53 protein-coding genes and 1 other RNA gene (1 of these 54 running past the window's edge) are annotated in these 55,558 nt (G+C 75.4%); 29 read left to right on the forward strand and 25 right to left on the reverse strand.

Translation table 11 applies throughout. From position 1 onward, the window contains the following. Window positions 1-300: 300 nt before the first annotated feature. Window positions 301-609, forward strand: a complete 309-nt coding sequence (locus tag ACZ58X_RS20340) for a hypothetical protein (protein ID WP_470335012.1) — start codon at window positions 301-303, stop codon at window positions 607-609. A gap of 41 nt (window positions 610-650) precedes the next feature. Beyond that, the gene (locus tag ACZ58X_RS20345) at window positions 651-860 is read left to right on the forward strand and encodes a hypothetical protein (RefSeq protein WP_470335013.1); all 210 of its coding nucleotides are present in this window, start codon (window positions 651-653) and stop codon (window positions 858-860) included. A 54-nt stretch (window positions 861-914) separates the two neighbouring features. On the opposite strand, the gene ACZ58X_RS20350 is transcribed toward ACZ58X_RS20345, so the two are convergent. Beyond that, entirely contained in the window at window positions 915-1,586 is a 672-nt protein-coding gene (locus tag ACZ58X_RS20350) for a PadR family transcriptional regulator (RefSeq protein ID WP_470335014.1), read from the reverse strand. Between the two features lie 169 nt (window positions 1,587-1,755). Here ACZ58X_RS20350 and ACZ58X_RS20355 point away from each other — a divergent pair, with 169 nt between their 5' ends. Both ACZ58X_RS20355 and ACZ58X_RS20360 read left to right on the forward strand, forming a co-directional pair. Beyond that, on the forward strand, window positions 1,756-2,154 hold the full coding sequence (locus ACZ58X_RS20355) for an ACT domain-containing protein (RefSeq protein WP_375887996.1): 399 nt from the start codon (window positions 1,756-1,758) through the stop codon (window positions 2,152-2,154). A 120-nt stretch (window positions 2,155-2,274) separates the two neighbouring features. Beyond that, a complete protein-coding gene (locus ACZ58X_RS20360; protein WP_470335015.1) occupies window positions 2,275-2,532 on the forward strand; it encodes a Prokaryotic metallothionein in 258 nt (85 codons plus the stop codon). Between the two features lie 248 nt (window positions 2,533-2,780). On the opposite strand, the gene ACZ58X_RS20365 is transcribed toward ACZ58X_RS20360, so the two are convergent. From ACZ58X_RS20365 to ACZ58X_RS20385, 5 genes are all read right to left on the reverse strand, one after another. Beyond that, window positions 2,781-3,626, reverse strand: coding sequence for a GNAT family N-acetyltransferase (locus tag ACZ58X_RS20365; protein ID WP_470335016.1), 846 nt, complete (start codon window positions 3,624-3,626; stop codon window positions 2,781-2,783). Between the two features lie 96 nt (window positions 3,627-3,722). Further along, window positions 3,723-3,920, reverse strand: a complete 198-nt coding sequence (locus tag ACZ58X_RS20370) for a hypothetical protein (protein ID WP_470335017.1) — start codon at window positions 3,918-3,920, stop codon at window positions 3,723-3,725. A 1-nt stretch (window position 3,921) separates the two neighbouring features. Further along, window positions 3,922-5,040, reverse strand: a complete 1,119-nt coding sequence (locus ACZ58X_RS20375) for a radical SAM protein (protein WP_470335018.1) — start codon at window positions 5,038-5,040, stop codon at window positions 3,922-3,924. After that, window positions 5,028-5,492 carry an ATP-binding protein gene (locus ACZ58X_RS20380; RefSeq protein WP_470335141.1) on the reverse strand — a complete coding sequence of 155 codons (465 nt, stop codon included), beginning with the start codon at window positions 5,490-5,492 and terminating at the stop codon, window positions 5,028-5,030. The genes ACZ58X_RS20375 and ACZ58X_RS20380 overlap by 13 nt, the downstream gene beginning before the upstream one ends. Before the next feature lie 23 nt (window positions 5,493-5,515). Beyond that, window positions 5,516-5,689, reverse strand: coding sequence for a hypothetical protein (locus tag ACZ58X_RS20385; RefSeq protein ID WP_396248047.1), 174 nt, complete (start codon window positions 5,687-5,689; stop codon window positions 5,516-5,518). A gap of 214 nt (window positions 5,690-5,903) precedes the next feature. Between ACZ58X_RS20385 and ACZ58X_RS20390 the strand changes: the two genes are divergently transcribed. Beyond that, complete coding sequence (locus ACZ58X_RS20390; RefSeq protein ID WP_470335019.1) at window positions 5,904-7,166, forward strand: transcriptional regulator; 1,263 nt, start codon at window positions 5,904-5,906, stop codon at window positions 7,164-7,166. Between the two features lie 193 nt (window positions 7,167-7,359). Here ACZ58X_RS20390 and rnpB read toward each other — a convergent pair. From rnpB to ACZ58X_RS20415, 5 genes are all read right to left on the reverse strand, one after another. After that, window positions 7,360-7,757, reverse strand: an RNA gene (gene rnpB, locus ACZ58X_RS20395) — RNase P RNA component class A. Between the two features lie 13 nt (window positions 7,758-7,770). Further along, window positions 7,771-9,213: an MFS transporter gene (locus ACZ58X_RS20400; protein ID WP_470335142.1), complete on the reverse strand. Its 1,443-nt coding sequence runs from the start codon at window positions 9,211-9,213 to the stop codon at window positions 7,771-7,773. Window positions 9,214-9,336: 123 nt separating this feature from the next. Further along, a complete protein-coding gene (locus ACZ58X_RS20405) occupies window positions 9,337-10,803 on the reverse strand; it encodes an RNB domain-containing ribonuclease (RefSeq protein WP_470335020.1) in 1,467 nt (488 codons plus the stop codon). A 112-nt stretch (window positions 10,804-10,915) separates the two neighbouring features. After that, complete coding sequence (locus ACZ58X_RS20410) at window positions 10,916-11,290, reverse strand: type II toxin-antitoxin system death-on-curing family toxin (protein WP_375887989.1); 375 nt, start codon at window positions 11,288-11,290, stop codon at window positions 10,916-10,918. Continuing rightward, the gene (locus ACZ58X_RS20415) at window positions 11,287-11,640 is read right to left on the reverse strand and encodes a hypothetical protein (protein ID WP_470335021.1); all 354 of its coding nucleotides are present in this window, start codon (window positions 11,638-11,640) and stop codon (window positions 11,287-11,289) included. Before ACZ58X_RS20415 ends, ACZ58X_RS20410 begins: the two co-directional genes overlap by 4 nt. Before the next feature lie 146 nt (window positions 11,641-11,786). On the opposite strand from ACZ58X_RS20415, the gene ACZ58X_RS20420 reads away from it, so the two are divergent. Then, window positions 11,787-12,236, forward strand: coding sequence for a DUF3995 domain-containing protein (locus ACZ58X_RS20420; RefSeq protein WP_470335022.1), 450 nt, complete (start codon window positions 11,787-11,789; stop codon window positions 12,234-12,236). Window positions 12,237-12,246: 10 nt separating this feature from the next. Next, window positions 12,247-13,032, forward strand: coding sequence for a peroxide stress protein YaaA (gene yaaA, locus ACZ58X_RS20425; protein ID WP_470335023.1), 786 nt, complete (start codon window positions 12,247-12,249; stop codon window positions 13,030-13,032). Between the two features lie 62 nt (window positions 13,033-13,094). Here the strand turns inward: yaaA and ACZ58X_RS20430 are convergent, their stop codons facing one another. From ACZ58X_RS20430 to ACZ58X_RS20440, 3 genes are read right to left on the reverse strand one after another with little or no spacing between them, the layout of a single operon-like run. Then, window positions 13,095-14,249 (reverse strand): bifunctional RNase H/acid phosphatase, encoded by a 1,155-nt coding sequence (locus ACZ58X_RS20430; protein WP_470335024.1) that lies wholly within the window; start codon window positions 14,247-14,249, stop codon window positions 13,095-13,097. Window positions 14,250-14,253: 4 nt separating this feature from the next. Further along, complete coding sequence (locus ACZ58X_RS20435; protein ID WP_470335025.1) at window positions 14,254-14,997, reverse strand: zinc ribbon domain-containing protein; 744 nt, start codon at window positions 14,995-14,997, stop codon at window positions 14,254-14,256. A gap of 23 nt (window positions 14,998-15,020) precedes the next feature. Next, window positions 15,021-15,857, reverse strand: a complete 837-nt coding sequence (locus ACZ58X_RS20440) for a Nif3-like dinuclear metal center hexameric protein (RefSeq protein WP_470335026.1) — start codon at window positions 15,855-15,857, stop codon at window positions 15,021-15,023. 543 nt (window positions 15,858-16,400) lie between these two features. On the opposite strand from ACZ58X_RS20440, the gene lanL reads away from it, so the two are divergent. The 6 genes from lanL to ACZ58X_RS20470 all read left to right on the forward strand — a co-directional run bounded on the left by lanL (window position 16,401) and on the right by ACZ58X_RS20470 (window position 25,985). Then, entirely contained in the window at window positions 16,401-19,508 is a 3,108-nt protein-coding gene (lanL, locus tag ACZ58X_RS20445; protein ID WP_470335027.1) for a class IV lanthionine synthetase LanL, read from the forward strand. Then, on the forward strand, window positions 19,505-21,496 hold the full coding sequence (locus tag ACZ58X_RS20450; protein WP_470335028.1) for an alpha/beta hydrolase family protein: 1,992 nt from the start codon (window positions 19,505-19,507) through the stop codon (window positions 21,494-21,496). The genes lanL and ACZ58X_RS20450 overlap by 4 nt, the downstream gene beginning before the upstream one ends. A gap of 146 nt (window positions 21,497-21,642) precedes the next feature. Beyond that, window positions 21,643-21,786, forward strand: coding sequence for a VenA family class IV lanthipeptide (locus ACZ58X_RS20455; protein ID WP_157882160.1), 144 nt, complete (start codon window positions 21,643-21,645; stop codon window positions 21,784-21,786). A 99-nt stretch (window positions 21,787-21,885) separates the two neighbouring features. Continuing rightward, window positions 21,886-23,538, forward strand: coding sequence for an ATP-binding cassette domain-containing protein (locus ACZ58X_RS20460; protein ID WP_470335029.1), 1,653 nt, complete (start codon window positions 21,886-21,888; stop codon window positions 23,536-23,538). A 453-nt stretch (window positions 23,539-23,991) separates the two neighbouring features. Next, window positions 23,992-25,677, forward strand: coding sequence for an ATP-binding cassette domain-containing protein (locus ACZ58X_RS20465; RefSeq protein ID WP_470335030.1), 1,686 nt, complete (start codon window positions 23,992-23,994; stop codon window positions 25,675-25,677). Window positions 25,678-25,841: 164 nt separating this feature from the next. Then, window positions 25,842-25,985: a hypothetical protein gene (locus ACZ58X_RS20470; protein ID WP_470335031.1), complete on the forward strand. Its 144-nt coding sequence runs from the start codon at window positions 25,842-25,844 to the stop codon at window positions 25,983-25,985. 94 nt (window positions 25,986-26,079) lie between these two features. Here ACZ58X_RS20470 and ACZ58X_RS20475 read toward each other — a convergent pair whose 3' ends face one another. Next, window positions 26,080-27,165, reverse strand: coding sequence for a Zn-dependent alcohol dehydrogenase (locus ACZ58X_RS20475; protein WP_470335032.1), 1,086 nt, complete (start codon window positions 27,163-27,165; stop codon window positions 26,080-26,082). Between the two features lie 375 nt (window positions 27,166-27,540). Between ACZ58X_RS20475 and ACZ58X_RS20480 the strand changes: the two genes are divergently transcribed. From ACZ58X_RS20480 to ACZ58X_RS20495, 4 genes are all read left to right on the forward strand, one after another. Beyond that, the gene (locus ACZ58X_RS20480) at window positions 27,541-28,194 is read left to right on the forward strand and encodes a class I SAM-dependent methyltransferase (RefSeq protein ID WP_470335033.1); all 654 of its coding nucleotides are present in this window, start codon (window positions 27,541-27,543) and stop codon (window positions 28,192-28,194) included. Window positions 28,195-28,415: 221 nt separating this feature from the next. Then, the gene (locus ACZ58X_RS20485; protein ID WP_470335034.1) at window positions 28,416-29,714 is read left to right on the forward strand and encodes a hypothetical protein; all 1,299 of its coding nucleotides are present in this window, start codon (window positions 28,416-28,418) and stop codon (window positions 29,712-29,714) included. A 7-nt stretch (window positions 29,715-29,721) separates the two neighbouring features. Beyond that, window positions 29,722-30,765, forward strand: a complete 1,044-nt coding sequence (locus tag ACZ58X_RS20490) for an N-acetylmuramoyl-L-alanine amidase (RefSeq protein ID WP_470335035.1) — start codon at window positions 29,722-29,724, stop codon at window positions 30,763-30,765. Between the two features lie 209 nt (window positions 30,766-30,974). Further along, window positions 30,975-31,898 carry a hypothetical protein gene (locus tag ACZ58X_RS20495; RefSeq protein WP_470335036.1) on the forward strand — a complete coding sequence of 308 codons (924 nt, stop codon included), beginning with the start codon at window positions 30,975-30,977 and terminating at the stop codon, window positions 31,896-31,898. An 82-nt stretch (window positions 31,899-31,980) separates the two neighbouring features. On the opposite strand, the gene ACZ58X_RS20500 is transcribed toward ACZ58X_RS20495, so the two are convergent. The 3 genes from ACZ58X_RS20500 to ACZ58X_RS20510 all read right to left on the reverse strand — a co-directional run bounded on the left by ACZ58X_RS20500 (window position 31,981) and on the right by ACZ58X_RS20510 (window position 35,200). Continuing rightward, a complete protein-coding gene (locus tag ACZ58X_RS20500; RefSeq protein ID WP_470335037.1) occupies window positions 31,981-33,042 on the reverse strand; it encodes a prenyltransferase in 1,062 nt (353 codons plus the stop codon). After that, window positions 33,039-33,791 carry a class I SAM-dependent methyltransferase gene (locus ACZ58X_RS20505; protein WP_470335038.1) on the reverse strand — a complete coding sequence of 251 codons (753 nt, stop codon included), beginning with the start codon at window positions 33,789-33,791 and terminating at the stop codon, window positions 33,039-33,041. Before ACZ58X_RS20505 ends, ACZ58X_RS20500 begins: the two co-directional genes overlap by 4 nt. A gap of 98 nt (window positions 33,792-33,889) precedes the next feature. Beyond that, on the reverse strand, window positions 33,890-35,200 hold the full coding sequence (locus tag ACZ58X_RS20510) for a glycosyltransferase family 4 protein (protein ID WP_470335039.1): 1,311 nt from the start codon (window positions 35,198-35,200) through the stop codon (window positions 33,890-33,892). 263 nt (window positions 35,201-35,463) lie between these two features. Between ACZ58X_RS20510 and ACZ58X_RS20515 the strand changes: the two genes are divergently transcribed. From ACZ58X_RS20515 to ACZ58X_RS20545, 7 genes are all read left to right on the forward strand, one after another. Further along, window positions 35,464-36,084, forward strand: a complete 621-nt coding sequence (locus ACZ58X_RS20515) for a TetR family transcriptional regulator (RefSeq protein WP_470335040.1) — start codon at window positions 35,464-35,466, stop codon at window positions 36,082-36,084. Window positions 36,085-36,418: 334 nt separating this feature from the next. After that, window positions 36,419-37,675 carry an LPXTG cell wall anchor domain-containing protein gene (locus ACZ58X_RS20520; RefSeq protein ID WP_470335041.1) on the forward strand — a complete coding sequence of 419 codons (1,257 nt, stop codon included), beginning with the start codon at window positions 36,419-36,421 and terminating at the stop codon, window positions 37,673-37,675. Beyond that, on the forward strand, window positions 37,675-38,367 hold the full coding sequence (locus ACZ58X_RS20525; RefSeq protein ID WP_470335042.1) for an SCO2322 family protein: 693 nt from the start codon (window positions 37,675-37,677) through the stop codon (window positions 38,365-38,367). Before ACZ58X_RS20520 ends, ACZ58X_RS20525 begins: the two co-directional genes overlap by 1 nt. A gap of 43 nt (window positions 38,368-38,410) precedes the next feature. Beyond that, entirely contained in the window at window positions 38,411-39,517 is a 1,107-nt protein-coding gene (locus ACZ58X_RS20530) for an energy-coupling factor transporter transmembrane component T family protein (RefSeq protein WP_470335043.1), read from the forward strand. Next, on the forward strand, window positions 39,514-41,115 hold the full coding sequence (locus tag ACZ58X_RS20535; protein WP_470335044.1) for an ABC transporter ATP-binding protein: 1,602 nt from the start codon (window positions 39,514-39,516) through the stop codon (window positions 41,113-41,115). The genes ACZ58X_RS20530 and ACZ58X_RS20535 overlap by 4 nt, the downstream gene beginning before the upstream one ends. Beyond that, window positions 41,112-41,948, forward strand: a complete 837-nt coding sequence (locus ACZ58X_RS20540) for an ECF transporter S component (protein ID WP_470335045.1) — start codon at window positions 41,112-41,114, stop codon at window positions 41,946-41,948. The genes ACZ58X_RS20535 and ACZ58X_RS20540 overlap by 4 nt, the downstream gene beginning before the upstream one ends. A gap of 35 nt (window positions 41,949-41,983) precedes the next feature. After that, the gene (locus tag ACZ58X_RS20545) at window positions 41,984-42,721 is read left to right on the forward strand and encodes a hypothetical protein (RefSeq protein ID WP_470335046.1); all 738 of its coding nucleotides are present in this window, start codon (window positions 41,984-41,986) and stop codon (window positions 42,719-42,721) included. A gap of 137 nt (window positions 42,722-42,858) precedes the next feature. Here the strand turns inward: ACZ58X_RS20545 and ACZ58X_RS20550 are convergent, their stop codons facing one another. Both ACZ58X_RS20550 and ACZ58X_RS20555 read right to left on the reverse strand, forming a co-directional pair. Then, window positions 42,859-43,164: a putative quinol monooxygenase gene (locus tag ACZ58X_RS20550; protein ID WP_360228284.1), complete on the reverse strand. Its 306-nt coding sequence runs from the start codon at window positions 43,162-43,164 to the stop codon at window positions 42,859-42,861. 101 nt (window positions 43,165-43,265) lie between these two features. Beyond that, on the reverse strand, window positions 43,266-43,721 hold the full coding sequence (locus ACZ58X_RS20555; RefSeq protein ID WP_470335047.1) for a hypothetical protein: 456 nt from the start codon (window positions 43,719-43,721) through the stop codon (window positions 43,266-43,268). Window positions 43,722-43,908: 187 nt separating this feature from the next. Between ACZ58X_RS20555 and ACZ58X_RS20560 the strand changes: the two genes are divergently transcribed. From ACZ58X_RS20560 to ACZ58X_RS20570, 3 genes are all read left to right on the forward strand, one after another. Further along, entirely contained in the window at window positions 43,909-45,093 is a 1,185-nt protein-coding gene (locus ACZ58X_RS20560; RefSeq protein ID WP_470335048.1) for a tetratricopeptide repeat protein, read from the forward strand. Between the two features lie 251 nt (window positions 45,094-45,344). Beyond that, window positions 45,345-48,191, forward strand: a complete 2,847-nt coding sequence (locus ACZ58X_RS20565) for a glycoside hydrolase family 3 C-terminal domain-containing protein (protein ID WP_470335049.1) — start codon at window positions 45,345-45,347, stop codon at window positions 48,189-48,191. A gap of 279 nt (window positions 48,192-48,470) precedes the next feature. Further along, on the forward strand, window positions 48,471-49,349 hold the full coding sequence (locus ACZ58X_RS20570; RefSeq protein WP_470335050.1) for a LysR family transcriptional regulator: 879 nt from the start codon (window positions 48,471-48,473) through the stop codon (window positions 49,347-49,349). Between the two features lie 127 nt (window positions 49,350-49,476). Here ACZ58X_RS20570 and ACZ58X_RS20575 read toward each other — a convergent pair whose 3' ends face one another. Both ACZ58X_RS20575 and ACZ58X_RS20580 read right to left on the reverse strand, forming a co-directional pair. Continuing rightward, window positions 49,477-49,803, reverse strand: a complete 327-nt coding sequence (locus ACZ58X_RS20575; RefSeq protein ID WP_188303748.1) for an antibiotic biosynthesis monooxygenase family protein — start codon at window positions 49,801-49,803, stop codon at window positions 49,477-49,479. A 130-nt stretch (window positions 49,804-49,933) separates the two neighbouring features. Beyond that, a complete protein-coding gene (locus ACZ58X_RS20580) occupies window positions 49,934-50,344 on the reverse strand; it encodes a cupin domain-containing protein (RefSeq protein WP_470335051.1) in 411 nt (136 codons plus the stop codon). Window positions 50,345-50,391: 47 nt separating this feature from the next. On the opposite strand from ACZ58X_RS20580, the gene ACZ58X_RS20585 reads away from it, so the two are divergent. After that, window positions 50,392-50,883 carry a MarR family winged helix-turn-helix transcriptional regulator gene (locus ACZ58X_RS20585; RefSeq protein ID WP_470335052.1) on the forward strand — a complete coding sequence of 164 codons (492 nt, stop codon included), beginning with the start codon at window positions 50,392-50,394 and terminating at the stop codon, window positions 50,881-50,883. 27 nt (window positions 50,884-50,910) lie between these two features. Here ACZ58X_RS20585 and ACZ58X_RS20590 read toward each other — a convergent pair whose 3' ends face one another. Beyond that, entirely contained in the window at window positions 50,911-52,986 is a 2,076-nt protein-coding gene (locus ACZ58X_RS20590; RefSeq protein WP_470335053.1) for an MDR family MFS transporter, read from the reverse strand. A 299-nt stretch (window positions 52,987-53,285) separates the two neighbouring features. Here ACZ58X_RS20590 and ACZ58X_RS20595 point away from each other — a divergent pair, with 299 nt between their 5' ends. Beyond that, on the forward strand, window positions 53,286-54,437 hold the full coding sequence (locus ACZ58X_RS20595; protein ID WP_470335054.1) for a peptidoglycan-binding protein: 1,152 nt from the start codon (window positions 53,286-53,288) through the stop codon (window positions 54,435-54,437). Window positions 54,438-54,443: 6 nt separating this feature from the next. Here the strand turns inward: ACZ58X_RS20595 and ACZ58X_RS20600 are convergent, their stop codons facing one another. Continuing rightward, entirely contained in the window at window positions 54,444-55,028 is a 585-nt protein-coding gene (locus tag ACZ58X_RS20600; protein WP_470335055.1) for a TMEM165/GDT1 family protein, read from the reverse strand. A gap of 204 nt (window positions 55,029-55,232) precedes the next feature. After that, window positions 55,233-55,558 carry the 3' portion of an ABC transporter permease gene (locus ACZ58X_RS20605; protein ID WP_470335143.1) on the reverse strand. It continues 487 nt past the right edge of the window, so only the last 326 of its 813 coding nucleotides appear in the window; the start codon falls outside the window, past its right edge; the stop codon is at window positions 55,233-55,235.

Genomic DNA, 55,558 nt, shown 5'->3' on the forward strand with positions numbered 1-55,558 from the left:
CGGCCGACGCCCGGGTCTCGGTACGCCTGTCGCGGCAGCACGCTGTCCGCGCCGGTGACGGCCGGAGGGCACACTGACTCGCGCCTCGCCCGGCCCGTACGGGGCCCGCTGACCCGGGGTGGACCCCGGGGGCGTACAGGAAAGGATAGGGGTGCGCGGGGCCTCCGGATGACCGGGGGCGGTGCCTCTCCGGTCACACCCCGGCCACGCGGGCCACACTCCGGGCACCCGACCGTCACCGCGCCTCCGCTCCCGGGTGCTCCCGGCGTGGCCGCCTCGTGGAGGTGAGACCCTGGAGGGGTGAAGAGCGCGGACACCGAATTCGTCGGCGGCCCCCTGGACGGGACGGTCCTGCCGATCCCGCTGGGGCCGATGCTGGGCGTGCCCAAGAAGTACAAGGTCCCGGTCCCCGCGCAGGGCGACTCCCCCGCGCGCACACTGGTGTACGTCCGGAGCAAGCAGGTGCGGGGACTCAGCTGGTTCTGGCGCTACGAGTACGACGAGGCGGCCTCCACCGGCGCCGGGCCCACCGGGCCCACGGAGGCGACCGGACCCACCGAGCCGGCCGGACCCACCGAGCCGACCGGGTCCACCGGTCCCGCGGACTGACGGGCCGCCCGTTCCCCCTTCGCCCTCCCCGGGAGGTCGGCATGGCCAGGACGGTTCGGCACCCCGTACGGCACGGCAGGAGCCGCACACGGGCGGCGGCCCACCACAACCGGCAGGTCGCCTGGGTGACGGGTGCCCTGCTGCTGGTGGTCTGCCTCTACAGCGTCACGATCGGGCCCGACGGCTGGCTCTGGTTCGGCTGGGCGGTGCTGCTGCTCGCCTGTGTGGGCCTGTTCCTGGTCCGCCCCTGAGCAGCGGCACCGCCCACGTCACCGGCCCGCGCCGGGAGCGGCCCCCCGCACCGGTCAGTCATCCTCGGCGAGGACGAGGTACAGCTTCTTGCGGGCCTCGGTCAGCACCGCCAGGCCCTTGGCGCGCTGCGCCTCGGTGCCGGTGCGCATGACCTGCTGGACCGCCTGCTCGACCGCGACGAGCGCCTGGCCGACCTCCTGGACGGCCTCCCAGTCGACCTCCCGGCCGGCCTCGGCCCACGGCTCCGCCGGGCCGGCCTCGGCCTCGGCGCGGCCCCGCTCGGTGAGCGAGACCAGCCGCTTGCCGCCGACCTCCTCCGCCGTGATCAGGCCCTCCTCCTCCAGCAGCTGGAGGTTCGGGTAGATCGAGCCGGGGCTGGGCCGCCAGGCCCCGCTGGTCCGTTCGGCGATCTCGGCGATCATCTCGTAGCCGTGCATCGGCCGCTCTTTGAGCAGCGCCAGCAGCGAGGCCCGGACGTCGCCGCGCCGGGCCCGGCCACCGCGCCGCCCGTGCGGACCGCCGCGCCGGCCACCGTGGCCGCCGAAGCCGTGCCCGAACGGGCCGCCCATCGGCCGGCCGGGGCCGCCGCCGAACGGCGGGCCGAAGCCGCCGAAGGCCGCCCGCCCCTCGAAGCCGCCGGGGCCTTCCCCGGGCATCCCCCGGAACTCCGGACCCGGACCGCGACGGCGTCCGCCACCGCGCGGGTCCTCCGTGCGAAATCGCATTCCTGAGCGCATGGCGCCCACCTCCTCGTTGGTTCATCGGTTCCACCGAGACAGTCGAGTCACTGTCTCGATAGTTCGACGATATATCGGTGACTGTCGCTCGTCAACGGATACCGACACGGGAGCGACAGACCGCACGGGCCCGGGCGGAACGGATACGGTGACGGGCATGGCCGGTGAACGAGACCTTGCGACCCTGCTGCGCGGGATGCGCCCGCAGCTCAACCCGGGGCGGTACGTCTACTGCACCCTCCCCGCGAAGGTGCCCGCCGGAATGCGGCCGGTGGTGACCGTCGCCGAACCCGAAGGGGTGACGGTGGTGGTCACCCAGGAGGAGGCCGACGCGCTCGGGCTGCGCTACGAATACGTGGCCGCCTGGATCACCCTGCAGATCCACTCCGCGCTGGAGGCCGTCGGGCTCACCGCGGCCGTCGCCGGACGCCTCGCCGAGCAGGGCATCAGCTGCAACGTGGTGGCCGGCTTCCACCACGACCACCTGTTCGTCGCCGCCGACGACGCCGACCGCGCCGTCCGGGCACTGGAACAGCTCTCCGCCGACTCCGGCTGACCGCTCCCACCGGCCCGGCCCGCCGGACGGGCCCGCCGGGTGGCCGCCGCCGGGCCCGCCTTCGAGACTGGAGGGAGCCGCCCCGCCAGGGCCGGCCCCCACCGGAAGGAGACGGCCGCCATGGCCATCTGCGTCACCTGCGGCAACGACTACTGGCTCGCCTTCGAGATCAGGACGGTCACCGGCGACACCTACACCTTCGACAGCTTCGAGTGCGCGATGGAGAAGCTCGCCCCCCGCTGCGAGCAGTGCGACGTGCGCATCGTCGGCCACGGCGTCGAGGTGGCCGGCATGTTCTTCTGCTGCGCCAACTGCGCCCGCGTCAACGGCGGCCTCGGCGAACAGATCCGCGACGCCGTCGGCGCCCGCCCGGCCTGACCGCAGCCCCGCGACACGCGAAAGGCCCGGCGCCATACGAAAGGCCCTCCGACCAGTTGCGGGTCGGAGGGCCTTCGGCTGTTCAGGGGCGGAAGAGTCGGCCTGTACGCCGGGAACAGTCTCTTCACCGGCAGCCACCTGCGGAAACGCTCTTCCCGGCGGTCCGATCGCCACTAAATCGCCACACCCCCCGCGACCGCCACTCAGCGGGCCTTTTCCGCGGCTCCTCGTCCGTCGTGAGGCTCTCGTCAGACGGTGGTGGTGCAGACGAATCCGAGGTCGGCCAGGCCCTCGCTCCGGCACAGTCGGTCGGATGCGCCCCCGGCAGCTGTCTGCAAGAGCTGGTAGTCGGCGCCGTCTTCCTTGCCCCAGTGCATCGCCGCGCGCCACAGGAGCCGCCCGAGGCCGAGGCTGCGGTATTCCGGCAGAACACCGAAGTACTGCGGGAGGAGTCGTCGCCTGCCGATGGGGTCGGCCATGGTCTCCATGGGGCCGATTGCGCCTGCTACGCGCTCGTCCCGGACGGCGACCAGCACGGGGCCGATGCTGTCGATCCGGGAGTGCAGGAACACGAAGCCCTCGCCGGCCAGCTTCTCGGCGAACTCGGGGAAGGTGGTCCGGATGGCTTCGGGCTGTTGGCCGAGGGCCTCGATCCCGTCGACGGCTGGTGCGTCCTGGTCGAAGGTACGGAGCTGTACGCGGGTAGAGGCGGCCACTGGGTCGGCGGCGTCCTGGAACCACACCACGCGGGCTTTGGATGCGTCGCGCCCGGCGGCGAGCTTGGCGGCCAGTTCCTCGGCCTCCTGCCGGTGCTCGCGGGCGCCGTAGAGATGGACGCGCAGGATGCCGCGACCGGTGATGGTGGGGATCAGCGTGCGGGCCTGGTTCTGAACGACGGCGTCCAGCAGGACATGCTCGTCCTTGTAGTCAGACCACCGCCGGTCCTTGTCGTACGGCAGGAATTCTCCAGTGCCAGCGACGGCGAACACCTCGGCCAGAAGCTCAGCGGAAATAGCTTCGGGGTGGAGTGGCCCGAGCGTCGGAAAATACGGGACGCACATCACGGGGCGCAGCAAGTCCCAGCGCGGATCCATACCCGCACCCTACTCGCCCGCCCCGCACGGCTCAGGCCCCGACGCGGAGAGCGCCGGGGCCTGAGCGTTACTGATCAGGTGCGATCAGCGGGTGGTTCAGTGGGGGTTGTCGTCGCCCGCGTTGCACGAGCACTTCACGCTGTCCATGACCTCGTCCAGGTCGCCGACGGCGATGATCTCGGTGACGGGCGGGGTCGGGGCCGCGATCGGCCGCGTGAGGTAGGGCAGGCGCTGGGCCGGGCCGCCGTCCGGGAACGGACGCCTCGGGGAGAGTTCGACAGCTACAGCGGTCATGTCACCCTGCTTTCTTGATCCCGTGCTGGCAGTAACTTGCGAGTGGTGCCTTCGCCTCCTGGTAGTGCTTGGCCAGCGGCCGGCACACGGTGCACGCGCCGGAGAGCTGGCAGCCGGAGCATCCACCGGTGCGAAGCATGAGGCGGTCGGCGATGGCGCCGAGCCGGGCGAGGCCGTTGATCCCCTCGGTGGGGAGGCTGATTTGGTCGTCACGGCCGATCTTGCAGATGGACACCAGCCCGTGTGGGTCGGTGTGGAAGAAGGTGTGTCCGGCGTTGCAGCCGCCGAACGGCTTGCGCATCCGCAGGTGCTCCTTGGACTGCGCGGTCAGCGACTCCGCCCCGCCGTAGATCGTCGGAGTCATGTTGGTGAAGACGTTGTACTCCAGCCCCCAGCCTTCACACAGGTCGATCATCGCCTGTTCCTCGGTGGCGTTGTCCTCAGTGACGATGATGCTCATCCGCAGCGGCAGCTTGGCCCGGCGGCCGGCATTCATGCCCTGGATGAACAGGTCCCAGGCGCCCTGCCGCTGGGTCAGCTCGTCGTAGCTGGCCTTGGTCGCCCCGTACATCGACACCGTGACCCGGTAGGGCGGGCACTCGCGGAACATCTCCAGCAGGTTCTCCCGCCACAGCAACGAGGCGTTGGTGGAGACGGTGATCATCATGCCCAGCTCGAACGCGCGGCGATACGAGGGCATGAAGTCCCGGTCCACGGTGGGCTCGCCCCCGGTGATCTGGAGCCAGAGGACGCCGGCCTCGGCCATGATGCCCAGGCAGGTGAGCTTGTCCGCGAGCGGCATGCCCGAGTTGACCTTGAGCCCGAGATAGCAGTGCTTGCACGTGTAGTTGCAGCCGAGGTTGATCTCCCAGCTGGCTCGCGAGTAGCCCCACGCGGAGGGCTGCCGGACCAGCAGGACGTCACCCGCAGGACGCCCGGTCACGTCCAGGTCGGCCCACTGGGCGCGCACGGCGTCCGCGAGCCACGAGGGAGCTGCCTGAGCGGGGTTGTGGGCGCGCAGATCCTCGTAGTTGGCCTGCGGGAGCCGGAGACCACCCCGGCCACCGGGGCGCACCAACAGGTATTCGTCCAGGAACGGACTGGCGATCAGGCTGTGCACGTGTTTCCCTCCTTCGCTGAGCGGTATTCGGTGGCTGTGACGCCCTGAGGTCCTGCCTGCGGCAGGGTGTCTGGTGGGCAGCCGATCTCGACCCAGACCCATTTGCCGAACGGGGCCTCGTCGACGCCCCAGCGGTTGGCGATACGATCGACGAGGCCCATGCCGCGCCCGGACGTCTCGGTGACCCCGGTCTTGATGACCACGGGCACGGCGCGTGACGAATCGCGGACCGCCAGTCGGAGCCGGTCACCGTCCAGGCCGAGTGCCACACACAGCCAGGTACAACCGGTATGCCGGGCTGCGTTGCCGACCAGTTCCGAGACGATCAGCCGAGCATCTTCCAGCAGATCAAGACGGCCCCAATCGGTCAGCTTCTCCTGGACCAGGTGTCGGGCGCTCCTCGCCGACTCGGGGGCGCAGGGCATGTGCTGCATGCAGCCGCGGCGCTGCATGGTGGGCACGTCAAGTGCGGTTGTCACCGCAGCCCCCGGTACCGCCGGAGCCACCGGCCGCGTTGGAGCCGCCATAGGCGGATCTCCGGTAGGAGCGCCCGGCTCTCGGCCGGGACATAGAGCGCGGTGCCCCTACCTGCCTCGTCGGTGTCGGCATGGATCAGGCCGCGCTCGGTGAGCAGCAGCGTCGTCGTCATGGTCGTCAGAGCGGCCTCCGGTAGTCAGGGGCCGCCCGGCGCTCTTCCACGGAGCCGAGGGGGATCGGTGATTCCTCGCGCCGGGCGACTGTTAGTCATTGAACGGCGCGGGCATGCCGTAGGAGAGGGGCCACGAAGGGGTGCATTTTCCACCAGGGGACCGCCAAGGGGGCCAGAATTGAGGCCCTGTCAGCTATGAGCTAGGAGGCCGCAGGTGAGCGGTGTCAGCCTGGACGGGATCGGCCGACTGCTGCGGGAGATCCGCGAGGCGCATCCGAGGAAGACGCGCGCCGAGCAGGCCGCGTTAGTCGCCGCCGCAAGTGGCGAGTGGTGCGACTGGGAGACCATCAAGCGGTGGGAAACCGAGAAGCGAATTCCGCAGAAACCCTCGTACCAGGGGATCGCCGACGCCTACGGTCTGACCGTGGGCCAGGTGGCCGAGGCCGCCGCCGCCTCCCGGCGGTACCGGAGTGAGCGCAGCACGAAGGGCAACATCGTGGACAGGCGGAAGTTCATCGGAGCAGGGATAGGAGCAGCCACCGGCCTCGTCGCGCTGCCCGGCATCGCACAGGCCCACGAGGGGATCACCGCAGCGCTCAGGCCATCCGGAGAGGGTGATCTCGCCTACCTGGAGTCGGCGTTCGAGCGGCACCGGGGCGGCTACCGTGGCCGGGCACCGCAGGCGGTGCTGGCCGAGATGATGGGTGATCTCGATCTGCTGGGAGAGGTGCTGAACCGACCTCACCCGGCGCGTACCCGTGCGGACCTCGCCCGGACGGCGGCAGGCATCGCGGGCTTGGTGGCCATCGTCCAGCACGACCGCGGTGACCAGCGCGACGCCTACCGCTGGTTCGCCACCGCCGAGCAGGCCGCACGGGAGTCCGGTGATCAGCGGATGATCGCGTGGGTGCTGGCCCGGCACGCCATGGTCCCGCTCAACTACGGCGCTCCCGGGGCGGCCGCTCGGATCGCCGAGCAGGCCCGGCGGGAGGCGGGGAGCAGCCCGACGGCGGCCGGAGCGCTCGCTGCGGCCGTCACAGCGCGTGCTCTGGCAGCCTCCGGCGACCTCGAAGGGGCCCGGCGGGCGGTGGACGACACGCGGAATCTGGCGGAGCGCCTGGACGGCGCCGAGGCGGCCGACACCTGGTTCGGCTACCCCGAGCAGAAGCACCACGTGCACCTGTCGCAGGCGTACACACTGCTGGGCGACACGGGCAGCGCTTTCCAGGCACAGGAGGACGCCCTGGCGCTCACGGACTCTCCGTCGGTAATGGCGCGCGCCCTCCTGGCAGTGGACACCGCCGCATGCCTCCGCGTCGACGGCGACCCGACCGGTGCGGCCGAGATGGCGTCCGGGGTGTGGGAGCGGTTGCCGACCGCCTACCGTGAGGGCCTGATCCGATCCCGCACCGAGACGCTGCATCGCCAGCTCACCGGTCGGCCGTACGCGCTGCTCGGGGAGGCGCTGGCCAGCTAGCTGCAACGAGGTTACCGGGGGCTCCTGGAAGGCTGCTTCGACCGTTCTCACCGCCACACGATCGCCACAGCACACCCAGAAACAGGCCGCAGCAGGCACGAAGAGTCAGCAAGCGGTGACAGATCTTTGAGGCATGAAAAGGCCCCCTGGCCTGCGAAGTTGCAGATCAAGGGGCCTTCCCTCAGCTAGGCGACGGAAGAGTCGGCCTGTACGCCGGGTTCTGTCACCCGGGTTGCTCGCGCGGCCCGGGGAGACGGCCATCCATCTAGGGCTGCCGTTGCCGACAGCCTCGTGCGGTCTACCCGCGAGCTCGGGCGAGCAGCCCTCGAACACTCGCGCACGGCGCCCGAGGGCGCCGATCTTGACCTTGCTCCAGGTGGGGTTTACCTAGCCGGCCGGGTCACCCCGGTCGCTGGTGGTCTCTTACACCACCGTTTCACCCTTACCCACACGCCGAAGCGGTGGGCGGTCTGTTTTCTGTGGCACTGTCCCGCGGGTCACCCCGGGTGGGCGTTACCCACCACCCTGCTCTGTGGAGCCCGGACGTTCCTCGGCGGGTCAGGGACCCGTCGCGACCGCCCGGCCGGCTCTTCCGCCGTAGTGGTCATGGTAGCCGCTCGGGCGGAGCCTCCCGAACACCGGGCCGGGCCGCCGGCGGCTCGCCGCCGAGGCGGGCGGCCACCGCCGCGGCGGTCCGGTCGGCCCAGGCGCCGGTGGTGACCAGGCCGAGGACCAGGACGGCGCAGCCGAGGCCGACCAGGATCCACCAGCCGGCGTGGCTGGCCGGGGCGAAGCCGGTGGCCATCGGGCCCACCACGGCCGAGGTGACGACGGTGCCGATCACCGCGACGCCCAGCGACTGGCCGACCTGGCGGCTGGTCGAGGCGACGGCGGCGGCCACGCCCGCCTGGGAGCGCGGCATGCCGGAGACGGCCGCGTTGGTGATCGGCGCGTTGACCAGGCCGAAGCCGAAGCCGAACAACGCGTACGCGGCCAGCAGCAGCGCGGCCGGGGAGTCCGCACTGAGCCTGGTGAGCAGCAGGCCGCTCGCCGCCAGGCCCAGCCCGGCCACCACCAGCGGCAGGCGCGGGCCCCGGCTGCCGACGATCCGTCCGGACAGCGGCGCGCAGACCAGCATCATCGCGGCCATCGGCAGCGTCCACAGGCCCGCCTCGACCGGGCTGTAGTGCCGGACGTCCTGGAGGTAGAGGGTGTTGAGGAAGAGGAAGCCGCCCAGCGCCGAGAACGCGCAGACCGCGGTGACGGTGGCCCCGGTGAACGGCGCGCTGGCGAAGAAGCGCGGGTCCACCAGCGGCTCGGCGACCCGCCGCTCCCAGAGCGGGAAGGCGATCAGCGCGGCGACCGCGGCCGTGGCCAGGGCCAGGATCACCGGGGAGGTCCAGCCGTGGCCCGGGCCCTCGATGATCGCGGCGGTGCCGCAGCCGAGCAGGACGATCATCAGCAGCTGTCCGACCGGGTCGAGCCGGCGGGGCCGCGGCGCGCGCGACTCGGGCACGTAACGGAAGGTCAGCAGTATGGCGAGCAGCGCCACCGGGACGTTGATCAGGAAGATCGACGGCCAGCCTGCGCCGTCCACCAGGAAGCCGCCGAGCAGCGGGCCGAGCGCCATCGAGATGCCGACCACGCCGCCCCAGACGCCGATCGCCCGGGCCCGTTCCCTCGGGTCGGTGAAGGTGTTGGTGATGATCGACATCGCCACCGGGTTGAGCATCGAGCCGCCCACCGCCTGCACCGCCCGGAAGGCCACCAGCCACTCCAGGCTCGGTGCCAGGCTGCACAGCAGGGACCCCAGGGCGAAGCAGGCCAGCCCGATCCGGAACACCCGCCGGCGGCCGAAGCGGTCGGCCACCGAGCCGAACAGCATCAGCAGCGAGGCCAGCACCAGGGTGTAGGCGTCGATGATCCACTGCAGGCCGGAGGCCGGGGCGTCCAGGTCCTTCTGGATCACCGGCAGCGCGATGTTCACCACGGTGTTGTCCAGGCCGACGATGAACAGGCTCAGGCAGCAGATCGCGAGGACCAGCAGTCGGCGGCGGCGTCCGGTGTCCGGCGCGGCGGGTGACGGGGCAGCGGGTCCGGCGGCGGGTGCGACGGGGGGCTGGGCATCGGGCACGGACCGATCCTCCCACCCCGGGCCGGGGGTGGGGGCTCAGACCGCCGCGAAACGGACCGTACGGGTGGCCGGATCGGCCCGGGTGAGGCGGACGTCGATCACCCGGCCGAGCGGGAGCGGGGGTCCGCCCCCGGTGCCGTCGGCGGCGTCGCAGCGGGCCCGGACGGCGGGCTCGCGCAGCTGGACGACGCCCGAGCCGGGGCGCTTGCCGTCCACCTCGATCACCACCGCGGCGAAGTCCTCGCCCTCCCGCCCCACCAGCAGCTCGGCCTCCACCAGGTCCACGCAGGCCCGTTCCACCTCGGCCGCCCGCCGGTCCCCGCTCGCCATCAGCGCGGGCACGGCCGGCAGCGCCTCGCGCGCCCAGTCCGGCACGTCCTCCCCCGCCGCGACCGCCGCGCACACCTCCTGGGCGAAGCGGTCGCCGAGCCGGCGCAGCGGCGCGGTGCAGTGCGCGTACGGGGCTGCCAGCGCGGCGTGCCCGGGTTCGGCGGGGGCGGGCAGGCCGCGGGACTCGTCGAAGGCGTGGTAGCCGGCGCCGCGCAGCAGCCCGGTGCAGGCGTTGAGGAAGGCGGCGTTCAGCGGCGTGTCCGGGTCCAGCGAGCGGATCAGCTCCGGGTACGGGAGGGCCTGCGGCCAGTCGACGTCCAGGGCGGCCGCGATCCGGCGCAGCCGCTCGTACGCGGCGGCGGGCGCGGCGGGCAGGGTGCGCAGCAGGCCGACGCCCGCGTCCAGCATCAGTTCGGCCGCGGCCATGCCGGTGAGCAGCGAGATCTGGGCGTTCCAGCCGTCGGCCGGGCCGGGGGCGCGGTAGCCGAGGACGTAGCCGTGCAGGGTCTCCTCGACCTCCTGCTCGGGCACCGGCAGGCTGATCCCGCCCCGGGCGCGCTCCTGCTCCTCGCGCAGCCGGCCGACGGTGGCGAGCAGGGCGAGCTGTTCGTCGGCACCGCCGAGGTCGACGGCCCGCTGGACGGCGGCGTAGTCCAGTCGGCGGTGCGACCGGACCAGGGCCCGGCGCAGGTCCGCCAGCACGACGGCGCCGTCGGAGTCCAGGTCCAGCTGCCAGAGCAGGGCGGGGCGGGGTTCGCCGGGCAGCAGGCTGGCGGCGTCCTCGGAGATCCGGGCGGGGTGCAGCGGGACGCGGTGGTCCGGGAAGTAGAGGGTCTCGACCCGGCGGCGGGCCTCGGTGTCGACGGCTCCGCCGGGGCGGACGAAGGCGGCGACGTCGGCGATCGCGTAGTGCACCCGGTAGCCGCCGCCGGGGCGGTGGGTGAGGTGCATGGCCTGGTCGAGGTCGCGGGAGCCGGGCGGGTCGACGGTGAACAGCGGCAGGTCGGTGGCGTCGTGCTCCGGCAACCGGGGGCGCCCGGCCGCCTCCTCCGCCTCCGCGAGCACGGCCTCGGGCCACTCGGTGTGGATCTCCAGGCGGGTGCGGAGCTCGGTGAGCTCGGTGTTGATCCGGGCGGAGTCGACGGCCTTGACGCGCAGTTTTCGGCGAGGCATGCAGGTCAGCGTAGGGCGGACCGGGGGGTTCCGGGCGGAGGCCACCGGCGCGTCCGCCGGGGCCCACGCCGGCCGGGAGCCCGCGCCCGTCGGGGGCCGCGCCCGTCGGGGCTCAGCGGCCCAGGAGGGACCTGAGGTCCTTGGCGGCCAGGGCGATCGCGTCGTCGTAGCCGCCGGTGGCGAGCCGCAGCACGAAGGCCACGGCGTCGTCCGGGTGCGGGTCGGTGTAGGGCTCCGCGTTGTAGTCCAGGAACAGCAGCATCGCCTCGAAGGCGGTGCGCTTGTTCCGGTCGACCAGCGGGTGGTTGCGGGCCAGGCTCTGGCCGAGGGCGGCCGCCTTGGTCCACAGGTCGGGGTAGGCGTCGTCGCCGAACAGGGTGGCCTGCGGGCGGGCGATCGCGGAGAGCAGGCCGCCGAGGTCGCGGACGTTCTGCGGGCCCCCGGCGAGGTAGGTGACGTCGTCGAGGTCCAGGTACTCCGTGGTCACAGGTCCTTCAACCTCTCCAGCGTCTCGGCGTTCCCGGCGCGGATCCGGGCCACCATCACGGCCCGGCGCGCGGCCTTGTCCTGCGGGGCCATGTCCTGCGGGGTCCGGTCCGCCAGCGCCTGCGGGACCTCGGACTGGCGGACCTCGAAGGCCAGTTCGGCGGTGTCCGGCCCGGCGGCCGACTCCGTCACGCGGACCCGACCGGCCAGCACGGCCTCGGCCGCCACCCGCACCGCGAACTCCAGCGCCTGCCTGGTCTCCGCGGGCAGGCCGGCGGGCAGGCGCACGGGCAGGGACTCCTCCTCGGCGTCGCCGTCGCCGGGCACCAGGTCCAGGGGTCGCATGGTCATCTCGTTCACTCTCCTTCGCTGGTCACCGTAGTCGGGAACGCCGGGTCGGCCCACCGAATTGCCGGCCGGACCGGGCCCGGAGGCCGGAGGGGTGTGAGGGCTCGTACGGTGGGGTCGGGCGTTGCTTCACGGAGGGGGTGCGGGCGATGGACGCGGTCAGGACGGCCGGGGGCGTGGTGTCGGCAGGGCTGGCGCTGACGGGGGCGCTGCACGCGGTGTGGGCGGTGACGCCCTGGCCGCTGCGGACGCCGGAGGAGTTCGTGGACGCCGTGGTGGGCGCGGGCGAGGGGCCGCCGTCCCCGTCGGCCTGTCTGGCGGTGGCGGGGCTGCTGGGGACGGCCTCGTACCTGGTGGCGGCGGAGGCCGGGCTGCTGCCGGCGCTGGGTCCGTCCGGGGTGCGGCGGGCCGGGGTGCGGACGGCGGCCGGGGTGCTGCTGGCCCGCGGGCTCGCCGGGCCGGTGGTGTTCGGGCGGCCGAGCGAGCGCTCGGCGCGGTTCCGGCGGCTGAACCTGCGCTACTACTCGCCCCTGTGCGTGGGGTTGGGAGCCGGAGCCGCCGCAGTAGGGTGGCGGGGTCCGTCCGCCACAGATTGTTGAGGAGTCCGCTGTGCTGGTGCTGTTGCCGCCCTCGGAGGGCAAGGCCGCGTCCGGGGACGGCGTGCCGCTCGCGCTGGACGGGCTGTCGCTGCCGGGGCTGACGGCGGCGCGCGGCGCGGTGCTGGACGCGCTGGTGGGCCTGTGTCGGGGCGACGAGGACGTCGCCGCCGAGGTGCTCGGCCTCAGCCCCGGGCTGCGCGGCGAGATCGCCAAGAACGCCGGACTGCCCACCGCCGGGGCCCGCCCGGCGGCCGAGGTGTACACCGGGGTGCTGTTCGACAACCTGGGGCTGGCCACCCTGGACGCCGCCGCGTACGACCGTGCCGAGCGGGCGCTGCTGGTGTTCTCCGGCCTCTGGGGTGCGGTGCGGATCTCCGACCGGATCCCGTCCTACCGCTGCTCGATGGGCGTGAAGCTCCCGGAGCTGGGGGCGCTCGGCGCGTACTGGCGGAGCGTGACCGCCGGGGTGCTCCCGGAGGTGGCGGACGGGCTGGTGCTGGACCTGCGCAGCTCCGCGTACGCGGCGGCCTGGAAGCCCGCCGGCGAGGTGGCCTCCCGTACGGCGACCGTCCGGGTGCTCCAGGAGCGGGACGGCAAGCGCAGCGTGGTCAGCCACTTCAACAAGGCGACCAAGGGGCGGCTGGTGCGGGACCTGCTGGTCGCCGGGGCCGAGCCGAAGACGCCGGCCGAGCTGATGGACGCGCTGCTGGCGCTGGGCCACCGGGTCGAGCTGGCGGCCGAGGGCACCGCGCGCAAGCCGTGGCAGCTGGATGTGGTGGTCACCGAGGTGCACTGACCCCGGGGCGTCCCCGGGTGCTCCGGCCCCCCGGGCGGGGCTGCCGGTGCACCCCGGTGGGGTCAGCGCAGGTGGGAGCTGTCGTTGAGCAGCCGCAGCGAGGCGTTGCCGTCCGCGTAGTACTGGACGGCGCAGATCGAGGCGGCGGACAGCTCCATCCGGTACATCGAGTCCGGCGGGGCACCGAGCGCCAGCCGGACCAGGGTCTTGATCGGGCTGACGTGCGAGACCACCAGCACCGTCTTCCCCGCGTACCGGGCGAGGATCTTGTCGCGGGCGACGCCGGCCCGGTGGGTGAGGGTGGTGAAGCTCTCGGCGCTGCCGGTCGGCTTGGCCTTGGCGGAGCCCAGCCAGGCCGACAGGTCGTCCGGGTACCGCTCCTGCACCTCGGCGAAGGTCAGGCCCTCCCAGTCGCCGAAGTCGACCTCGCGCAGGCCCTCCTCGTACCGGACCTCCAGGCCGAGCCGGGCGGCGACGATCTCGGCGGTCTGCCGGGTACGGCGCATCGGGGAGGCGACCACCGCCTGGACGCTGCCGCGCGCGGCCAGCGCCTCGGCGGCCCGCTCGGCCTGCCAGCGGCCCTTGTCGGACAGCTCCGGGTCGGTGCCGCCGCTGCCGGAGAAGCGCTTCTCCGGGGTGAGCGGGGTCTCGCCGTGGCGCAGCAGGACGAAGGTGGTCGGGGTGCCGAGGTCGGCCGGGGCGGCCCAACCGGCCTTGGGGGCGGGGGGCTTCGGCAGCGGCTCCTCGGCCGGGGCCGTGGCCGGGGCCCCGGCCGGGGCCGTGGGCTTCGGCTCCCACTGGCGCCCGTCGCGGCCGGCGTCCATCGCCTCGTTGGCCAGCTTGTCGGCGTCCTTGTTCTTCTCGCGCGGGATCCAGGTGTAGCTGACCCGGCCGCGCGGGAAGACCGTGCGCGCCTCGGCGGCGAGCGGCTGCATGTCGGGGTGCTTGATCTTCCAGCGCCCGGACATCTGCTCGACGACCAGCTTGGAGTCCATCCGGACGTCCACCGAGGCGTCCGGGTCGAGCGCGCGGGCCGCCCGGAGCCCGGCGATCAGGCCCTTGTACTCGGCCACGTTGTTGGTGGCGTGGCCGATGAACTCGGCGGCCTCGGCGACGAGCTGCCCGGTGTCGGCGTCCCGGACCACCGCGCCGTAGCCGGCCGGCCCCGGGTTGCCCCGGGACCCGCCGTCCGCTTCGACGATGAAGCGCGCCGCCATCGGATCAGACGCCCGAGTCGGCGGTGCGGACCAGGATCCGCGAGCAGTTCTCGCAGCGGACCACCTTGTCGGCCGGCTCGGCCTTGATGGCGTTCAGCTCGGTGATCGAGAACTCGGTGCGGCAGCCCTCGCAGCGGCGCTGGTAGAGCCGGGCCGCACCGACGCCGCCCTGGGTCTCGCGCAGCTTGGTGTACACCTTGAGCAGGTCGGCCGGGATGACGGCGGCGACGGTCTCGCGGTCGCGCCTGACCTTGTCGGCCTCGGCGTCGATCTCGGCGAAGGCGGCGTCGCGGCGGCCCTCGGCCTCGGTGAGGACGACGGTGGAGTGCTCCAGGCGGGCGGTCAGCTCCTCGACCCGGGTCACGGCGCTCTCCTGGCGCTCCATGATCTCCAGCACGACCTCCTCGAGGTCGGCCTGGCGCTTGGCCAGCGAGCCGATCTCGTGCTGGAGGTTCTCCAGGTCCTTCGGCGAGGTGATCGCGCCGGAGTCCAGGCGCTGCTGGTTGCGGGCGGCCCGGGCGCGGACCTGCTCGACGTCCTGCTCGGCCTTGGTCAGCTCGCGGGCGGTGTCGCCCTTCTGGGCCTCGGCGGCGACGACGAGGTCCTTGAGCGCGGTGTGGTCGGCGGTGGCCTTGTCGATCTCGGCGTGCTCGGGCAGGCCCCGGCGCCGGTGGGCCAGCTGGTCGAGCTTCGAGTCGAAGGCCTGGAGGTCGAGCAGGCGGATCTGGTCGGCGGGCGCGGCGTTCAAGGGGAAAGCTCCTGTGGATCGGGTCAGGCGGTGAAGGACATGGGGGCGTGCGCGGTCCACGGGTCGGTGACCCGGTGGGAGACCTTGGTCTCCACGGCCCAGCCGTGCTGGTCGGCGACGGCCCGCAGGGCGCGCTCGGCCAGGCCGAGCCAGGGCCACTCGGTGGCCCAGTGGGCGGCGTCGACCAGCGCGACCGGCGCGGCCTCGGTGGCCTCGGAGGCCGGGTGGTGGCGCAGGTCGGCGGTCACGTAGGCGTCCACGCCGGCCGCCCGTACGTCGGCGAAGAAGCTGTCGCCCGAACCGCCGCACACCGCCACCCGGCCGATCAGCCGGTCCGGGTCGCCGGAGACGCGCACACCGGCGGCGGTCGCGGGCAGACCGGCGGCGACCCGCGCGGCGAAGGCCGACAGCGTCAGCGGGGGCTCCAGCAGACCGATCCGGCCGGTGCCGCGACGGCCCAGCGGGTCGGTCGGGTCCGGCACCAGCGGGCCGGTGACCCGCAGGCCGACGGCCTCGGCCAGCGCGTCCGAGACGCCGGGGTCGGCGTGGTCGGCGTTGGTGTGGGCGACGTGCAGGGCGATGCCGTTGCTGATCAGGGTGTGCACCACCCGGCCCTTGAAGGTGGTCGCGGCGACGCTGGTGGTGCCGCGCAGGTAGAGGGGGTGGTGGGTGACCACCAGGTCGGCGCCCCACTCCACGGCCTCGTCGACGACCGCCTGGACGGGGTCGACGGCGAACAGCACGCGGCTGACCTCGGCCTGAGGATCACCGCAGACCAGGCCGACGGCGTCCCAGGACTCCGCCCACTGCGGGGGGTAGACCTCTTCGAGCGCGGTGATGACGTCGGACAGTTTCGGCACCTGTCGAGACTACCGTGCGCGCGGGGCCGGTCGGGCCTCGGCCGATCGGGGGACGGCGGCGGGACGGCGGTCGGACGGCGGTCCGGCTACGGCGGGACGGCGGCGGGCGCGCTTCGGACGCGGGTGCCGCAGGCGTACGGATGCGCGTCAACGCGGCGCGCACGGGCGTCGACCTGCCACGGAGGCGCCCGGAGCGCCGCGCGCGGGCCGCGCACGCCCGTACGCCCGGCGCCCGTTACTCACAGCAGGGTTCTCGTACGAATTCGAAACCGCCCTCTGATCACCCTTACGAGTGAAGTGACCGGCTCTGCGTTGAGGCTTCGGATTTCTCGAAACTAACTTCATTCCTGCGAACGGGAGTTGCCCCGGCTGCCCCGACCGAGCGGTCACCGAGCGGTCGAGGGCCCGGTTGAGGACTCCCGTCCCGGAGCGGGACTCCCGCTCCTCACCGAGGAAACCGATCAGGCCGGGCCGTCGCGCCGCGGGTGCCGCACAGGGGCACCAGCGGGCCGGGGCGGCCGAGACGAAGGGGTGTGGCGACGGATGAGGGCGAACACCTCCCTTCGTACGGCCGGGGGTCGGGGACCGGCGGGCCGCGGACCGGCTGCGACCGGTCCGTGGCCGGAGGCGGCGCGGGCGGCCCTGGCCGGCGCCGGGGCCCGGGGAGGCGACGGCGACTGGGACGTCACCGTCGGGGGCTTCTGGTGCACGGCCCGGCCGTCCGCGTCCGCGCCGTTACCGGCGCAGGGGTGGAAGCTCCACGTCAGCGCCGCCTCGGTGGTCGGCGGGGAGGTGCTCGCGGCCGTGGTCCGGGTGCTCGCCGCGGACCCGTGCAGTTTCAAGTTCGCCGCCGCCGAGGAGCGGCTGCGCGAGCTCAACTCCCGCAACAGCGACCGTGGTTCGGCGGGGAAGTTCATCACCGTCTACCCGGCGGACGACGCCCAGTTCCAGCGGCTGGCGGCCGAACTGGACCGGGTGACGACCGGGCTGCCCGGGCCGGTGGTGCTCTCCGACCGGCCGTACCGGCCCGGCAGCCGGGTGCACTACCGCTACGGCGCGTTCGCGGCCCGGGCCGAGCTCGGCAACGACGGGGAGTACCGCTCGGTGCTGCGCGGGCCCGGCGGGGAACGGACCGAGGACGTGCGCGGGGGCTCCTACCGGGCGCCGGGGTGGGTCCGGGACCCGTTCCGCGGTGCCGGCGACCCCGGCCGGCGCGGAAGCGGGAGCGCAGGTGGAGGCGGGGGCGGGCGCGCCGGTGGGCGCGGGGGCGGGGTGCTGCTGGCCGGGCGCTACGCGGTGACCGCCGCCGTCCGGCACGGCGCCAAGGGCGGGGTGTTCCTCGGGCGCGAGGCCGCGAGCGGCGCGGAGGTCGTGGTCAAGCAGGCCCGTGCGCACATCGAGGTCGACCGCGCCGGGACCGACGCCCGCGACGCGCTGCGGCACGAGGCCGCGCTGCTCGCCCGGCTGGACGGGCAGGGGCTGGTACCGCGCGCCGTCGAGCTGATCGAGCAGGACGACTCCGTCTTCCTGGTGCAGGAACGAATCGTCGGGCAACCGCTCGGCGCCTGGGTCGCCGCCCGGCTGCGGCGCGACGGCAGCCCGGACGTCGACTGGGCCGAGGCCGGACCGGTGGCGCACGGACTCCTCGACCTGGTCGGGCGGGTGCACGGCCAGGGGCTGGTGCTGCGCGACCTCTCCCCCGGCAACGTGATGGTCCGCCCGGACGGCAGCCTGCGGCTGATCGACCTCGAACTCGCCGCCGAGACCGGCCACCGGGCCGGCACGGCCGGCACCCCCGGCTACCGCGCCCCCGAACAGGGGCGGCTCGCCCTCGCCGGCTCCGGCACCGCCGACCCGGCCGCCGACCGCTACGCCCTCGGCGGGCTGTTCTTCCTGCTCGCCACCGGGCACGACCCGCTGCTGCCCGAGGACCTCCCGCGGGCCCGCCCGGTCGCCGAGCGGCTCGGCCGCTGGCTCGACCTGGCGGCCCGCTCGGGCGCGACCGCGCGGCGGCTGGCACCGGTGGTGCTGGGGCTGCGGGCCGAACAGCCGGAGCTGCGGTGGAGCCTGGCGCGGGCCCGGGAGGCGCTGGGCGGGCGGGGCGGGCCGGGCGGTGCCGGGGTGCCCGGCGTGGACCCCGGCGTCGTGACGGCCCCGACCCCGACCCCGACCGTGCCTGGTGCGGCCGCGCGGCCGGCCGTGCCTGCCGTGTCCGCCGTGTCCGCCGTGGTCGCCCCGCTGTGGCACGCCACCCCGTGGCCGGGCACGGACCCCGATGCCCCGCCCCTCGACCGGCTGCTGCACGACGGCCTGCGACACCTCGCGGCCGGCGCGACACCGGAGCGGTCCGACCGGCTGTGGCCCGTGGTGCCCGCCGGGGAACGGACGGACCCGTGCAACGTCCAGCACGGCGCCGCGGGCGTGCTCGCCGTCCTGGCGCGGGCGGTCGCGGCGCCCGGCCTGCCGGCCGACGTCCGGGCGGCGGCCGCGGGTACGGCCCGCACCGCTGCGGACTGGATCGAGCGCCGGGTCGCCGCCGAGCCGGTGGTGCTGCCCGGGCTGCACTTCGGGCGGTCGGGGACGGCCTGGGCACTGCTGGACGCCGCCCGGGTACTGGGCGACCGAGCGGCGGCCGAGCGGGCCGCCGCACTGGCCCGGCGGGTCGCCGTCGAGTGGCCCAATCCGGACGTCTGCCACGGCGCGGCGGGCGCCGGCTTCGCCCAACTCCGCTTCGCCGAAGAGGACTTCCGCGAGGACCACGGCTTCGCCGAGCGCGCCGACCGCTGCGCCCGCGCCCTGCTCGCCGCCGCGCGACAGGAACCGTACGGAACGGTCTGGCCGGTGCCCGCCGACTTCGACTCGGCGCTCGCCGGGATCACCCACCTCGGCTTCGCGCACGGCGTGGCGGGCGTCGGCGCCTTCCTGCTCGCCGCCGCCGGGGCGACCGGCGACCACGCCCTGCGGGACGCCTGCACGGCGGCCGCCCTCGACGCCGGGCGGACGCTCGGCGCGACCGTACGGTGGAGCGGGAGTGACCGCGGGGACAGCGCCGGCCGGGCCCTCGCCTGGTGGCCGCAGAGCGCCGCCGACCCCGAGCACATCCGGCTCTCGCACTGGTGCAGCGGCTCCTCCGGCGCCGGCAGCTTCCTGCTGCGGCTGTGGCGGGCCACCGGCGACACCGAGGCACTGCGCCTCGCCCGGGCGGCCGGACGGGCCGTCCTGGCCGGCCGCTGGCACGGCGGACTGAGCGCCTGCCACGGCCTGGCCGGTGACGGCGAGTACCTGCTGGACCTCGCCGAGGCCACCGGCGATCCCGCATTCCGCTCCGGGGCAAGCCGGCTGGCACGACTGATCGCGGCCCGGACCGCGCTGCGCGACGGCCTGCTGGTGCTGCCCGACGAGACGGGTGCCGGCTGCGCCGCCGCCTACGGCACCGGCACGGCAGGGCCCTTGGCCTTCCTGCTCCGGCTCCGGCACGGCGGCCCCCGGCTCTGGCTGGACCCGCTCGCCCCCAACCGCCCGACCTCCCGGCCCCACCCGGCCCCCTCTCCCCGCCCGGCCTCCCCGACCCGCCCGCTCTCCCCGACCCGCCCGCTCTCCCCCACCAGCGACCAACTCCCTTGCGACGAGGACGGGGTGAGCGAGGCGTGAACACGGCCACCCGCACCACCACCCGGGCCCTGCGCCGGCTGAGCTTCTCCTTCGCCGCCGACGGCAGCCACGCGGCCTGCCTGGCCGCGGCCGCCGACAGCGGCTGGTACGTGGAGAGTTGGCGGCTCCCACCGGACGGCTCCCCCGCCGTGCCCGCCGCGCTGCCGCTGTCCGGCAACCGGTCGGAGCAGCTGCGCTCGCAGCTCGTCGCACTGCCCGACGGCTCGGTGCTGGTCTGCCGGCACGACGGCGAACGGCACGACCTGGTCCGCCTCTCGTACGGCGAGAACGGCACCGTGGAACAGCAGTTGGCCACGCTCCGGATGCCCGGCCTGCGCCTGCTGCCGCTCCCGGTGGCACCCGGCGCGGACCCGCGCACCCCGGTGGCGATCGCCCTGGGCACCGATACCCGCCCGGCGACCACCGCCTGGCTGATCCGGACGGACGGCAGCGAGCCCGTGCCGGTCGCCGAGATCCCCGGCCTGCACGGCGGCGGGGCCTGGCTGGACCACGCGGGCGCGCTGCTCGCCCTGGACCGGGTGGGCGGCGGGCTGGTCCGCAGCGTGGTGCTGGACCTGCGCAGCGGCACCACCACCCCACTGCTGGAGATCGGCGAGCAGAGCAACGACCGACTGGTGCTGTTCGACCCCGACAGCCGCTTCGCGATGGTGCGCAGCGACGCGCCCGGCACCGACCGGCTCGGCTGGGGCGTGCTGGGCGGCGGGGAACCGCTGCGGTTCCCGGAATGCCTGCACGTCACGGGCATGTTCCTGCGTCCGGTGGCGCTGCGGCAGGCGGCGGACGGTCCGCGGGTCGCGGTGCAGATCGACCACGGCGCGGGCTCGGCGCTCGCCCTGTGGCGGCCCGCCGTCGGACGGCTGGACCCACTGCCGGTGCCGCCCGGGCGGCTCGGCGCGGTCGGACACTGGGACGGCGCCGGGCTGCGGATCCCGTACTCCTCGCCCGACCACCCGGCGGCACTGGCCACCCTGGACGTCGACGCCCTGCTGGCACACGGCCCGGCGCCCGCCGAGACCGCCCCGATGCCGCTGCCGCTGCAACTCGCCCCCCTGGGCTCGGGCCTGCCCGGCCCGTGGCGGGACACCGTCCTGCCCTGGCAGCCCGGTGCGCCGCGCGTCACCCGTACCCCGCCGGCCGGCTGGCGCCTGGACGGCAGCACCCAGCCCGGCGACGGCAGCCGCTGGCAGCCCGCACAGAGCCTCGAACTCGCCGGTCCGGCAGGCCCGTTGGAGGCCGTGGTGTACGGCGGCGACGCGTGGCTGAGCAGCCCGCACCTGGTGCTGGCACTGCACGGCGGCCCGGCGGACGCCTGGCGGCTGGAGTTCGACCCGGCGCTGCAACGGATGGCCGCCGAAGGCCTGGCGGTGGTCGCGCCCAACCAGCGCGGCTCCACCGGCTACGGGGTGCCGCACGCGCTGGCCATCCGGGGCGCCTGGGGCGGGCCCGACCTGGACGACGTGCTCTACCTGCTGGAGGGCATCGCCGGCCAACGGGCGGCACTCGGCCTGGAACCACCCGCCCTGTTCGGGGTCAGCTACGGCGCCTTCCTGGCGCTGCTGGCGGCCGCGCACGCGCCGACCGAGCAGGTCGCCCGCTGCGCGGTGGTCGCGCCGTTCCTGTCCGGCGCCCGACTGCTGGCCGAAGCGGCGCCCCCCGTCAGGGCGTTGACCACTCGACTGGGCGGCGGCGACCCGATCCTGGACGCCCGCGGACCGCGCGACGTGCTCCAGCTCGCGCACCGGCTGAGCGCACCGCTGCTGGTCGTGCACGGCAACCGCGACGAGGTGGTGCCGGTCAGCCAATCCCGTTCGCTGCGCCACGAGTTGCTGCGGATCGGCCGGGTCGAGGGCACCGACTTCCGGTACGTGGAGGCGGCCGGGTCCGGCCACGAGGTGCTCGCCGAGGAGGGCGCCGCCGTGCTGCACGAACTGCTGGCCGCGTTCCTGCGGACCGGCCGACCGGGCTGACCCCGCCCGGCCACCCACAGACTCCCGGGCCCGTCGAGGCCCGGGGCACCACCCCGGTGCGGCGGATGGAGGCCGCGCCGGGGGTCAACACCCGACGCCCGCAGGCAGATCGCGGCGGGCGACACCCTCAAGGGGAGGACCCGATCATGGAGAACATGGTGGACTTCGAGACCGACCTCGCGGCGCTGCAGGACCTGCCGGAGACCGAGTCCGTCGAGCTGACCGGCCACGGCAGCGGCTGCCAGTACACCTGTCTCATCCTGACCTGCCTAATCTTCACCAACAGCTGATCAGGAATGGCCCACGGGTGCCGCCCTCGCCTGTCCGGACAGGCGAGGGCGGCACCCGCCTTCACACACCGCGTCCAACTCGCCGGCAGGAGGCCTGACGTGCCGCGACGACCCACCGGATGGACCCTCGCACTCGGCATCGCCCTGCCGGTCGAGGCCGCCACCACCCTCGCACTGCCCGCCGTCCTCGCCGGAGCCGTCGACGCGGTCCTCACCCACGGGACCGGGGCCGCCCTCGCCCTGCCCGCCCTCCTGCTGCTGACGGCCGCCGCCGCCAACGCCACCGCCGCGGCCGCCGGACCGGCCTGCGCGGCCGAGGCCACCGCCGCCCTGCGCGGGCGCCTGCTCCGCCACCTCCTCGCCCTCGGGCCCGGCGGTCGGCTGCACGGCGGGCCGCCACCCGGCGACCTCGCCGCCCGGCTCCTCGGCTCGGCCGCCGACGCGGGCGGGCGGCTCCCCGCCGTACTCGGCGCGGCCACCGCGCTGCTCACCTCGATCGGCGCGATCCTCGGACTCACCGCACTGTCGCCCTGGCTGGCGCTCGCCTTCTTCGCGAGCGTGCTGCCCGGCGTGGTGCTCATCCGGCTCTTCCTGCGCCAGGCCGGGCCGGTGTTCGCCCGCTACCAGGAGGTGCAGGCCGAGCTCGCGGCCCGGCTCAGCGGCGCCCTCACCGGGCTGCGCAGCATCCACGCGGCGCGCGCCGAACACCGCGAGGCCGCCCGGGTGCTGGCCCCGCTCCCGGACCTCGCCGCGGCCGGGCACGCGCTCTGGGCCGCCCAGCGGCGCACCGCCTGGCAGGCCACCCTGCTGATCGCCCTGGTCGAGATCGCCGTGCTCGCCACCGCCGGGGCGCTGCTCGCCGACGGCACCCTCGCCCCCGGCGCGCTCGCCGCGGCGGCGGGCTGGGCGGCGCTCGGCACGGGACTCTTCGAACAGGTCGAGTCGCTGGTCGGGGTCGCCCACGCGCGCGCCGGGCAGGCCCGGGTCGACGAACTGCTGGCGCTCGCACCGGCCCCGGCCGGGCCGGCGGTCCTCCCGGCGGGCGGGCCCGGCGAAGTCACCCTGCGGGGCGTGGTGGTGCGCGACGGCGAGCGGGTCCTGCTCGGCCCGCTCGACCTCACCGTCCCCGGCGGCCGTACGGTCGCCCTGGTCGGGCGCTCCGGCTCCGGGAAGTCGCTGCTCGCCGCACTGCCGGGGCGACTGCGCGACCCCGACGAGGGCACCGTACTGATCGACGGCGTCCCGGTGGACACCCTGTCCCCCGCCGGCCTGCGGGACGCCGTCGGCTACGCCTTCGCCCGGCCCGACCTGGTCGGCCGCACCGTCCGTGACGCACTCGCCGGAGCGGGCCCGGCCGAGGCGGCGGCCGCGTGCGCGGACGGCTTCCTGGCCCGGCTCCCCCACGGCTGGGACACCCCGCTCGACGAGCTCCAGCTCTCCGGCGGCGAACTCCAACGCCTGGGCCTCGCCCGGCTGCTGGCCCGCCCCACCCGCGTCGTCGTCCTCGACGACGCCACCTCCGGCCTGGACCTCGCCACCGAGTACCAGGTCACCGAGGCCCTCGACCGCGCCACCCACGGGCGCACCCGGCTGGTCGTCGCCCACCGCGCGGGCGCCGCCGCCCGCGCCGACCTCGTCGCCTGGCTCGACGCCGGCCGCCTCCGCGCCCTCGCCCCCCACGCCCACCTCCTCACCCACCCCGACTACCGCGCCACCCTCTCGGCCACCACCCTCCGGGCAGCCACGGCATGACGCGCCGGAAGTCGACCCGATCGACTTCCGGTGCGGGGAGATCGGCCGCGAACTGCCCTGCGCCGCCCCGCCGCGCCATCCGCGCCCTCGCGCACACCGCTCGGCCCCGACGCCCGACCGCCTTCCCGCCCGCTCCGAAAGCCGACTGGATCGACCTCCATGGAACTGCCCGCCCCGAACCGCACCAGCACCAGCACCAGCACCGAAAGTCGGCAGGTCCGACCTCCAGTGCAGCCACCGACCCGACCAGCCCACCGACGGGCGCCGGGGCCGTCGGCCCGGCCGGTGCGGGCGGCCGCGCGAGGGGGGCTGACGCAGCCGGCCACGCGGCGCGGAGTACGGGTGTCGACGCCCGAGGAGTCGCGGCCGGGGGCCTCGGCGACGCCACTCGCGCGCCCGGGGACGAGCGCATTGGCGCCGGGGGTGGGGGTGTGGCGGTGGGTCGGGCGCGGGGTGGGGGAGCTGCGGGGGGCGCGGCGGGCGCTGGTGGGGTTGTTGGCCTGGTCGGGGGTGGAGGCGGTGCCGCCGCTGGTGTCCGGGTTGTTCGTGTCGGCCGCCGTCGATCAGGGGTTCCTGGCCGGGCGGCCGGGGGTCGGGGTGGCCTGGTCGGGTGGGTTCGGGGCTGCGATGGCGGTGCGGGCGTACGCGGCGCGGGCCGGGTTCCCGTACCTCGCGGGGGTGGTGGAGCCGCTGCGGGACGCGCTGGTGGAGCGGGTGGTCCGCGGTGCGCTGGCGCGGCCGCGGGCGGATCCGGCCGCGGTCGCGCGGCTGACCGAACAGGTGGAGTCCGTCCGTCAGTTGACCGCGACGCTGCTCCGCACGCTGCGCGGGGTGGGGGTCACGCTGGTCGCCGCCCTGGTCGGGCTGGCGCTGCTGGCGCCGGCCGTGCTGCCGCTGGTGCTGGTGCCGCTGCTGGCGGCCGGGCTGCTGTTCGTACGGCTGCTGCGGCCGTTGGCGGCCGGGCGGCAGGCGGCCGTCCTGGCGGAGGAGCGGCTCGCCGCCGAGGCCGGGCGGGCGCTGCGCGGGCTGCGCGACGTGCAGGCGTCGGGGGCGGCCGACGCGGTCGCCCGGGCGCTGACCGGGGTGGCGCGGGAGAGCGCGGCCGCCTCCCGCGCGCTGGGCCGGGCGTCGGCCCTGCGCGCGCTCGTGGTGGCGCTCGGCGGGCGGCTGCCGGTCCTGGCCGTCCTGGCGGCGGCGCCGTGGCTGCTGGCGCACGACGCGCTGACGGCGGGCGAGCTGCTCGGCGTCGCCACCTATCTCCTCCAGCAACTGGACCCGGCCGTGCGGACGTTGGCGGGCACGGTCGGCGGCTGGCTGCTCAACCTCGGCGTGGTTCTGGACCGCTTGGCGGAATCGACCCCCGAGCCGGGCCACGAGCCGACTCCCGCCCCCGCCCCCGGCGTGCCGCGGGGCGCGGTCCGGCTGCTCGGGGTGCGGTACGCCCACGGGCCGGGCGCTCCGGCCGTCTTGGACGGGCTGGACGCGGAGTTCCGCCCCGGGGAGCACGTGGCGGTGGTGGGGCCGAGCGGGGTGGGGAAGTCGACCCTGGCGGGGCTGCTGGCGGGCCTGGTGGCGCCGACGGCGGGGGCGGTGGCGGTCGGCGGCGGCCCGCGCGGGGTGGCGCTGCTGCCGCAGGAGGCGTACGTGTTCCCGGGGTCGGTGCGGGAGAACCTGACCTGGCTCGCCCCGGGCGCGTCCGAGCGGGAGATTGCGGAGGCCGTCGGGCGGCTGGGGGCGGACGGGCTGGTGGCGCGGTTGGGCGGGTTGGCCGGCACGCTGCGCGATCCGGGTGAACTGTCGTCCGGTGAGCGCCAGTTGCTGGCCCTGGTGCGGACGTACCTGGCGGACGCGCCGGTGGTGGTGCTGGACGAGGCGACCTGTCATCTGGAGGCGGCCGCGGAGGAGCGGGTGGAGCGGGCGTTCGCGGCTCGGCCGGGGACGCTGGTGGTGGTCGCACACCGGATCAGTTCGGCGCTGCGGGCGGACCGGGTGCTGCTGCTGGACGGCGGTCGCGGGCTGCTGGCCCGGCACGGCGACCTCCAGGTGCTGTCGCCGTTCTACCGCGAACTCGTCGGCCACTGGCTGGGTTCGTCGAGGACGGCCCCAGGGGCCGCGGGCGGGGCGGGACTCGCCCCATGAGGTCGATAGGATCTCGTCCGTCCCGGCCGTTATGGTGGCCGGGGCCACGGGCCGCGATCACCGGCTGTGGGCGCGTTCCGAGCGCCCGATCGGGGACCCGACCGTGTGCCGCAGGCACCGGGCGGGCGCCGATGACCTGCACCCTCGCACGGAAGACGATTCTCATGTCCGACACCCTCACCGACGCCGACGAGAACACGGCCGAGGACACCGCGTCGCACGGTCGCCACCGTGGCGGCTCGGCCGCCGACGACACCCCCGGGGCGGACCCGCACGGCCGCCACCGCGCTGCCGGCACCCGGGGCTGATCCGAGGAACACGACACACCCCGCGAGGGCCCGCCGAGGAGACTCCCGGCGGGCCCTCGCACGTGTCTCCCCCGCCGGGCCGTGGGGCGGGGCGTCAGGAGTCCAGCGAGATCACCGTCCGCAGCGCCTCGCCGCTGCGCATCTGCTCGATCGCCAGGTTCACCTCGGCCAGCCCGACCCGGTGGGTGATCATCCCGTCGAGGTCGATCCGCCCGGCCCGCCAGAGGTCCACGACCAGGGCGATCGTGCGGGCGACCGGCGCCCCGCCGTACAGCGAGGGCAGCAGCCGCTTCTCGTTGAAGAACAGCTCCCCCATCGTGAACTGGGCCAGGTCGTCCTGCGCGCCCGCGCCGATGACGACGACGGCGCCGCCGCGCCGGGCGGCGTCGTAGCCGGCCCGCACGGTGGCCGCGCGGCCGACGGCCTCGAAGACGTGGTCGAAGCCGCCGCCGGGCAGCCCCTTGGCGAACGGCTTGAGTTCCTCGGGGGCGATCGCCTCGGTGGCGCCGAAGGCGAGGGCCCGTTCGCGGCGCGAGGCGACCGGGTCGACCACGGTGATCCGGGCGGCGCCGCAGACCCGGGCGCCCTGGACGGTGGCCACGCCGACGCCGCCCGCACCGATCACCGCGACCGAGGAACCGGGCTCGACCCGGGCGGTGTTGACGGCGGCGCCGATGCCGGTGGTCACGCCGCAGCCGATCAGGGCGGCGGCCTCGTACGGCAGGTCGGCGGGCACCTTGATCACCGCGTCGGCGGTGACCACCACCTCCTCGGCGAAGGCGCCGGTGCCGTAGAAGCCGGAGGCCTCGGTGCCGTCGTCGGCGAGCCGGAAGCCAGGGGCGCCGAGCCGCCGCAGGCTGGCGATGCAGAGGTGGCCGCGGCCGCGCTCGCAGTGGGCGCAGCGTCCGCAGGGGGCCATCCAGCAGAGCACCACGCGGTCGCCGGGGGCGACGCCGGTGACGCCCTCGCCGACCTCGACGACGTCCCCGGCGCCCTCGTGCCCGGGGACGAAGGGCGCGGGCTGCGGCAGGATGCCGCTCATCGCGGAGAGGTCCGAGTGGCACAGGCTGGCGGCGCGCATCCGGACCCGTACGGTGCCCGGTCCGAAGCCGAGCGCCGTGACGTCCGCGCGGACGTCGAGGGTGTCCTGGCCGGTCTTGTGCAGGACGGCTGCGCGCATGGGCTGCTCCCGGTGTGCCTCGGGTCAAGGGTCGGGGCGATTCTGGCACGGCCGCCGAGGAGCGACTAGAACGCGTTCCAGAACGGCGCGGGGGCGGCGGGCCTGCGGAGCGATCGCCATACGAACAAGCCCTCTGTACACCGGCGACCCGGCCCGTCACCGCCACCGCCGCCGAGGCCGCGACGATCGCCGCCGAGCTGGCCCCGCACCGCGCCCGGATCGCCGCCGGGTTGCTGGCCGGCTGACGACACCGGCCTACGGCCCCCGCCGACCGCCCCCGCCGACCGGGCCGGCCGACCTCCCGGCGGCCGTCCCGCTACCGTCGAGTAGGGTCCGAGCACGTCCGCCCGCCGCCCGAACCCCGAGGAGCACCGCATGTCCGACCTGCTGGAGGGCGCCCGCCCGGCGCCGGAGGTGCTGGCGGCGTTCGAGGCGGCCACCGGGTTCATGCCGGTGGACGAAGGCCTCGCGCTCTACGGGGCGGCGGTGGCGGCGGCCCGGCGCACCGGGCTGCCGGTGCTGGAGATCGGCACCTACTGCGGCCGCTCGGCGGTCCTGCTGGCCGCCGCGGCCCGGGAGGCCGGGACGGTCGCGCTGACCGTGGACCACCACCGCGGCTCGGAGGAGCAGCAGCCGGGCTGGGAGTACCACGACCCGACCCTGGTGGACCCGGAGGTCGGCCGGATGGACACCCTGCCCCGGTTCCGCCGCACCCTGCACGCGGCGGGGCTGGAGGAGCACGTGGTCGCGCTGGTCGGCCGCTCGCCGCAGATCGCCGCACTGTGGGGGCGCCCGCTCGCCCTGGTCTTCATCGACGGCGGACACACCGACGAGCACGCCACCGGCGACTACGAGGGCTGGGCGCGGCACCTGGCGCCGGAGGGCTTGCTGGTGGTGCACGACGTGTTCCCGGACCCGGCGGACGGCGGCCAGGCCCCGTACCGGGTCTACCTGCGGGCGCTGGCCGAGGGCTTCGAGGAGGTCTCGGTGACCGGTTCGCTGCGCGTCCTGCGCCGGGCCGCCGCCTAGCCTCCCGCACACCCCGCTCCTGGAGCCTCCACCGCCCCGACCGCCGCCCGCCCCGACCGGCCCGTGAGATACCCCTCGCGGCCCTACCCCGATGCTCTAACGTCGTGCCTGGGCTGTCGGGCGGGGGTTCGAACGGTACGGTGTCCGCGCAGCACCAGGCAGCTGCGGCACGGGCGGCAGCACCAGGCAGAGCATCGGCGGACGGTGGGGGCCAGCGGCACATGACGGACCAGCACAACACCGCTCCGGCGGTCTGGGACCCGACCGCGCGCGGCGGCGCGGGCGGCTGGGTCCGCAATCCGCAGCGCCCGGACGCCGGGACCGCCCCCGCCGCACCGCCCGGGGCCCCCGCCCCGGGCGCGGCCGAGGACAAGGATCCGCCGCTGGGCGGCCGCCCGTACCTGTCCACCGCCCCGGGCTTCGGCCCGGCGCCGGACATGTCGGGCCCGGCCGCCCCCCCGCCCCCGGGCCCCGGCGCGCCCACCGCCGCCCTCCCCCGGGTCACCCCGCCGCCGGGCGCACCGCCCGCGGCCGCGCCGTTCCCCTCGCACGCGACCCCGCAGGACCGCGGCGCCCAGGGCGGTCCGCTCCCCGGCCCCGGGTACGTCTACCCGCCGCCGCCCCCGGCCGGCAACCCGTACCAGCAGGCCCCGGGCCAGCAGGGCGGCTACGGGTACCCGCCGCCACCGCCCCACCCACAGACCCCGCAGGCCCTACAGGCCCCGTACGGCGGCCAGCCGTACCCGGCCCAGCCCTACCCGGACCACCCGGCCGCCCTCCCGCCCGACCACGAGGACGACGGGGACCGCCCGGGCAACCGCCGGGCCCCGCTGCTGATCGGCTTCGCGGTGCTGCTGGTGCTGGCGGTCGGCGGCGGCCTGCTGTACGCGACCCAGGGCGGTGACAAGGGCGGCCAGGCCGCGCCCGCCCCGTCGGCCACGAACGCGACCGGCTCCGGCAACCCGCCGCCCGCCCCGGCGCCGACCGGCACGGACGCGACGCCCGGCGCCACGGCCACCCCCTCCGACACGCCGGCCCCGTCCGCGACCACGGCCGGCCCCAACGCCAAGGCCCAGGCACAGGCGCTGGACGGGCTGCTCACCGAGGGCGGCAACGCCAGGACGCAGATCGGCAACGCCGTCGCCAAGGTCAGCAGCTGCCCGTCGAAGGCCGACATCGAGAGCGCGGCGCAGGTCTTCGACAGCGGGGCCGGCCAGCGCCAGGGGCTGCTGGGCAAGCTCGCCAAGCTGAGCGTCACGGACGTCCCGGGCGGTGCGGACGCGGTGAACTCGTTGAAGTCCGCCTGGCAGTTGTCCGCCGACATCGACAAGGCGTACGCGGCCTGGGCGCGCGCCGTGGCCAAGCAGGGCTGCTCCGGCAACGCGCCGAGCACGCCGGACAAGAAGCACGCGGACGAGCTCAACCCCCAGGCGACCCAGGCGAAGAACGACTTCCTGACCAAGTGGAAGCCGATCGCGGACGCCTACGGTCTCACCCCGCCCACCTCGGACAGGATCTGAACCACCCGTGACCGGCCCGACCTCCCCCGCCCCCCGCCGTTCCGCCCTGCTGCGCACCGCCACCGCGGTGGCGGTGGTCGTTCCGCTCTGCACGGCGGGCTGGTTCGGCTGGCAGGCCCTGGACGACTCCGGCCCGGCGGCCGCCGCGGCCTCCGCGCAGCCCGCCGCGGCACCCGCCGCCGGCGCCGCCTCCACCGGCCCGGCCCCGGCGACCCCGGAGGTCCCGCCGACCGGCGGCACCCCGACCGACCCGTCCCCGGGCACAACAACGGGCACAACAACGGGCACACCGACGGGCACACCGACGGGCACGGCGCCCGGCGCGCCGGGCGGCACGCCGGCGCCCACCGCCACCCCGCAGGCCCCGGCCGGCGGCGCCGACCTGGCCGGCCGCACCGTGGTGCTCGACCCCGGCCACAACCCCGGCAACTTCTCCCACCCCACCGAGATCAACCGTCAGGTGGACGTCGGCAACGGCCACAAGGAGTGCGACACCACCGGCACCGAGACCAACGCGGGCTACACCGAGGCCGACTACACCCTGGACGTCACCCGCCGGGCCCGCGCCCTGCTCACCGCCCGGGGCGCCAAGGTCGTCCTGGTGCAGGACGGCGACCGCCCGTGGGGCCCGTGCGTCGACGAGCGGGCCAGGGCGGGCGCCGACGCCCACGCGGACGTCGCCTTGTCGGTGCACGCCGACGGCGCCCCGGCGAGCGGCAGCGGTTTCCACGTGATCATGCCCGCCAAGGTGGTCGCCGGTAAGGCGGACAACTCCGCGATCGTCGAACCCTCGCACCGGCTGGGCCTGCTGCTGCGCGACCGCTTCCACGCCGCGACCGGCGAGCCGTACGCCGACTACATCGCCGACCAGGGCCTGGACACCCGCTCCGACCTGGGCGGCCTCAACCTCTCCGCGGTTCCCAAGGTGTTCATCGAGTGCGGTAACATGCGCAACTCCGCGGACGCCCGACGGATGACGGACCCTCAGTGGCGGCAGCAGGCCGCCCAGGGGATCGCCGACGCGCTGGGCGCCTTCCTGACCACCCACTGACCGGACCGGGCAAGGGAGTTGGGGCGAACGGGGCCGACCGGCGGACACCCACCGGATCAGCACGGTTGGCAACGACTTCGACCCGTTCCCGGTCCCGCCGTGCACCGGCAGGACGGTTGGGCCTAGGCTTCTGGTCCGTTCGGGAGTTTCGGCCGGTCGGCCCGACCGCACGAAGCACCGTCCACGACACGTCAACGAGGGGAACGTAAGTGAATCTGCGCGCTCTCACCAGGGGAGACGCCGCCGTCGCAGGCGCGGCCGTCCTGCTGTTCATCGCCTCCTTCCTGCCCTACTGGACCGTGGACTGCAGCGGCCGGTACTGCGGGGACACCTCGCAGAACGCGTGGAGCACCCAGCTGTTCCCCATCCTGCCGTCGATCTACCTCCTGGGGATCGCCGCAGCCGTCCTGATCCTGGTGCAGCGCTTCCAGGGCCCCGCCGCGGCCAACCGCCAGGTGCTCGGCCTGCGGCTGGACCAGTGGGGCATCGCGTTCAGCGTCGCCGCGCTCTGGACCTCGGTCTGGGCGCTCGGCGGGGGTCCGAGCGCCACCACGCTCAGCCACGGCTTCGGCGCCTGGCTCGGCCTCATCTCGCTGATCGTGCTGGCCGGGGCGGCCGCGGCCGCACCGCTGGTGCCGGCGCTCAAGGCCCCGCTGGTCAACGAGCGCCCGGCCGTCCCCTACCAGGGCGGCTACCCGATGCCGGGTCAGCCCGGCCACCCGGGTGCCCCCGGTCAGCCCGGCCCGGGCCAGTACGGCTACCCGAACCAGGGTCACGACCCGGCCTTCGGCGCCCAGCCGGCCGGTGGCTACGGCTACCCGGCCGCCGGCCAGCCGCAGCCGGGCCAGCCGGTGCCGGCCGGTCCGCAGGACGCCGCCGCGCCGGCCCCGCAGCCGGCCCCGGCCGCCCAGCAGCCGGCCGCCCCGGCGGCGGACTTCCAGCCCTTCTGGTTCGCCGTCCCGGCCCCGCGCCAGCTGGCCCCGAAGGACAACCCGGCCGGCGCCCCGGTCGGCGAGGTCGTGCCGGGCACCTGGTACCTGGCCGTCGAGCAGCGCGGCGCGGCCCTGGTCGCCCAGCTGCCGGACGGCACCCAGGGCGTGCTGGCCGACACCACGGGCATCCAGCGCGGCTGACGCCGCGACGCGGCCGCGGGCCGCGCGACGGAGACGGGAAGGGGCGGGACCGGATCACCGGTCCCGCCCCTTCCGCGTGCCGTCAGCAGCAGTCCTGGACCACCAGCCCGGCGGGCAACTGGTCCCCGCCGAAGACCGCGACGGTCGCCGGGTCCCCGCCGAGCGCGGCGACCGCGAGCAGCAGCGCCCCGGCCGTCCAGGTGGTGCGCTCCTCGGGCCAGATCGCGTCGTCCTCGAAGACGTACCCGGTCCAGTACGAGCCGTCCTCGTGCCGCAGGTGCCGCTGGATCCAGCGCAGGATGTCCACCGCGCGGTCGGACTGGCCGATCGCCCAGAGCGCGAGCGCCAGTTCGGCGCTCTCGCCGCCGGTCACCCACGGGCGGTCGCTGACGCAGCGCACGCCGAGGCCGGGGACGACGAAGCGCTCCCACTCCCGCTCGATCCGCGCCACCGCCGCGTCGCCGCGCAGGCCGGTGCCGAGCACCGGGTAGTACCAGTCCATCGAGTAGCGGTCCTTGTCCAGGAACCGCTCGGGGTGGTGGGCGATGGCGTGCCGCAGCCGGCCGGCCGCGAGCTCCCAGTCGGGCTGCGGCTCCTCCAGGTAGTCGGCGACGGCCAGCCCGCAGCGCAGCGCGTGCAGGATGCTGGAGGAGCCGGTGAGCAGCGCCTCCCCGGTGGCGGCGCCGTCCTCGTCGACCCGCCAGGCGATCGGGCCGCCGGGCAGCCGCAGGCCGACGATGAAGTCCAGCGCCCGCCGGACCACCGGCCAGATCCACTCCAGGAAGGCGTCGTCGCCGGTGCTGAGGTGGTGGTGCCAGACCCCGACCGCGATGTACGCGCAGAAGTTGCTCTCCTTGGCCCGGTCGGTGACCGCGCCGTCGGTGTACGCGGCGTACCAGGAGCCGTCCGGGTTCTGCCGGGAGGCGAGCCAGCGGTAGGCGGCCTCGGCGGCGGCGTGCTCGCCGGCGGTGTCCAGGGCCATCGCGGCCTCGGTGTGGTCCCAGGGGTCGAGGTGGTGGCCCGCGAACCAGGGGATGGCGCCGTCGGGGCGCTGCTCGGCCAGGATGCTGCGCACGGTGTCGGCCGCCTGCTCGGCGTCCAGCACCCCGTCGAGCAGCAGCACCTCGGGGACGGCGGCGGTCACTCCGCCCCGCCCGGCGCGCGCTCGACCTTGTTCGGCTTGGAGGCGTAGGCGACGAAGCTCTTGCCGATGAGCGGGTTGAGCGCCTTCTCGGCGGCCTTGGTGATCGAGCTGATCACCGGGGTGCCGACGATGTCCCAGACCAGCAGCTGGTGGTAGGCCTTGACCGGCAGCGCCTTGTCGTTGTCCACGCCGACCGCGCACTTGATCCACCAGTACGGCGAGTGCAGGGCGTGCGCGTGGTGGGTGCCGTACGGCTCCAGGCCGGCGTCCTTGAGCTTGCCGAGCAGCTCGTCGCCCCGGTAGATCCGGATGTGGCCGCCCTCGACCTCGTGGTACTCGTCGGACAGCGCCCAGCAGATCTTCTCCGGGAGCCAGCGCGGCACGGTGACGGCGAGCAGGCCGCCCGGCTTGAGGACCCGGAACATCTCGTTGAGCACGCCCTTGTCATCGGGTATGTGCTCCATCACCTCGGAGATGATGATCTTGTCGAAGTAGTCGTCCTCGAACGGCAGTGCCAGCGCGTTGCCCTCCATCGCGACCGCCGACGCGCCCTCGGGGGCCTCGCCGGCCAGCTCCATCGCCGCGAACCACTTCGTGACCTCGGCGATCTCCTCGGCGTTCTGGTCGAGGGCGATCACGTTGGCGCCGCGGCGGTAGCACTCGAACGCGTGCCGGCCCCCGCCGCAGCCCAGGTCGAGCACCCGGTCGCCGGGGGCGAGCGGGAAGCGCGAGAAATCGACGGTCAGCACTGCAGGGCTCCCATTCCTATTGCCACCAAGCGTCCTTGACGCTTCGTCAGGTCACACTCGCCTCGACGCCCGGAGCGACTCGCTCACGAGCGCGCCCCTCAGGGCACGTACCGCCAGCCCGGCCCGGAGCGGGCCCGGGCGCCGACGCCGGTGGCGATCGCCGCGCGGTACGCCTCGGCGGTCAGCTCGGCGGCCCGCTCCCAGGTGAACCGGGCCAGCACCCGCTCGCGGCCGGCCGCGCCGAGCTCGGCGCGCAGCTCCGGGTCGTCCAGCAGCCCGCCGAGCGCGCCGGCCAGGGCGCCCGCGTCCCCCGGCGGCACGGCCAGGCTGGTCACGCCGTCCGGCCCGGCCACCTCGGGGATCGCCCCGCCGGTGGTCGCCACCAGCGGGGTGCCGGTGGCCATCGCCTCGGCGGCGGGCAGCGAGAAGCCCTCGTACAGCGACGGGACGCAGGCGACCTCGGCCGAGCGGTACAGGTCGACCAGCTCCCGGTCGCTCAGCCCGGTGCGGAACTCGATGTGCTCCGCCAGCCCGAAACGGCGCACCGCCTCGGCCACCGGCCCGTCCTCCTTCTGCGGCTTGCCGACCACCACCAGGTGGGCGTCCCGCTCGGTGCGGACCTTGGCCAGCGCCTCGACCAGGTACACCAGGCCCTTGAGCGGCACGTCCGCGCTGGAGGTGGTGACGATCCGGCCCGGGACCCGCTCGACGAGCGCCGAGGGCGACCAGAGCCGGGTGTCGGCGCCGATCGGCACCACCGAGATCGCGCCGGGGGCGGCGCCCAGGTGCTCGGCGATCTCGCGCTGCGAGGTGCCGGAGACGGTGATCACGTGGTCCAGCCGGGCCGCGACCCGGCGCTGCATCCGGGTGAAGGCGTACCAGCGGCGCAGTGACAGCCGCTTGCCCCGGGTGGTGGCCGCGTCCAGCTCCAACTGCCGGTCCACGGTGATCGGGTGGTGGATCGTGGTGACCAGCGGGAAGCCGTGCCGGGCCAGGCCGAGCAGGCCGTAGCCGAGGGTCTGGTTGTCGTGCACCACGTCGTAGCGGCCCTTGTGCCGGGCCAGGTACTGCCGGGCGCGCAGCGAGAAGGTGAGCGGCTCGGGGAAGCCGCCGGTGCGCATGGTGGCGAACTCCAGCACGTCCACCGGGCCGCGGAACTCGCCGCGGGCGGGGGTGCGGAAGGGGTCGTCGGCCCGGTAGAGGTCCAGGCTGGGCAGCTCCACCAGGCGGACCGAGCCGGGGCCCTCGACCTCGTCCAGCACGGGGTAGGGCTGGGCGCCGATCACGTCCACGTGGTGGCCGAGCCGGGCCAGCTCGCGGGAGAGGTGCCGGACGTACACGCCCTGACCGCCGCAGAACGGGTCCCCGCGGTATGACAGCAGGGCAATCCGCAGCGGCTGCGCGGTCATCCTCGGCCCTCATCTCTGGCTGCTATCGGTGCGAGCGGCGCCCAACGAGTGGCGCCGGTCGCTAAAGTAGATCAGGTTTCAGTGGCTGTGGAACTCGTCATCGACCGTGTGAACAATGAGAGACCTCGAAGATACCGGCCCGTAGCTTTCGCTCAGGAGCCAGGGCTGGTGATTCCCGCCACGCCGGGCCCGACCGACCGCGGGTCGACTTCGGGTCGACCTTTCTGGAGCACGCCGCCACCCACGCGCCCCCGGGAGCACCCTTGCCGTCGCCGACCACGTCCGTGAGCCCCGCCTCCCCCGCGCCGGGCGAACCGCCGCTGTCCGCGCGCCAGGCCGAGCGGCGCCGCCGCATCCTGCGCGCCGCCACCGCGCTGGCCGCCCGCGGCGGGTACGAGGCGGTGCAGATGCGGGAGGTCGCGGAGAGCGCGCAGGTCGCCCTCGGGACGCTGTACCGGTACTTCCCGTCCAAGGTCCACCTGCTGGTCGCGGTCATGCTGGAGCAGCTCCAGGGGCTCCAGGAGCACATCCGGCGGCACCCGCCGACCGATCCCGAGCCGGCCCTGCGGGTCGCCGACGCCCTCACCCGGGCCTTCCACGCGCTCCAGCGCGAGCCGCTGCTGGCCGAGGCGATGGTCCGGGCACTCAGCTTCGCGGACCGCTCGGTCGGCGCCGAGGTGGACCAGGTCAGCGCCGCCACCGGACAACTCATCCTGGACGCCATCGGGCAGTCCGGCCCACCCAGCGAGGGCCAGCGCGCGGCCGTCCGGGTGATCGAGCACACCTGGCACTCGGCCCTGGTCGCCTGGCTCTCCGGCCGCGCCTCGATCGCCGAGGTCCGGGCCGACCTGCACACCGCGGCCCGGCTGCTCGCGCTGCCCTGAGCACCCCGGCCGGCGGGGCGCTCCCCGGGGGCGGTTTCTGGAACCTGTTCCAGCTCCCCGCCGCCCCGGCCGACCCGCGCGCCGCAGCCCGGCGGTTAGAGTCGACGGGCAGCACAACTCCATCCCGCTCCTCCCCCGGGGGAAGCCGGTGCGAATCCGGCGCTGACCCGCAACCGTGAGCCCGACCGCGCCCCCGGCGCCCCGGGCGAGCCGGAGCACCCGGGGAGGGACGAGCGGCGAGCCGGGCACCCGCACCCGCCCGGCACCCGTCGAGGACTACGGAACGGCCCCCGCCCGGGGCCCACCACCGCTCACCGAAAGGCACACCCGCACCATGCTGACCGCCGCCCGCCTGGGCGCCGCCGCCCTGTCCGCCGCGCTGCTCGCCGGCCTCGCCGCCGGACCGGCCCTCGCCGACAGCCCGTCGCCCACGGCCGCCGCCACCCCGGACGGCCTGTACGGCAAGAGCGACCCGACGTACGACGGCGTCTGGCGGCAGTCCCTCGCGCTCACCGCGCTGACGGCGGCCAAGGTCACCCCCGCCGACTCCGCCGTCGACTGGCTCACCGGACAGCAGTGCGAGGACGGCGGCTGGCCCTCCTACCGGGCCCCCGGCGCGGCCTGCGACCCCAAGACCGAGGACAGCAACGCCACCGCGGTCGCCCTCCAGGCCCTGGTCGCCCTCGGCGGGCACCAGAGCGCCGTCGACAAGGGCCTCCAGTGGCTCAAGGCCAACCAGAACGCCGACGGCAGCTGGGCCTACAACCCCGGCAACCCCGGCGACGCCAACTCCACCGGCCTGGTCGTCAACGCACTGCTCGCCGCCCGGACCGACCCGGCGAGCATCGCCAAGCCCGGCACCGGCGGCGCCGCCGCGAAGAACGCCTTCGACGGCCTCGCCCGCTTCCAGCTCGGCTGCGCCGCCCCCGCCGACCAGCGCGGCGCCTTCGCCTTCCAGCCCGACCCGGCCGCCGGCACCCTCGCCCCCAACACCCTCGCCACCGCCCAGGCCGCCCTCGCCGCCGCCGGCGGGCACCTGCCGGTCGCCGCCTCGGTGCACGCCGACGCCACCGCCAAGCCCCTCGCCTGCGCCGACGGCTCCGCGCCCGCCACCGTGCCGCACGCCGAAGCGGGCGAGGCCGTCAGTGCCTACCTCGCCGCCCAGCTCGGCGCCGACGACGAACACCTCACCCTCACCACCCCCGGCGCCGACCCCAAGCCCGACCACACCGCCACCGCCTGGGCGGCCCTCGCCCTGATCCAGAGCGGCCACCCCGACCAGGCCGTCGACGCCATCGACTGGCTGGAGGGGCAGAGCGCCACCTGGACCAAGAACGGCAGCGACGCCGCCGCCACCGCCACCCTCCTGCTGGTCGACCAGGCCAGCCACCGCAGCGACGCCGCCCTCCTCGGCCAGCTCACCGCCCTCGGTCCGACGCCCAAGGCCGAGGCCCCCTCGACCGCCACCGCCCCGGCGAAGAAGAAGAGCGGCGGCATCGGGCAGTTCTGGCTGATCATCGTCGGCCTCCTGGTCGGCATCGGCGGCGGGCTCCTGCTCAGCCTCCAGCGCAAGCGCAACCCGCAGCTCTGATGCGGGCGCAGCCTGACGTCGCCGGGGGCCGCGGCCCCCGGCGGGCACCGGCCACCCTGGCGCTCGCCCTGCTCGGCGCCCTGGCGCTGCTGGCCTGCGCCACCCCGGCGCAGGCCGCCGGGTACCGGTACTGGTCGTTCTGGCGCGGGGCCGACGGCGGGGCCTGGACGTACCAGCAGCAGGGGCCCGCGGTCGCCGTGCCGCCGGACGGCTCGGTGGACGGCTGGCGGTTCGCCCTCAGCCCGGACGGCGGACAGGACGCCGCGAAGCCGCGCACCGCGGCCGGGTTCGACGGGATCTGCGCCGCCACCCCCGCCCAGGACGGCCGCAAGCGGGTCGCCGTGGTGCTGGACTTCGGCACGTCCCAGGACGCCGGTACGTCCGCCGCCGCGCCGCCCGAGGCGCGGACCGCCTGCGCGAGCGTCGCACCGCGCGCCACCTCGGCCGAGGTGCTGGCCGCCGTCGCCCCGCCGCTGCGCTACGAGTCCAACGGGATGCTGTGCGCCATCGCCGGCTACCCGAAGGCCGGTTGCGGCGACCAGGTCGACGCGGGCGCGGCCGCGCAGCCCAAGGCCGACGGCGGCAGCAACGGCAGCAGCGGCCCGGACCTCGGCCTGGTCGCCGGCGGCGCGCTGGTCGCCGTCCTCGCCGGCGGCGCCGTCTGGCAGGCGCGCCGCCGCCGCCACTCCTGAGGCGTGCCGTGACACGCCCCGACCCCGTTCCCAGGACAGATCCGTGAGCAGCACCATCCGCAGCACCCGCCCGCCCGTCGGACCGCGCCAACTGCACCCCGGGGCCTGGTGGTTGTGGGCGCTCGGGCTGGGCGCGGCGGCGACCCGCACCACCAACCCGGTGCTCCTGCTGCTGCTCGCCGCGACCGCCGGGTACGTGGTCGCGGCGCGCCGCGGCGACGCCCCCTGGTCGCGTTCGTACGGGGCGTTCCTGCGCCTCGGGCTGCTGGTGCTCGGCATCCGGCTGGTCTTCGCGGTACTGCTCGGCTCGCCCGTCCCCGGCACCCACGTGCTGTTCACCCTGCCCGAACTCCCGCTCCCCAGCTGGGCGCAGGGGGTGCGGATCGGCGGGCGGGTCACCCTCGAAGGCCTGCTCGCGGCACTGTACGACGGGCTGCGCCTGGCCACCCTGCTGATCTGCGTCGGCGCCGCCAACTCGCTGGCCAGCCCGGCCCGGCTGCTGCGCGCCCTGCCCGGCGCGCTCTACGAGGCGGGCGTGGCCGTCGTGGTGGCGATGACCTTCGCGCCGAACCTGGTCGCCGACGTGCGCCGGCTGCGGGCCGCCCGCCGGCTGCGGGGCCGCACCGACAAGGGCGTCGCGGCCGTGCTGAGCGTCGGACTCCCCGTCCTGGAGGGGGCGTTGGAGCGCTCGATCGCCCTGGCGGCGGCGATGGACACCCGCGGCTTCGGCCGCACCGCCGACGTGCCGCGCCGACTGGCCCGGGTGACGGCCGCCCTCACCCTGGCCGGACTGCTCGGGGTCTGCCTGGCCGCGTACGGGCTGCTGACCGCCGGGGGCGCCGGCTGGGCACCGCCGGTGCTGCTGCTGGGCCTGGCCGCCGCCTTCGCCGGACTGCTGCTCGGCAACCGACGGTCCGTCAGATCCCGCTACCGGCCCGACCCCTGGGCCCTGCCGGAGTGGCTGACCGCCGGCTCCGGGGCCGCCGCGGCCGCCCTGGTCGCGTACCTCGCGACGCGCGATCCGGCCGCCTTCGCCCCCACCGTCGTCCCGCCGACCGTCCCCGAGCTGCCGCTGGCCGCCGTCCTGGCCGTACTCCTCGGCCTGGTACCGGCGTTCGCCGCCCCGACCCCGCCCCGGAGGGCATCGTGATCACCTTCGAGCAGGTCTCCGTCCGGTACGCGGACGCCGCCGCCCCGGCGCTGGCGGGCGTCGACCTCACCGTCCCGGAGGGCGAACTCTGCCTGCTGGTGGGCCCCTCGGGCTCCGGCAAGTCCACCCTGCTGGGCACGGTCAGCGGCCTGGTGCCGCACTTCACCGGCGGGGTGCTGCACGGCCGGGTCACCGTCGGCGGCCGGGACACCCGCGAGCACCGGCCGCGCGACCTCGCCGACCTGGTCGGCACCGTGGGCCAGGACCCGCCGGCGCACTTCGTCACCGACACCGTCGAGGACGAACTCGCCTACGGCATGGAGTCGCTGGGCCTGCCCGGCGACGTGATGCGGCGCCGGGTCGAGGAGACCCTCGACCTGCTCGGCCTCGCCGACCTGCGCGACCGCGCCCTGGGCTCGCTCTCCGGCGGCCAGCAGCAGCGCGTCGCGATCGGCTCGGTGCTCACCGTGCACCCGCGCGTCCTGGTCCTGGACGAGCCCACCTCGGCGCTCGACCCGGGCGCCGCCGAGGAGGTGCTGGCCGTGCTGCAACGGCTGGTGCACGACCTGGGCACCACCGTGCTGATGGCCGAGCACCGGCTGGAGCGGGTCGTCCAGTACGCCGACCAGGTGCTGCTGCTGACCCCGGGCGAACCGCCCGTCCTGGGCGAACCCGCCGAGGTGATGGCGCACTCCCCCGTACACCCGCCGGTGGTCGGCCTCGGCCGGCTCGCCGGCTGGCGGCCGCTGCCGCTGTCCGTCCGGGACGCCCGGCGCAGGGCCGCCACGCTGCGCGCCGACCTGGACGGGCGCGCGCCCGGCGCCGCCGCCGTTCCCGACGGCGCTCCGATCGCCGCCGTCGACCGGCTGGCCGTACGGCGCGGCCCGGTCCAGGCCCTGCGCGGGGTCGACCTGGTGCTGCGCCCCGGCGAGATCGCCGCCCTGATGGGCCGCAACGGCGCCGGCAAGTCCACCCTGCTCGGCGGCCTGGTCGGCCTGCACGCCCCCGACTCCGGCCGCGTCACCGTCGGCGGCCGCACCCCGCACCGCACCCGCCCCGCCGAACTGATCCGGCACGTCGGCCTCGTCCCCCAGGACCCGCGCGACCTGCTGTACGGGGAGAGCGTCGCCGCCGAGTGCGCCGCCGCGGACGCGGACGCCGGAGCCGCCGCGGGCACCTGCCGCGCCCTGGTCGAACGACTGCTGCCCGGCATCGCCGACACCACCCACCCCCGGGACCTCTCCGAGGGCCAGCGGCTCACCCTCGCCCTCGCCGTCGTCCTCACCGCCCGGCCCCCGCTGCTGCTCCTGGACGAGCCGACCCGCGGCCTGGACTACGCCGCCAAGGCCCGGCTGGTCGAGATCCTGCGCGGGCTCGCGGCCGAGGGGCACGCCGTCCTGCTGGCCACCCACGACGTCGAACTCGCCGCCGAACTCGCCCACCGCACCCTGATCCTGGCCGAGGGCGAGATCGTCGCCGACGGCCCGACCGCGGAGGTGGTGGTCTCCTCCCCCGCCTTCGCACCGCAGGTCGCCAAGGTGCTCGCACCCGGACCGTGGCTCACCGTCCGGCAGGTCGCGGAGGCACTGAACGCATGAGCAGCCGACCCGTACCGCTCGGCCGCCGCTCCGTCACGGCGCTGTCCCTGGTCTCCCTGGTCGGCGTGACGGCCTTCGGCTGGCCGCTGCTCGCCTCCACCGGCTCGGCCCTGGTCGGCCACTCCGCCGACGCGCCGTGGCTGTTCGCCCTGCTGCTGCCGCTGCTGCTGGCCGTCGTCATCGCGCAGATCTCCGAAGGCCGTACGGCGGGCGGCGGGGCGCCGGGCCTGGACGCCAAGTCCGTCGCGTTGCTGGGGGTGCTGGCGGCGGCCGGCGCCGCGCTCCGGCCGCTGGGGGCGGGGACGGCGGGCCTGGAACCCATGTTCTTCCTGATGGTGCTGTCGGGGCGGGTCCTCGGGCCCGGCTTCGGCTTCGTCCTCGGCTCGCTGTCGATGTTCGCCTCCGCGCTGCTCACCGGCGGCGTCGGGCCGTGGCTGCCGTTCCAGATGCTCGCCATGGGCTGGGTCTGCCTCGGCGCGGGCCTGCTGCCCGGCCCGGCCACGCTGCGCGGGCGCCGCGAACTGCTGCTGCTGGCGGGGTACGGCGCCGCCTCCGCCGTCCTGTACGGCACGATCATGAACCTCCAGGGCTGGCCGTACATCGGCGGCCTGGCCGGCTCCATCTCCTTCCACCCCGGCGACCCGCTGCCCGCCAACCTGGTCCGCTTCGCCGCCTACTGCCTCACCACCTCCCTGGGCTGGGACCTCCCGCGCGCCGCCCTCACCGTCGTGCTCTGCCTCACCCTCGGCACCCCCGTCCTGCGCGCCCTGCGCCGCACCACCCGTCGCGCGGCCTTCGACGCCCCCGTCGACTTCCGCCCGCCGCTAGGGTGACCGTTCGAACCGAGCACCAGAACGGGAGTCCCCCAGTGTCCGACGCACCCCTCGCCCCCGACTGCGACCTCGACCCCGGCCTCGACCACGACGAAGCCGAAGCCGAAGCCGAAGCCGACGAGGCCGACGTCGACGAGCCCGGCGTCGACGAGCCCGACGTCGACGAGCCCGAGGACGACGAGGACACCCCCTGGATCGTCGCGACCTGCCCCGTCGGCCCCGAACTGGCCGCCCGGCTGGTGGCGATGGCGGACCTCGACTGGACGGACGGCGACGCCGGCGAACGCGCGATGACCGACGCCGGCTGGCGCTCGACCGGCGACCACCTCGGCGAGCTCAACGAGAAGGCCCGCACACCGGCGGGCCACCTCGTGTACGGCGACGACAGTCTCTTTGTGCCCTTCGCCTACGAGTACTACGTCGACCCCGACGGCGGGATGGCCGAGGACTTCTGGGGCACCCTCCCCGGCTGGCAGCGCAGCACCGACCAGGAGACCGACACCTTCAACGACCAACTGGACGCCGTGGCCGAGCAGTTCACCACCCTGCTGGGCCCGCCCGAGCACGACCTCAGCCACCAGCGGGAACCGCACTCGAGCTACCGGTGGCGGTACCGCGTCTGGCGCCGCGGCGACAACGCCCTGGTGGTGGCCCCGGGCATGGACCCCTTCTCGTACTGCCAGTTCGAGCACGCCTTCGTCCAGATCCGCCCGCTCCCGGCGGACGCACCGCTGCCGCCCGCCGAGGAACTGCCGGACTTCTTCACCTGGTAGCCGTCGGCGGACACCGCGCCCCTGCCCGGCGGACACCGCACCCTGCCTGACGGGCCCGCCGGTCCGCGCGCCCGGGGCGGCTGGCCCGGGCACACGGACCGCGCGGACCGCGCGGACCGCGTGAGGAGGACGCGCGGTCAGATGAGGCCCTTGGCCGGGTCTCCGGCGGGGAAGGCGTCCAGGACGGCGACGTCGGCGGGCTCGGCGAGGGCGGCGGCGAGGACCGGGCCGAGCGCGGCCAGCGGCGCTCCGGCGCTGTGGGCGTCGAGGGCGGCCCGGTCGGCCCACTTCTCGACCACGGTGATCCGGTCGGGGCCGGCGTGGACGGCGTAGAGCTCGCAGCCGTCCTCGGCGTGGATGGCCGGGGCGTGCTGCTCGAAGGCGGCCAGGACTTCGTCGCGCCGGCCGGGCTTGGTCCTGATCGTGGCGATGACGACGGGCATGCAACTCTCCAATGATGGTGTGACGATCATGCTATCGACCCAGCGAGGGGCCCGAGTTGAGCGGAATCGGCCGGCGCCGGCAGGACTCAGCGATCCACGACTCACCAGTCCAGGGCGGACCGGGCCAGGGCGGCGAGCCCGAGGGCGGCCGGGAGTTCGACGAGGAACGCCATCGCGAGGGCGGTGTACCAGGCGCCGCCGCCCTCGGCGGTCATCACGTCGAACCAGGCGTCGAGGAGAAGCAGGGTGGCGGCCGCGGCGGCGGCCAGGGCGGTCAGGCGTGAGCGCCGGACGAGCAGCCTGGCGGTGGCGATCAGACCGGCGACCTGGAGAACATCCATGCCGATCCACACCGTGGACCAGTTCCTGACCTCGGCCTGCCCTCGGGTGGCCGACCCGAGGACCAGGATCCAGGCGAAGAGCAGGAGCGCGACGGCGATCAGCGCCCCGCCCAGGAGTGCGCGGGAGCGCTCCGCCGTCGGATGCGCCGATCCCAGGCGGTCGAGCGCCGCCCGCACCGGCCGCACCGGCCGGTCGTCCCCCGTAGTCGTTTTCATGATCGAGAATCTACCCACCCCTTCGCGGGACCGGGCGGGCGGCGCCCGGGGGCCGGGACCGTCGCCCGGGCCCGACGGGTACGGCGACCGCTACTGGGCCCTGGCCACCGGCGCGCCTGCCGCCCGGGGCGGCGCCCCGGGCACCCCGCTATCATCGCCCGGTCGTGGTCGACGGGGGGGGTACGAGGTGGGACTGCTCCAGCAGTGGCGGGACTCCAAGGCGCAGGAGCTGCACCAGGAGGGCGTTCGCCTGCTCAACGGGGGGCGCGCGCGGGACGCGGAGCCCGTGGCGCGGGAGGCGGTCCGCATCCGCTCGAAGGTGTTCGGCCCGGATGATGCCGCGACCCTGGCGAGCCGGGTGGTGTGGGCGCGCGCACTCGAACGCCTCCAGCGCCGTACCGAGGCGGAGGCCGAGCTGCGCGAGGTGCTGCGGCTGGCGCCCGACTCGACCGACCGGGGCGAGCTCGTCCGCTGGGCCCGGCTGGGGCTCGCCCAGGTCCAGGTGAGGACGGGGCGGGCCGAGGAGGCACGGGCCGAGGCAGCCCTCCTCGTGGAACTCGGCGGTCAGGTCGACGTCGAGTGCACCCAGGCCGCGCTGTCGATCGAGGCCGCGGCCCTCAGCACGCTCGGCCGCCACGCCGAGGCGGTCGCGCGATGGACGGAGCTGGAGGCCGCCGCCACCGCCACCGCGGGCGACGGCAGTGCCCGCGTGCTCAAGGCCAGGTCCGACCGGACGCAGGCGCTCGCCTACCTGGGCCGCTTCCAGGAGGCCGAGGCCCAGGCCCGGGCGCTGATGGAGGTCGCGGCCTCGGGCGGGCCCGGCGCCGTGCCGCTCGGGCTGGCCGCGCGGAACGCCCTGGTGTTCTCGCTGACGGCCGGCGGCCGGGCGGTCGAGGCGGAGGCCGAGGCCCGCACCGCCCTCGACCACGCGGCGGGCGTCCCGGGCCTGGACGCCCGGTTCCTCCTCACCGCCCGGCTCGGCCTGGCCCGCGCCCTGAACGCACAGGGCCGCCACCACGAAGCGCTGCCGGTGCTCCGCCCCGCCCTCGAACGCGCCACGGCGGACTCGGTCGGCGAGGAGGAGTTGGAGGCCGCGCTCCACCTCGTCGCGGCGGTCTCGCTACTCGGGTCGGGGAAGGACGCGGCGCCGTCCCTGGAGAAGTCCTCGGAGCTCTGCGGGCGCACGCTCGGGCCGAACCACCACCGCGCCCTGGAGGTCGGCACGCTCCGGGGCCGGGTCCTCACCGCGCAGGGCCGCCTTCCGGAGGCCCGCGACATCCTCCGGGCCAACGCCGCCGCCTGGCAGGAGCACTTCGGTGCGGGCCACCCGAAGACGCGGGCGGCCCAGCAGGCCCTGGCCGAGCTGAGCTAGGGCCGGCCCCCGCCGTAGCACCGGCCCCCGCCTCAGGGGCAGCGGGCCCGGGGGGCCGGACGGCCCGGGGGCGGACCGCGGCGCGCGCACCGCCCGGCACACGCCCCGGACGTACCTGACACGCCCCGGACGTACCCGACACGCCCGGCGCGCCACCTGCCGTCCGGGGCCGAACCATCGTAGATTTGACGGATCGTCACTTTTTAGGCCCGCCCGGCCGTCCACGACTCCGTCGATCGGTGGTGGTTGCCATGCGACGTCCCTCCCTGCGAATGCGGATCCTCCGGCTCGGCCTGGGCGGCTGCCTGTTGGCCGCCGCCACGACCGGCAGCGCCGCGGCCGCACCGGGCGAGCGCCCGAAGGACGCGCCGGGTTCACCGGAGCAGCGGATCGAGAGCCTCCTCGCCCAGCTCACCACCGACGAGAAGGTCACCCTGCTGCGCGGCCGGGACGCCCCGGCCGGGGTGGACTCCGTCGGCTACGTCGCGGGCGTGCCCAGGCTCGGCATCCCGCCGCTGCTGCTGACGGACGGTCCGGCCGGGGTCCGGGACGGCCGCCCGGCGACCGCGCTGCCCGCACCCGTCGCGCTGGCCGCCGCCTTCGACCCGGCGCTGGCCGCCCGGTACGGCGACGTGCTGGGCCGGGAGGCGCGGGCGCGCGGCTACCAGGTGCTGTACGCGCCCATGGTGAACATCGTCCGGGTCCCCCAGGGCGGACGGAACTTCGAGACGCTGGGCGAGGACCCGTACCTCGCCGGGCGGCTCGCCACCGCCGAGGTGCGCGGCATCCAGGCGCAGCGCGTCGCCGCGCAGGTCAAGCACTACGCGGCCAACAACCAGGAGGACAACCGCCAGTCGTACGGCTCGGAGGTGGACGAGCGCACCCTGGCCGAGATCGAGCTGCCCGCCTTCCGGGCGGCCGTACGGGAGGGCCGGGCCTGGTCGGCGATGTGCGGCTACAACCCGGTGAACGGCGTCTGGGCGTGCGAGAACTTCCCGTTGCTGCGCGACGTGTTGAAGGGCCGCTGGGGCTTCGACGGGGTGGTCGGCTCCGACTACCCGGCCACCCACTCCGCCGTCAACGCCGCCGCGGGCGGGCTGGACCAGGAGTTCGGCGGTTCGAGCTACTTCGCCGACCTGCCCGCCGCCGTGGCGGACGGCCGGCTGGCCCCGGCCGTGCTGGACGACCAGGTCCGCCGGGTACTGCGGCTGATGGCACGTACGGGAGCGCTCGACGGCACCCAGGCGCCCGCGGTCGACCCGGCCGCCGGAGCGCGCGACGCCCGGACGGCCGCCGCTGCCGGAACGGTTCTGCTGCGCAACGAAGGGGCCGCGCTGCCGCTGGACGCCGCCCGGCTCAAGTCCGTCGCCGTGGTCGGCCCCTGGGCGGACCGCGCCTACACCGGCGGCGGCGGCTCCTCGCGCGTCACCCCGTACGCCGAGCACACCGTGACGCCCCGCCAGGGCATCGCGGCCCGGGTCGGCCCGACCGCGGAGGTGCGCTACGACCCCGGCGACGACCCCGCCGCGGCCGCCGCGGCGGCCACCGGGGCGGACGTCGCGGTGGTGGTGGTCGGCGACCAGGAGACCGAGGGCGCCGACCGCGGCTCGCTGAGCCTCGCCGCGGCGGACGAAGCGCTGATCCGGGCCGTCGCCCGGGCCAATCCGCGCACCGTGGTGGTGCTGAACACCGGCGGGCCGGTCACCATGCCGTGGCTGGACGCGGTGCCCGCCGTGGTCGAGGCCTGGTACCCGGGCGAGCAGAGCGGCGCCGCGCTCGCCGACGTGCTGTTCGGCGACGTCGACCCGGCCGGGCGGCTGCCCGTCACCTTCCCGACCTCCGCCGACGCCACGCCGATCCGGGACGCCGCCCAGTACCCGGGCACGGACGGCGTCTACCACTACACCGAGCGCCTCGGCGTCGGCTACCGCTGGTACGACGCGAGCGGCACCGCCCCGCTGTTCCCCTTCGGCCACGGCCTCTCGTACACCACCTTCGACTACGACGGCCTCACCGTGACCGGCCCCGACCCGGCCGGCCGGGTGCGGGTCGGGTTCGACCTCGCCAACCGGGGCACCCGGACCGGCACCGAGGTGCCCCAGCTGTACCTGACCTTCCCGGCCGCCGCAGGCGAACCCCCGCAGCAGCTCAAGGCCTTCGACAAGGTCACGCTGGCGCCCGGCGCCTCGACCCACCTGGACCTGCGACTGGACCGCTCCGCCTTCGCCGTCTGGGACGAAGGCGTGCACGGCTGGGGCGTCCCCGGCGGGCGGTACGGCCTCACCGTCGGCTCCTCCTCCCGCGCGCCCCGGCTGCGGGGCACCGTGGACGCCCCCGCGTCCCCCGCCGTCTCCACCTGGTCCGGGCGGATCACCGGCTCCGACGGCGCCTGCCTGGACGCCTCGGCCGCCGCCGGGGACCCCGACCGGCCGCTGGAGGCGACGAGCTGCTCGGGTACGGCCGCCCAGGACGCCACCGTCGGCTCGGACGGCAGCATCGGCGTCCTCGACGGCTGCCTCACCCCGGCCGGCTCCGCCGACGGCGCCGCCGTCCGGCTGCGGGACTGCACCCGGACCGCGGACCAGAAGTGGCGCAGGGGCCCGGACTCCTCGCTGCTGAACCCGTCGACCGGCCGGTGCCTGAGCGACACGGACGGCCGGCTGCTGCTGCAGGCCTGCACGGCGACCGCCCAACAGCGCTGGACCACGCCCAGCCCCAGCGGGCCGCTGACCGGCATCGCCGGGCAGTGCACGGACGTCGACGGGGCGTCCACCGTCAACGGCACCGCCGTCCAGCTCTACCGCTGCAACTCCACCGGCGCCCAGGACTGGACCGTCCAGCAGGACGGCTCGCTCCGGGCCCTCGGCAAGTGCCTGGACGTCACCGACGGCCACACCGCCGCCGGCACCCCCGTCCAGCTCTACGACTGCAACGGCACCGCCGCCCAGCACTGGCTCCCGCATCCGGACGGCACCCTGGTCAACCCGGGCTCGCAGCGCTGCCTGGACGCCCGGGGCGGCAGCAGCGCCGACGGGACCAGGCTCGAACTCTGGGACTGCGCGGGCGGCACCAACCAGCTCTGGAAACTGCCCGCTTGACCGTTCCACCGGCTCGACCCGCTCCACCCCGTCGACCCGCTCGCCCCCGTCGACCCGGCTGACCCCGGGTCGACCGCCGTCCTCCACGGGCCGCCCCCGGAATCCTCCCCACCGGCGATCGCGCACGCGGCGTTCGGAATGCCCGAACGCCGCCGTACGCTGTCCCGCAACACCGGCAGGATCATCGCGAACACCTCAACACGCGCCGCAGCACGAACCACGAGCGGGCCTAGCGGGCCCGCGACCGCACGCGGGCGTTCGGGGGAACCGGAGAAACCAGTGGAACTTCGTCAGTTGCGCGTCTTCGAGGCCGTGGCCACCCACCGGACCGTCACCGCCGCGGCCGTGGCGCTCGACCTGGCCCCCTCCTCGGTCTCCGAGCAGATCCGCACCCTCGAACACAGCCTGGACACCGAGCTGTTCGACCGCGCCCCGAGCGGGACGAGCCTCACCGCGGCCGGCGAACGGCTGCTGCCCTGGGCGCGCAAGCTGCTCGACCAGGCCGAACAGGCCCGCCGGGAGGTGGTCACCGACCGCGCCCGGCTCCGGCTCGGCGCGCTGGAGACGATAGCCGCGACCCACGTCCCGGCCGTCCTGGCCCGGCTCGCCGAGCGCCGCCCCGGCCTGGACGTCGCGCTGCACACCGACACCGCCCGGGACGCCCTGCTCGGCGGCGTCGCGGCCGGAGCGCTGGAGGCCGCCCTCATCCTGGACACCGCCGGACCGCTCGGCGGACTCGGCTTCTACCTGCCGCCCGCCCCGCTCGACCACCTCGACCTCAAGGACGTCCCGCTCGCCCTGGTCGCCGCCCCCGCCCATCCACTCGGCGGCGCCACCGCCCTCACCCGCGAGGACCTGCACGGCCAGCGCCTGCTGGTGAACGCCCCGGCCTGCTCCTTCCGGCTGGCCGGCGAGCGCCTGCTCGGCAACGACGTCGAACGCGTCCGCACCGGCGGCGTCGCCGTCACCCGCGCCTGCGCCGAACAGGGCCTCGGCATCGCCCTGCTCCCCGACTTCGCCGTCCGGGAGCCGCTCGCCTCCGGCGCCCTCGTCCGCCTCCCCCTCGCTCCCCCGCCCCTCCGGCTCCGCCTGGTGTGGCGCGCCGACCGCGAGACCGTCCCCGGCCTGCGCGCGGCCCTGTATGCCGCCGCGGCCTGAACTCCCGCGCACCACAGGCCCGTTCACGGCGCAGCGGCTACCCGGAGGGATCGAACAGCCCGGCGAACGCCGAACGGCGCGCCCCGGAGCCCCGGGACGCGCCGTCCGCCTCCACCCACCTGCCGGGTCAGGCCTTCGGGCCCGCCGACTGCACGACCTCGAAGGACCACAGCGTGGACCCGGACGCGGCCGGCCGCTTCGGGGCCTCGCCACCCTCGCCGCCACCGCGGTGGGCGGCCTGCATCGGGCCCTCCATCCAGGCCTTGAAGTCCTCCTCGCTGCGCCAGCGGGTGTAGACCAGGTACTGGTCGGTCCCCTCGACCGGGCGCAGCAGCTCGAACCACTCGAAGCCGTCGGAGTTCTCCACCGCGCCGGCCCGCGAGGCGAAGCGCTGCTCCAGCACCTCGCGCTGCTCGGCGGGCACCGTCAGTACGTTGATCTTGACGACGGACATGCCGCTCCTCACTGATCCGCCGGGGCCCGTACGGCCGTCGGCTCGGTTGCTCCCGAGCAGTCTGCTACACCTCACACCCCGCCGGTCGGGCGCTGCGGGCCCTGGGGGCCGCAGGTGGCGGGGCGCCGGCTCAGGCGATCCAGGCCGGGAGCAGGCGGTCGGCGTCGCGCGGGGCGAGGGTGCAGGCGCCCTCGGGGGTGCGGGCGTCGGGGTTGTAGGCGTGGGAGGGGGACGGGGAGGCGACGAGGGCGGTGAAGCCTTCGGCGGTAGTGATGCGGCGGGGCACGTCGGCGGGGAGGGCGAGGGTGTCGCCGGCGGCGACCGTCAGGGTCTCGCCCGCGAGGTCGACCTCGGCCGAGCCGGCCAGCAGGGTCCAGATCTGCTCGGTGTCCATGGCGTGCAGCGGGCCCTGCCGGTCGGCGGGCATCTCGACCCGCCACTGGGCGAGGGCGGTCGCGCCCTGGGTGGGCGAGGCGAGGGTGGTCATGACGGCGTTCGGGGTCTCGGTGCGACGGGCGTCGGCGGAGCGGATCACGGGCATGGCGAAGGAACCCCTTAAGATGGACAATGTCGTTGTCTATATGGTCAATGAGGTTGTCTATCGTGTCAAGCGAACCCGCCCCGCCCGGCTTCGAGCTGCCGCTGCGCCTGCTGCTGGCCTTCCGCACGATCATCGACGAACTGCACGAGCGGATCGCCCGCGAAGGGCACCCGGACCTGCGCCCGATGCACGGCTTCGTCTTCCAGGCGATCGGCCCCCGGGGCACCACCGCCGTCGAACTCGGCCGCCGGCTCGGCGTCTCCAAGCAGGCCGCGGGCAAGACCGTCGAGACCCTGGAGCAGCTCGGCTACGTCGAGCGCGGCAGCGACCCCGCCGACGCCCGCCGCAAGGTGGTCCGGCTCACCGACCGGGGCGTGGACTGCCTGGTCCGCTCGGCACGGATCTTCGAGGAACTGCGCACCGAGTGGTCCGCCACCCTCGGCGAGGAGCAGCTCCGCCGGATCGAGGACGGCCTGCGGCTGCTCGCCCCCGGCGACCCGTTCCGGCTCGACACCCCGCGCTGGTTCGGCAGCCCGTGAGGGACACCGCACCGACGCGCGGAACGGCTAGAACGACCGCCCCTCCCCCCGGTACGGCTGCTGCGGACCGGTCGGCGGATCCGGCCGGTCCCGCCGGTCGGCGCAGAGCGTGGAGCTGAGCCGGGTGAGGAGTGCGGCGAGGTCCTCGTACTGCCGCTCGTCCCAGTCCCCCAGCAGTTCCGCGAGCTGGGTGCGCCGGGCCGCGACCAGGCGCAGCGCCGCCTCCGCCCCCGGTTCGGTGAGCCGCAACGGCAGGCCACCGGTGCGGGCGGCGAGCCCGCGGCCCTCCACCTCCCGGACGGCCTCCTCGACGACCGAGACCGGGACGACCCGCCGCTCGGCCAGTTCGGCGGGCTCCACCGAGCCGTGGTGGTGCATCTGCAGGAGCAGCCAGCTGGAGGCGGGCCGCAGGTCGAGCCCGGCGGTGGCGGTGATCCGCCGGAAGAGGTCGCGCCGGGCCTCCCGGGTGCCCAGGACGGACAGCGCGCGGGCGATCTCGTCCAGGGAGGAGCGCTCGACCGGGTTGATCCCGATCGACTCGCTGAGGTCGGGCGCGGTCACCGTGGAGCGCAGCTTCTGCTCGCGCAGGAACAGCGACAGCACGAAGGCGACCACCGCGACGGGCACCGCGTAGAGGAACACCCGGGTGATCGACTCGGCGTAGGCGTGGTGGACGCCGGCCTGGAGGGCCGCGGGCAGCCGGGTGATCAGGCGCGGATCGGCGGTGATCGCCTCCACCCGGAAGCCCGGCGGCAGCGGCTGCCCGGCCAGGGCGTCGGCGAGCCGGGAGCGCAGGCCGCTGGCGAAGACCGTCCCGAAGATGGAGACGCCGAAGGAGGCGCCGATGGAGCGGAAGAAGGTGGCGCCGGCGGTGGCCACCCCGAGGTCCTGGTAGCCGACCGAGTTCTGCACGATCAGCACCAGCACCTGCATCACCAGGCCCAGTCCGAGGCCGAACACCAGGAAGTAGAGGCTCATCTCGGCGGTGCCGCTGTGCTCGTCGAGCCGGGAGAGCAGCAGCAGGCCGACCGCGGTGACGGCCGTCCCGGCGATCGGGAAGACCCGGTAGTGGCCGGTGCGGGCGACGATCTGGCCGGAGCCGATCGAGGTGAGCAGCATCCCGAGCACCATCGGCAGCATGTGGATGCCGGACATGGTGGGCGAGACCTGCTGGACCACCTGGAGGAAGGTCGGCAGGTAGGTGAGAGCGCCGAACATCGCGAAACCGACCACGAAGGAGATCACCGCGACCAGGCTGAACGTCCGCGAGCGGAACAGCCGCAGCGGCAGAACCGGCTCGGCGGCCGAGCTCTCCACCTGGACGAAGACGAGCAGCAGCGCCAGGCCGAGCACGCCCAGGCCGACGACCTGCCAGGAGCTCCAGGCCCAGGTGGTGCCGCCGAGCGAGGTCATCAGCACCAGGCAGGTGGCGACGGCGGCGATCAGCGCGGTGCCGAGGTAGTCGATCCGGTGCTCGCGCCGGGCCTCCGCGCCGTGCAGCACGGCCGCGATCACCACCAGGGCGACCACGCCGATCGGCAGGTTGACGTAGAACACCCAGCGCCAGCTGAGGTGGTCGACGAACAGCCCGCCGAGCAGCGGCCCGAGGACGCTGGTGACACCGAAGACGGCGCCGAAGAGGCCCTGGTACCGGCCGCGGTCCCGGGGCGCGACGAGGTCGCCGACGATCGCCTGGGAGAGCACCATCAACCCACCACCGCCCAGGCCCTGGAGCGCCCGGAAGGCGATCAACTCGCCCATGTTCTGGGCGACTCCGCAGAGCACCGAGCCGATCAGGAAGATCACGATGGAGGCCTGGAAGAACCGCTTCCGGCCGTACATGTCGCCGAGCTTGCCCCAGAGCGGGGTGGCGGCGGTGGAGGCCAGCAGGTAGGCGGTGACCACCCAGGAGAGGTGGTCCAGGCCGCCGAGGTCGCTGACGATGGTGGGCAGCGCGGTGGAGACGATGGTCTGGTCGAGGGCGGCGAGCAGCATCGCCAGCAGCAGGGCCCCGATCGGCACCCAGAGGTTGGCGGCGGTGACCTCGGGCGGGCCGGGCGGGTGCGCCGGACTCCGCCCGCTCGCGGCGCGCGGCTCCGTCATGACGTCTCCACAGGCGGCATGGCCTCTCCGTCGGGTCGCGGGGCCGGACGACCGGACGCCCGGGTGGATGATCACTCCCTGTTTCCCATGCTGGCAGATATGTCACGTTTTGCTCCGCCGGGTTGAGCCGAACGTAAGCACCGGACCCATCGCACACGTCCCGGCGGTTTCCCCCGGGGCCAACCACCACCAACCGGCACAACACCCCCGCCGGAGGCCGGACGCCCCTGTCACCCCTCCGGGGCGTCCTGCATAATCAGGCCCGATCGCGAGACCCGAGAACCGAGGAGGACCGGCCGATGCCGGACCAGCACTGCCCGACGTGCGGCACCGCACGCTCCACCGGGTGCAGCTGCCTCCCCGACCGGGGCCTCGACGACCGGAGCCTCGACGAGACCGCCGTCCTCCCCCACCTGGAGGGCCCGCCGCTGGTCCGCCCGTACGTGCCGCAGGCGCCCGAGCAGGTCGCCGACGAGCCGCCGCTGACGGCCGACCCGTTCGCGACCACCGTGCTGCCCCCGGTCGCGCCGGTGCAGCCGACGATGCGTCCGGTCCAGCAGGCGCAGCACGCCCAGCACGCCCAGCAGCCGCAGCCGCAGCCGCCGGTCACGCCCCCGCTCGGGCCGGACGCGGACGCCTACGCGACGACCGTCCTGCCGCCCGTCCCGGGCCCCGCGCCGGACGCGTACGGCAACGGTGCCACCACCGTCCTGCCCCCGGTCCCGTCGGCGGCCCGGCCCGGTCCGGGCGGCTCCGGGGACGAACTCGGCTACTTCCCGTTCGACCACGGGGCCCCCGCACCCGACTCCGCCCCCACCGGCGGCCGGGCCGCCCGCCGGGCCGCCGAGCAGTCCGAGCGCGGCTCCTTCGCCGGGCGCAAGGGCCTGATCGCGGGCGTCGGCGCCGGACTGCTGGCGCTCACCGTCGGCCTCGCGTACGCCGTGACGCCCTCCTCCGAGCCGGCCAAACGGGCCGAGCCGGCGCCCACCACCTCGCTCGCCCCCGCCCCGGTGGACCCGCCGACCGTGGCCGCCCCGGCGCCCAGCGACCCCGCGCCGACCCCCGAGACGCCGAGCCCGAGCGCCACCCGGTCGGCCAGGCCGAGCCCCACCAGGACCCCCACCCCCACGCCGACGCCCACCCCGACCCCCACGCCGACACCGACGCCCACCCCCACGCCGACCCCGACCCCGACTCCCACGCCCACGCCGACCCCGACGCAGGCCCCACGGACCCTGCAGATCGGGATGTCCGGCGTGGACGTCTCGGCGATGCAGACGAAGCTCGCGACCGTCCTGTGCTGGATGGACGTGCCGATCAACGGCACCTACGACAGCGACACCGCCGGCTACGTCAGCTACTTCCAGCGGATGCAGGGGGTCCAGGGCGACAAGAAGGGCGTCTACGGCCCCAACACCCGCGCGGCCCTGGACAACCGCACCACCTGCTGACCACCGTCAGCCGGTGATCGCCCCGAAAATGCTCACCCCGGCCAGCACCACCATGATCGCCGCCGCCACCCGGATGATCAGCTTCATCGGCACGTACTTGAGCAGCTTCTGCCCGCCCACGATGGCGATCCCGCCGACCGCGCAGAGCGCCAGCCAGGAGCCCAGGCCGACGGCCAGCGGGTCGGCGTACTTGGCGGCCAGGTTGGCGGTCATGATCTGGGTCAGGTCGCCGAACTCGGCGACCGCGACGACCGCGAAGCTGGTCCCGGCCACCTTCCAGAAGCGGTTCGAGGACGGCTCCTTGGCCGCGTGCCCCTCCTCGTCCTCACCGCCGTGGAACAGCAGCATCGCCGCGCCGACCAGGAACAGCACCCCGGTGACGCCCTCCACCCAGCGGTGCGGCAGCAGCGAGAGCAGGTGCCCGGCGGCCAGCGCCAGCACCACCTGGAGCAGCATCGCGGCGGCGACGCCCGCGAAGACGTAGCTTGCCCGGTACTTGGTGCCGAGCACCAGGCTGGCCAGCGCGGTCTTGTCCGGCAGCTCGGCCAGGAAGATGATGCCGAACGTCAACGCGGCAACGGTCAAACTCATCGGAGGAACCCCTCGGTCGGCTGCCCGGCCTCCGCAGGTCCGTCAGGGGACGCTTCGGCCCGACAGCACTGGAAATGGTCACAGCACTGCGGCCGAAGGTCTCGCCGGCAGCCGCCAATCGAGCGGTGCCCCGGGCGCCGGGCCCCTGGGGGCCAGTATGTCGACGGTCCGGTGGAGGGCTACTCCCCTTCAACGCGCTCCAGCCTACCCGACGCCGTGGCCGCCCTGTCCGGCGTCGGCCGTCACCAGCCCCCGCCCGACCAGCTCCAGCACCACCACGACCGCCACCGACTCCACCGCCAGCAGCCCGATCAGCACGAACAGCTGCACCGCGCCCGCCTGCACCGGCGAGGCGCCGCCGAGCAGCATCCCGACGAAGGCGCCGGGCAGGGTGACCAGGCCGACGGTGCGGGTCTGGTCCAGTGCCGGGACCAGCGAGGTCGCGGCCGCCGTCCGGCAGATCTCCAGCCGGGCGTCCCGCTCCTCGAAGCCCAGCGCGAGCGCCGCCTCCACCTCGCCGCGCCGCTGCC

This window comes from Kitasatospora sp. NPDC040550 (assembly GCF_055594965.1).

What these genes read in the sequence shown, in the direction of transcription:
- ACZ58X_RS20345 (WP_470335013.1), top strand. Translation starts at nt 651, where the DNA reads ATGGCCAGGACGGTTCGGCACCCCGTACGGCACGGCAGGAGCCGCACA.
- ACZ58X_RS20350 (WP_470335014.1), bottom strand. Translation starts at nt 1,586, where the DNA reads ATGCGATTTCGCACGGAGGACCCGCGCGGTGGCGGACGCCGTCGCGGT.
- ACZ58X_RS20355 (WP_375887996.1), top strand. Translation starts at nt 1,756, where the DNA reads ATGGCCGGTGAACGAGACCTTGCGACCCTGCTGCGCGGGATGCGCCCG.
- ACZ58X_RS20360 (WP_470335015.1), top strand. Translation starts at nt 2,275, where the DNA reads ATGGCCATCTGCGTCACCTGCGGCAACGACTACTGGCTCGCCTTCGAG.
- ACZ58X_RS20365 (WP_470335016.1), bottom strand. Translation starts at nt 3,626, where the DNA reads ATGGATCCGCGCTGGGACTTGCTGCGCCCCGTGATGTGCGTCCCGTAT.
- ACZ58X_RS20370 (WP_470335017.1), bottom strand. Translation starts at nt 3,920, where the DNA reads ATGACCGCTGTAGCTGTCGAACTCTCCCCGAGGCGTCCGTTCCCGGAC.
- ACZ58X_RS20380 (WP_470335141.1), bottom strand. Translation starts at nt 5,492, where the DNA reads ATGCAGCGCCGCGGCTGCATGCAGCACATGCCCTGCGCCCCCGAGTCG.
- ACZ58X_RS20385 (WP_396248047.1), bottom strand. Translation starts at nt 5,689, where the DNA reads ATGACGACGACGCTGCTGCTCACCGAGCGCGGCCTGATCCATGCCGAC.
- ACZ58X_RS20405 (WP_470335020.1), bottom strand. Translation starts at nt 10,803, where the DNA reads ATGCCTCGCCGAAAACTGCGCGTCAAGGCCGTCGACTCCGCCCGGATC.
- ACZ58X_RS20415 (WP_470335021.1), bottom strand. Translation starts at nt 11,640, where the DNA reads ATGACCATGCGACCCCTGGACCTGGTGCCCGGCGACGGCGACGCCGAG.
- ACZ58X_RS20420 (WP_470335022.1), top strand. Translation starts at nt 11,787, where the DNA reads ATGGACGCGGTCAGGACGGCCGGGGGCGTGGTGTCGGCAGGGCTGGCG.
- ACZ58X_RS20430 (WP_470335024.1), bottom strand. Translation starts at nt 14,249, where the DNA reads ATGGCGGCGCGCTTCATCGTCGAAGCGGACGGCGGGTCCCGGGGCAAC.
- lanL (WP_470335027.1), top strand. Translation starts at nt 16,401, where the DNA reads ATGAGGGCGAACACCTCCCTTCGTACGGCCGGGGGTCGGGGACCGGCG.
- ACZ58X_RS20455 (WP_157882160.1), top strand. Translation starts at nt 21,643, where the DNA reads ATGGAGAACATGGTGGACTTCGAGACCGACCTCGCGGCGCTGCAGGAC.
- ACZ58X_RS20470 (WP_470335031.1), top strand. Translation starts at nt 25,842, where the DNA reads ATGTCCGACACCCTCACCGACGCCGACGAGAACACGGCCGAGGACACC.
- ACZ58X_RS20475 (WP_470335032.1), bottom strand. Translation starts at nt 27,165, where the DNA reads ATGCGCGCAGCCGTCCTGCACAAGACCGGCCAGGACACCCTCGACGTC.
- ACZ58X_RS20480 (WP_470335033.1), top strand. Translation starts at nt 27,541, where the DNA reads ATGTCCGACCTGCTGGAGGGCGCCCGCCCGGCGCCGGAGGTGCTGGCG.
- ACZ58X_RS20485 (WP_470335034.1), top strand. Translation starts at nt 28,416, where the DNA reads ATGACGGACCAGCACAACACCGCTCCGGCGGTCTGGGACCCGACCGCG.
- ACZ58X_RS20510 (WP_470335039.1), bottom strand. Translation starts at nt 35,200, where the DNA reads ATGACCGCGCAGCCGCTGCGGATTGCCCTGCTGTCATACCGCGGGGAC.
- ACZ58X_RS20520 (WP_470335041.1), top strand. Translation starts at nt 36,419, where the DNA reads ATGCTGACCGCCGCCCGCCTGGGCGCCGCCGCCCTGTCCGCCGCGCTG.
- ACZ58X_RS20525 (WP_470335042.1), top strand. Translation starts at nt 37,675, where the DNA reads ATGCGGGCGCAGCCTGACGTCGCCGGGGGCCGCGGCCCCCGGCGGGCA.
- ACZ58X_RS20540 (WP_470335045.1), top strand. Translation starts at nt 41,112, where the DNA reads ATGAGCAGCCGACCCGTACCGCTCGGCCGCCGCTCCGTCACGGCGCTG.
- ACZ58X_RS20550 (WP_360228284.1), bottom strand. Translation starts at nt 43,164, where the DNA reads ATGCCCGTCGTCATCGCCACGATCAGGACCAAGCCCGGCCGGCGCGAC.
- ACZ58X_RS20555 (WP_470335047.1), bottom strand. Translation starts at nt 43,721, where the DNA reads ATGAAAACGACTACGGGGGACGACCGGCCGGTGCGGCCGGTGCGGGCG.
- ACZ58X_RS20565 (WP_470335049.1), top strand. Translation starts at nt 45,345, where the DNA reads ATGCGACGTCCCTCCCTGCGAATGCGGATCCTCCGGCTCGGCCTGGGC.
- ACZ58X_RS20575 (WP_188303748.1), bottom strand. Translation starts at nt 49,803, where the DNA reads ATGTCCGTCGTCAAGATCAACGTACTGACGGTGCCCGCCGAGCAGCGC.
- ACZ58X_RS20580 (WP_470335051.1), bottom strand. Translation starts at nt 50,344, where the DNA reads ATGCCCGTGATCCGCTCCGCCGACGCCCGTCGCACCGAGACCCCGAAC.
- ACZ58X_RS20585 (WP_470335052.1), top strand. Translation starts at nt 50,392, where the DNA reads ATGAGGTTGTCTATCGTGTCAAGCGAACCCGCCCCGCCCGGCTTCGAG.
- ACZ58X_RS20590 (WP_470335053.1), bottom strand. Translation starts at nt 52,986, where the DNA reads ATGACGGAGCCGCGCGCCGCGAGCGGGCGGAGTCCGGCGCACCCGCCC.
- ACZ58X_RS20595 (WP_470335054.1), top strand. Translation starts at nt 53,286, where the DNA reads ATGCCGGACCAGCACTGCCCGACGTGCGGCACCGCACGCTCCACCGGG.
- ACZ58X_RS20600 (WP_470335055.1), bottom strand. Translation starts at nt 55,028, where the DNA reads ATGAGTTTGACCGTTGCCGCGTTGACGTTCGGCATCATCTTCCTGGCC.